Annotated in this window: 29 protein-coding genes and 1 pseudogene (1 of these 30 cut by a window edge); 17 read left to right on the top strand and 13 right to left on the bottom strand. The window is 65.2% G+C overall.

Annotated features, from left to right (window positions below):
* Positions 1–283: 283 nt before the first annotated feature.
* From ACYOEI_RS36695 to ACYOEI_RS36665, 7 genes are all read right to left on the bottom strand, one after another.
* Complete coding sequence (locus ACYOEI_RS36695) at positions 284–2,005, bottom strand: ferric reductase-like transmembrane domain-containing protein (RefSeq protein WP_462855353.1); 1,722 nt, start codon at positions 2,003–2,005, stop codon at positions 284–286.
* Between the two features lie 36 nt (positions 2,006–2,041).
* Complete coding sequence (gene msrP / locus ACYOEI_RS36690) at positions 2,042–3,025, bottom strand: protein-methionine-sulfoxide reductase catalytic subunit MsrP (protein WP_462855352.1); 984 nt, start codon at positions 3,023–3,025, stop codon at positions 2,042–2,044.
* 219 nt (positions 3,026–3,244) lie between these two features.
* The gene (locus ACYOEI_RS36685; protein ID WP_462855351.1) at positions 3,245–4,114 is read right to left on the bottom strand and encodes a DUF1223 domain-containing protein; all 870 of its coding nucleotides are present in this window, start codon (positions 4,112–4,114) and stop codon (positions 3,245–3,247) included.
* A 127-nt stretch (positions 4,115–4,241) separates the two neighbouring features.
* Positions 4,242–4,901, bottom strand: a complete 660-nt coding sequence (locus tag ACYOEI_RS36680; protein ID WP_462855350.1) for a hypothetical protein — start codon at positions 4,899–4,901, stop codon at positions 4,242–4,244.
* A 174-nt stretch (positions 4,902–5,075) separates the two neighbouring features.
* Positions 5,076–5,261 carry a hypothetical protein gene (locus ACYOEI_RS36675; protein WP_462855349.1) on the bottom strand — a complete coding sequence of 62 codons (186 nt, stop codon included), beginning with the start codon at positions 5,259–5,261 and terminating at the stop codon, positions 5,076–5,078.
* 162 nt (positions 5,262–5,423) lie between these two features.
* On the bottom strand, positions 5,424–5,690 hold the full coding sequence (locus ACYOEI_RS36670; protein WP_462855348.1) for an STAS domain-containing protein: 267 nt from the start codon (positions 5,688–5,690) through the stop codon (positions 5,424–5,426).
* Between the two features lie 169 nt (positions 5,691–5,859).
* A complete protein-coding gene (locus tag ACYOEI_RS36665) occupies positions 5,860–7,803 on the bottom strand; it encodes a sigma 54-interacting transcriptional regulator (RefSeq protein ID WP_462855346.1) in 1,944 nt (647 codons plus the stop codon).
* 603 nt (positions 7,804–8,406) lie between these two features.
* Between ACYOEI_RS36665 and ACYOEI_RS36660 the strand changes: the two genes are divergently transcribed.
* The 7 genes from ACYOEI_RS36660 to ACYOEI_RS36630 all read left to right on the top strand — a co-directional run bounded on the left by ACYOEI_RS36660 (position 8,407) and on the right by ACYOEI_RS36630 (position 16,630).
* Positions 8,407–9,408 (top strand): hypothetical protein, encoded by a 1,002-nt coding sequence (locus ACYOEI_RS36660; protein WP_462855345.1) that lies wholly within the window; start codon positions 8,407–8,409, stop codon positions 9,406–9,408.
* A 175-nt stretch (positions 9,409–9,583) separates the two neighbouring features.
* Positions 9,584–11,932 carry a TRAFAC clade GTPase domain-containing protein gene (locus tag ACYOEI_RS36655; RefSeq protein ID WP_462855343.1) on the top strand — a complete coding sequence of 783 codons (2,349 nt, stop codon included), beginning with the start codon at positions 9,584–9,586 and terminating at the stop codon, positions 11,930–11,932.
* 151 nt (positions 11,933–12,083) lie between these two features.
* Complete coding sequence (locus ACYOEI_RS36650; protein ID WP_462855341.1) at positions 12,084–13,517, top strand: hypothetical protein; 1,434 nt, start codon at positions 12,084–12,086, stop codon at positions 13,515–13,517.
* 601 nt (positions 13,518–14,118) lie between these two features.
* The gene (locus tag ACYOEI_RS36645; RefSeq protein ID WP_462855339.1) at positions 14,119–14,475 is read left to right on the top strand and encodes a PIN domain-containing protein; all 357 of its coding nucleotides are present in this window, start codon (positions 14,119–14,121) and stop codon (positions 14,473–14,475) included.
* A 311-nt stretch (positions 14,476–14,786) separates the two neighbouring features.
* Positions 14,787–15,617 (top strand): class I SAM-dependent methyltransferase, encoded by an 831-nt coding sequence (locus ACYOEI_RS36640; protein ID WP_462855337.1) that lies wholly within the window; start codon positions 14,787–14,789, stop codon positions 15,615–15,617.
* 70 nt (positions 15,618–15,687) lie between these two features.
* A complete protein-coding gene (locus ACYOEI_RS36635) occupies positions 15,688–15,975 on the top strand; it encodes a hypothetical protein (protein ID WP_462855335.1) in 288 nt (95 codons plus the stop codon).
* A 193-nt stretch (positions 15,976–16,168) separates the two neighbouring features.
* The gene (locus ACYOEI_RS36630; RefSeq protein WP_462855333.1) at positions 16,169–16,630 is read left to right on the top strand and encodes a ferritin-like domain-containing protein; all 462 of its coding nucleotides are present in this window, start codon (positions 16,169–16,171) and stop codon (positions 16,628–16,630) included.
* Between the two features lie 232 nt (positions 16,631–16,862).
* On the opposite strand, the gene ACYOEI_RS36625 is transcribed toward ACYOEI_RS36630, so the two are convergent.
* Complete coding sequence (locus ACYOEI_RS36625) at positions 16,863–17,171, bottom strand: hypothetical protein (protein ID WP_462855331.1); 309 nt, start codon at positions 17,169–17,171, stop codon at positions 16,863–16,865.
* Positions 17,172–18,119: 948 nt separating this feature from the next.
* Here ACYOEI_RS36625 and ACYOEI_RS36620 point away from each other — a divergent pair.
* From ACYOEI_RS36620 to ACYOEI_RS36580, 9 genes are all read left to right on the top strand, one after another.
* Positions 18,120–18,854: a tetratricopeptide repeat protein gene (locus ACYOEI_RS36620; RefSeq protein WP_462855330.1), complete on the top strand. Its 735-nt coding sequence runs from the start codon at positions 18,120–18,122 to the stop codon at positions 18,852–18,854.
* Between the two features lie 630 nt (positions 18,855–19,484).
* Positions 19,485–22,094: a DUF1668 domain-containing protein gene (locus ACYOEI_RS36615; RefSeq protein WP_462855329.1), complete on the top strand. Its 2,610-nt coding sequence runs from the start codon at positions 19,485–19,487 to the stop codon at positions 22,092–22,094.
* Positions 22,095–22,692: 598 nt separating this feature from the next.
* A complete protein-coding gene (locus ACYOEI_RS36610; protein WP_462855328.1) occupies positions 22,693–25,821 on the top strand; it encodes an HsdM family class I SAM-dependent methyltransferase in 3,129 nt (1,042 codons plus the stop codon).
* Positions 25,822–25,918: 97 nt separating this feature from the next.
* Entirely contained in the window at positions 25,919–26,473 is a 555-nt protein-coding gene (locus ACYOEI_RS36605; RefSeq protein ID WP_462855326.1) for a hypothetical protein, read from the top strand.
* A 548-nt stretch (positions 26,474–27,021) separates the two neighbouring features.
* The gene (locus tag ACYOEI_RS36600; RefSeq protein ID WP_462855324.1) at positions 27,022–27,441 is read left to right on the top strand and encodes a hypothetical protein; all 420 of its coding nucleotides are present in this window, start codon (positions 27,022–27,024) and stop codon (positions 27,439–27,441) included.
* Between the two features lie 146 nt (positions 27,442–27,587).
* A complete protein-coding gene (locus tag ACYOEI_RS36595; RefSeq protein WP_462855322.1) occupies positions 27,588–28,514 on the top strand; it encodes a DUF4238 domain-containing protein in 927 nt (308 codons plus the stop codon).
* Positions 28,515–28,865: 351 nt separating this feature from the next.
* Positions 28,866–29,099 (top strand): hypothetical protein, encoded by a 234-nt coding sequence (locus tag ACYOEI_RS36590; RefSeq protein ID WP_462855321.1) that lies wholly within the window; start codon positions 28,866–28,868, stop codon positions 29,097–29,099.
* Positions 29,100–30,020: 921 nt separating this feature from the next.
* Entirely contained in the window at positions 30,021–30,242 is a 222-nt protein-coding gene (locus tag ACYOEI_RS36585; RefSeq protein ID WP_462855319.1) for a hypothetical protein, read from the top strand.
* Between the two features lie 273 nt (positions 30,243–30,515).
* A complete protein-coding gene (locus ACYOEI_RS36580) occupies positions 30,516–30,650 on the top strand; it encodes a hypothetical protein (protein ID WP_462855318.1) in 135 nt (44 codons plus the stop codon).
* Between the two features lie 319 nt (positions 30,651–30,969).
* On the opposite strand, the gene ACYOEI_RS36575 is transcribed toward ACYOEI_RS36580, so the two are convergent.
* The 5 genes and pseudogenes from ACYOEI_RS36575 to ACYOEI_RS36555 form a co-directional block, all read right to left on the bottom strand.
* Positions 30,970–31,746 (bottom strand): FliA/WhiG family RNA polymerase sigma factor, encoded by a 777-nt coding sequence (locus tag ACYOEI_RS36575; protein ID WP_462855317.1) that lies wholly within the window; start codon positions 31,744–31,746, stop codon positions 30,970–30,972.
* Between the two features lie 325 nt (positions 31,747–32,071).
* Complete coding sequence (locus ACYOEI_RS36570) at positions 32,072–33,016, bottom strand: MinD/ParA family protein (RefSeq protein ID WP_462855316.1); 945 nt, start codon at positions 33,014–33,016, stop codon at positions 32,072–32,074.
* Between the two features lie 276 nt (positions 33,017–33,292).
* Positions 33,293–33,663, bottom strand: a pseudogene (locus ACYOEI_RS36565) (four helix bundle protein).
* A 329-nt stretch (positions 33,664–33,992) separates the two neighbouring features.
* Positions 33,993–35,171: a flagellar biosynthesis GTPase FlhF gene (flhF, locus tag ACYOEI_RS36560; protein WP_462855315.1), complete on the bottom strand. Its 1,179-nt coding sequence runs from the start codon at positions 35,169–35,171 to the stop codon at positions 33,993–33,995.
* Positions 35,172–35,305: 134 nt separating this feature from the next.
* Positions 35,306–37,438, bottom strand: a complete 2,133-nt coding sequence (locus ACYOEI_RS36555; protein ID WP_462855314.1) for a flagellar biosynthesis protein FlhA — start codon at positions 37,436–37,438, stop codon at positions 35,306–35,308.
* Positions 37,439–38,997: 1,559 nt separating this feature from the next.
* Between ACYOEI_RS36555 and ACYOEI_RS36550 the strand changes: the two genes are divergently transcribed.
* A protein-coding gene (locus ACYOEI_RS36550) for a beta strand repeat-containing protein (RefSeq protein ID WP_462855313.1) crosses the window boundary here: on the top strand, positions 38,998–41,751 show its 5' portion. 2,016 nt of this gene lie beyond the right edge of the window; the window shows 2,754 of its 4,770 coding nt (coding positions 1–2,754); its start codon is at positions 38,998–39,000; its stop codon lies beyond the right edge, outside the window.

The raw sequence follows: 41,751 nt of genomic DNA, 5'->3' as shown, positions 1-41,751 counted from the left end.
GCTGCTGGCCCGGCTCTGCCGGACGGGATTGGTTACCCGCAGGGTTCCGATGAAAGGTTTCACATTCGCAATGATTCCCCTTTCCCGAGCTTCTTGGCGCAAGGTCAGACCTAGTTTCTAGTTTTTTTACGGCGCGGCGACGTTCGATGTCCTGTCCAGTTCGTCCTCCATCTGGGACCTAAAGGACAGGCATCGCAATCTTGACGGTCGGCTTCTCCGCGAACAGTGTTCAAACGAACAAAAAAGGAGACCCTTCCGATGACGATGGCGAGGACCTAAGTGGTCACGCCTCCACCACGACGTGGTCGACGCAATGGGCCTGACAGCTCAAGATCAGGTCGTTCGCCCGGTCGACGGGCTCGAGGGCGTCCTCGGCGTCCATCTTGACGAGACCGGAGATCCGCCGGATTTTGCACTGGCCGCAGATGCCGGCCCGGCAATCGTAGTCGATGGCGATTCCGAGGGCTTCCGCGACCTCGAGCACCGTCTCTCTTCCGGTCACTCGCGCGGATTTCCTCGAGCGGGCGAACGTGAGGGAGGCGTCGCCGGGAGCACGGTCGCCCGCTTCGGGCGCGGGCGTCGCGGCGGAAGGGACGGGGTCGGACCCGGTCGAGTCGGCAGACGAGGCGAGGCCAGGCGACGCGAACGTCTCCGCTCGGATCGAGTCGTCGGGGACGCCGAGTTCGAGGAGCATCCGTCGGGTCGGCTCGACCATCTCGGTCGGGCCGCAGATGTGGACCCGGCGCGTGGCGATCTCGGGCACAAGCCGGGCGAGCATGGCGGGATCGATCCGGCCCCGCTCCCCGACCCACTCCGTCCCTTCCTCGCGCGTGAGGGTGACGGTCACGTGCAAGTTCGAATGCCGCGAGCGGAGGAGGTCGAGCTCGTGGCGGAAGATGATGTCCCTCTCGGTCTTGACCGAGTACACCAGGTGGATCTCCCCGGGCCATCCCTGGTCGGTCAGATAGCGGACCTGGGACATCAGCGGGGTGATCCCCACCCCCCCGGCGATCAGCACAATGCCGAGGGCCTCGGCCCCGGTGAACGTGAACCGGCCGGCCGGGGCAATGACGTCGATCAGGTCGCCCGCGCGAACGACGTCGTGCAGGTGCCGCGACGAGAGCCCTGAAGCTTCGCGCTTGACCGTCAACTCGCAGTGGTCGACCCGGGTCGGGGACGACGCGATCGTGTACGACCGGCGGACCTTCCGGCCGTCGATCGCCAGCGTGAGGTTGAGATACTGGCCGGGGAGGAACTCGAAAGGCAGCCGGGCCCCGTCGAGGGCCTCGAGCCGGAACGTGCGGACCTCGGGCGTCTCGTCGAACACCCGGGCGACTCGCAACGGCCCGGTCCAGGGCGAAGGCCGCACGGGGACGACGACGGGCGAGGCGGCCCCGTCTTTTCGGGCGTCCGACCGGAGTTGGCGGTAGCGGGCGGCCACGCGATAGAAGAGGAGCACCCCCAGGGCCGCCGCGAACGCGACCGGGCGTCTGACGTCGGCCTTGACGAGCATGTAGAAGTGGAGTGCCCCGGCCGCCGCCGCGACGTAGGCCAGCCGGTGAAGCGACTTCCAGCGCGCCGGGCCCAGGCGTCTGATCATCGCGTCGGTCGAGGTCGCCGCCAGCGGGACCATCAGGACCAGGCCGAGCATGCCCACGAGCAGGTAGGGCCGTTCGAAGACTTCCGACACCGTGTCGCCGACGCTCGCCGCCCGATCGAGTATGAAGAAGAGGAGGAAGTGCAGCCCGGCGTGGAAGAAGGCGTAGAGCCCGAGCATGCGCCGGAACTGGCCGAGCCAACCCCAACCGGTGATTCGCCTCGCCGGCGTGACGGCCAGCGAGAGCACGAGGAAGATGAGCGACAGGATCCCGGTCGTGCGGATGGCGAAATTGACCGGGTTGGCGCCCAGCCTCCCTGCCGCGGCGTCCCAGCCGAGGAGGAACACGGGCACGGCACCGTTGAGCGCGACGACAACCTTCGTGAAGCGATCGACTTTCAAGAGCACCGCCCCATCGTGCCAGTGGATGCCCGGCCTTCGGGCTCAGAAGTTGATATTCAAATCCATGCCGGAATAGAGGTGGGCAACCTGCTCGGCGTATCCGTTGAAGAGGAGCGTCGGCCGCCGGCCCGACTCCCCGATCCGCTGCTCGGTCGCCTGGCTCCAGCGGGGATGGGGGACGTCCGGGTTGACGTTCGAGTAGAACCCATACTCCGAAGGGGCCTGGGCGTTCCATGTCGAGGTCGGCCGGTCCGACGTGAGGGTGATCTTGACGATGGACTTGATCCCCTTGAACCCGTATTTCCAGGGGACGACCAGCCGCAACGGCGCTCCGTTCTGGGCCGGGAGCTCCCGACCGTAGAGGCCGGCGGCCAGGATGGTGAGCGGGTGCATCGCCTCGTCCAGCCGAAGCCCTTCGACGTAGGGCCAGGGGAGCACCGAATCATTCTGCCCCGGGAAGCGTGCGGGGTCGACCAGGGTCTGGAAGGCGACGTACTTCGCATCTCCGGTCGGCTCGACGTGGTCGATCAGCCGAGACAGCGGGAGCCCGTTCCACGGGATCACCATCGACCAGCCCTCGACGCAACGCATCCGGTACACCCGCTCCTCCAAGGCGCCGAGCTTCAGGAGCTCGTCCAGGTTGAACACCTTCGGCTTGCGGACCAGTCCTGCCACTTCGACGGTCCAGGGCCGCGCCACGAACCCGGCGGCCGCCGCCGCGACCCCCTCCTTGTCGGTCGTGAATTCATAGAAGTTGTTGTAGTTGCCGACCTTTGCGAGCGGCGTCATCGGCTCGTCGACGCGAAACCCCCGGGCGAGGTCTTCCGGGCTCGCCGGCGCAATCGAGGCGCCCCGGAGGGCCGATGTCTCGATCGCCTCCGCCCCCGGCCGGTTCAGCCTCCGATAGAGCGTGGCCGTCGCCGCCAGGCTGGCCGACGCGGCCACGCCCCTCATGAGCGAGCGGCGGTTGAAGTAAACCCCCGGCGGTGTGACCTCACTCGACGGGATTCGGTCCGGTCCCGGCATGGATAGAACCTCGATTCCGGGGGAAACGCGAGAGGGCGACGGGCGATCTCCGTCGAGGGCATCCCAGGGGCGGCGAATCCACCGGATGCGGAACCGCGAGCCCGCCGGCCGCCCCTCGCGCCCAACCCCTCTTCCCGATCATAGCGAACGAGATCCTTGCGGTCGATCACGTCGGCCGCCGACAATAGACACGATTAATTTTTCAAATTTCATAGTTGTTCATTTCAATGATTTATTTCGGGGACGCCGCGATCGCCCCCCGGGGTCGACGCCCTGGGTGTCGCCCGGGTCCGGGGTCCAGGGCAGATCGGCCGACTGGTAGACCACGCCGGTGCGCTTGTCCTGGACGAAGGCGGCCAGGCGAAGGTTCTTGGGCTTCCAGGTGGGCTCGACCTCGAAGGTAAACCGTTGCGTCACGGGCGACTTGCCGTCCAGCTCGACGAACTCGTACTTGGTCCGGCGCGCCGGGAAGCGGGCGACGAGCGACTTGCCCTTGTTCTCGCCGGAGGGGATGTCCGTGACGACCCCGTCTTCGCGGAGCACCGCGCAGACCAGCATCGGCGACTTCTCGACCAGGATCGACTTGCTCGTCACCTTGATCGTGGCCGTCCCCGATCGGCCGTCGGCCTTCAGGTCGAGGGCGACCTCGAGCCCGACGGCCGGTTTCCTGGACAGGGCCCGTCGGATCGCCGCCTCGGCCGAGGCGGGGTCCCGGCCGTTGACGGTCTCGACGCCGTCGATCATGAGCATCGGCGTGTAATAGAGCCCGTACTCGGGATTCTTGGGGCCCTGGTAGAGCTCGTTGTAGGTCATCTGACGTCGGCTGTAGAGCGGGTCCGAGAAGACGTCCTTCCAGGGGTCGTTGAAGTAATCGACGTGGAAGGCGATCGGCACAATCCTCCGGTCCTTCTCCGCGAGTGCGCCGAGGATCTTCTCGGCCGCCGGGCACATGTCGCAGCCCTGCGACGTATAAAGTTCGACGAGGACCATGCGCCTCGCCCCCCCGCGGCCCGACTCCTGGCCGGAGGCACCGTTCCCGAGGAAGATTAATGCCAGCATCGAGAGGGAAAGGCGGCTTGTGACTTGCACGATGATCAACTCCCGTATGTGCCTCGACGCCGGTCCATGAGCGTTGGGCCGGAGATCGTCGCTGGAGACCATAATGACGCGGCGGCCCGAGGGCCGATCGAAAAGGAGGTCCGCGTCGAGGTTTTCATCAAGGGAGGAGCTTCCCTTTTTCGACGAGCAAGAACTGGCCTGGGAATACGCGTGCCGTCATCTCGACGTTCTTGAAATGGGTCCCTTCGCCGAGGAACGCTCGCTTGCCGTCCCCCGTCTGAAGGTAGTGGTAGATCTTACCGTCGACCGCCTCCAGGTGGTGGAGGTGTCCCAGGGCGCAGGAATGGGGGAGGTCGGCGACGCCAAGGCCGCACTGACATTTGTTAGCCCCCTTGAGGGTGACCTCCTTCCCCTCTTCATCCCGGTACCGCGCCAGGTCGATCCCCGGATCGGACTTCGCCTTCGCGAGTGAATCGACGTGCAGGAGGGCCCCGGAGACGAGCAGCCGCCCCTTGACCGCTACGGCCGTGCCCGGCGTCACGTCCTTCAGGAATCGCCGGTTCTCGGGAGTCTCCAGGAACGCGTAGACCCCTCGTCTGGTGACCAGGGCGCGATCGGCAACGCCCATGAAGGTCGGCTGGGCCCGCGCCCGATCGGCCCGCACCTTGTCCCCGTGAACGCGAGGGAACAGATCGAAGACGTCGGCGACCACTCCTTCCGCCTCGAACGGCGTGACGGCGGGCTCGTCAGCCGCCCTCGCGACGTCGAATGAGGGCGTCAGCGCCAGGACGAGGATGACTCCTGAGGCAATCTTCATGCGACTTTCCTTCCGACTGGGTGTCGATCGGGATCTGGGCCGGAGGCCCTCACAAGGCTCGAGTTGGGACTCGACCCGCGGGAGTCCCCGGCACGGCATGCCTCGGGTCGGCCCTCCGGGATGGCCCCTGGAGCACCCGATGCGTATCACCTCAAGCGACGATCAGGCCATCCGTCACTTTGAGTTGCCGTCCATCTTGCCTTTCTCCATGGCCCCACTTTCCATCTTCCCGGATTCCATGGCCCCACCTCCCATCTTGCCTTTCTCCATGGCCCCGCTTTCCATCTTCCCGGATTCCATGGCCCCGCTTTCCATCTTGCCTTTCTCCATGGCCCCGCTTTCCATCTTCCCGGATTCCATGGCCCCACCTCCCATCTTGCCTCCTTGGGATTCGTCGGAAGAACAGGCGGGGAGGGCTGCAACGGTCAGCAGGAACGCGACGGCCTGGGACTTGAGAGCGGTCAAACGCATCGGTGAACTCCAATAGTCTTGGGTGTCGGAAACGAGGACACGCGACGATCGTCAGGCCCTCGGGCGCTGGAGCATCTCGGCGACGAACCCAGAACAGGCCACCAGACGAGTCCCCTCGCGGAGCAGGCCCTCGATGAATCGGGTCCCATCGGCGTCGAGGTAGGTCAGGCCGGAGAGGTCGAGCCTGATCCGTTCCCGGCGGTCCCGGGCCTCGCCGCAAGCCAGCTCCAACTCGCCGATCCAAGGTCCCAGGAGCTTGCCCTCGAGCTTGAGTATGCAGCCCAGGTCGCCATCCTCGGTTCGCGAGATCATCAGCATGACGGCCCTCCGCGAGAACGGGAGACTCCCCCAAATCGCGATTCCCGTGCCGGCCGTCTGGCAACCCGCCAAGAGCAACACAAACATTTTATCCACAAGAAGATACGATCACCGACTCCCGACAAGGGCGGTGTGCGAGGGGGAGTCTCGCCACGAAGGGTCGTGGGGACTACGAAGGGTCGTGGGGCGGCCGAGAGAGGCCGAGCTTCTTCAGCCGACTGCGAAGTGTGTTGGGATGGAGTCCCAGGACGGCGGCCGCGCCCCTGGGCCCTTCGATGATCCACCGCGCCTGCCCGAGTACCTTGAGGATGTGGTCGACCTCGACCGCTTCGAGGGATCCGAGGACACTCGAGGCCCCCGCGAAGGGCCCCGGGGCGGGGAGACCGAGGATCTCGGGGGCGAGGTCGAGCATCGGGCCGGAGGCGAGGATCACGCCCCGCTCGAGGACGTTCTCCAATTCCCGGACGTTGCCGGGCCATGGATACGCCGAGAGCCGGGCGAGCGTGCCCGGCTCGATCCCATCGAAACGCTTCCCGACCCTCCCGGCATATTTCTCGAGGAGGAAATGGGCCAGGAGGGGGATGTCCGAGGCACGTTCGCGGAGCGGCGGGAGCTTGATCGGGAAGACGCTGAGGCGATAGTAGAGGTCCTCGCGGAACGTCTTCTCCCGGACCGCGCCGAGCAGGTCGCGGTTGGTCGCGGCGATGACCCTCACGTCGACCCGCTTGGGCGAAGTGCCCCCGACCGTGTCGAACTCATGTTCCTGCAAGACGCGCAGGAGCTTGGCCTGCGTGTCCGCGGGGAGCTCGCCGATCTCGTCGAGGAAGATCGACCCCCCATCCGCCAGCTCGAACCGGCCGGTACGGCGGGCGATCGCCCCGGTGAACGCCCCCTTCTCGTGGCCGAAGAGCTCGCTCTCGACGAGTCCGGCGGGCAGGGCGGCGCAGTTGATCTTGATGAGAGGCTTGTCGGCCCGCCGGCTCGCGGAATGGACCGCCCTGGCGATCAACTCCTTGCCGGTGCCCGTCTCCCCGTAGATCAAGACCGTCGCGTCCGTGGGGGCGACGCGACGGACGTTGTCGAGCACCGCCGCCAGCGCGGCGCTGCGGCCGACGATCTCGTCGAAATTGTGGACCGACTTGATCTCCTGCTGGAGGTAGAGATTCTGCTCCGCCAGCCGGGCACGCTCGGCCTCGGCCAGCACCCGCGCCGTGACGTCGATCCAGATCGAATGAACGGCGCGGATCGCCCCGTCGTCGCCGCGTATCGGCCTCATCCATACATGAGCCCATACGGGTTTCCCGTCGCGACGCCGCATCTCCAGTTCCAGCCCGGAGATCTCCTCCCCGTCGAGGCCGCCCCGGAGCGCTCGCTCGGCCCTCGGTCGGCCGGAAGACGTGTCCGCGAAATGCTCCATGATGCCCGATCCGAGCAAATCCTCGGCCGGGCACCCGAGGAGTTCCGTCGCGGAGCGGTTCACATGGATCAGGCGGAGGTCGGAGTCGAGCGACATGTAAGCGTTCGGCGCCTCCTCGTAGAGATTCCGATAGCGACGCTCGCTCTCGACCAGCCGGCGCTCGACTCTCAGGCGTTCCAACTCGACCGCGGCGCGGGCGGCGAAGATCTTGAAGAGGAAAAGCCGGCGCGGTTCGGCCGGCATGGGCCGTTCGTCGAACACGGCCAGGTGTCCGAGGACATTCCCTTCCCCGTCGAGCAGCGGGACGCCGAGGTAGCTCTCGATCCCCAGGTCGATCAGCCCGCGGTCCTGCGGGAACTTGCCCTGGACCCCGAGCGGATGATGGCAGAGTCCCCCGCGCACCACGTCCTCACAAGGTGTCCCGGCGATCTCATATTCGATATTCGGGAGGATCTCGCCCCGGCCCCAGTAGGCGAGCGTCCGGACGTGCGTCGCGCCCACGGCGAACTCCGCGACGAAGGCGAAGCTGACGCCGATCGCGGACGCGAGGTGCCTGACGAGCGACCCGAAGAACACCTCGCCCGTACTCCGCGCCGTCCCCTCGACGATCGCCTTCAGGGCGGCGATCTCCTCATCGGTCGTCGGCGGAAGCATGCCCATCCCGTCTTCCACCGCCAGCTCGCCGGAGGTTGCCAAGGCGGTCCTCCACAAAGTGGCTCGGCATCTTCAGCCTTCGCGAAGGGAGCGCCGATCGCCAACGAAGCGTCCCCGACGGCTCGTTGACGACAGACGATCCGTACTCGCCGGATCCTCTGGTTACACGGAATCGGAGTCTCGGCGTTTATCGGGAGACGTACCGAGGAGGGACTCTATTCGATCCGCTCGAAGACCAAGGCTTCGCGCTCGTTCTCGACGGGCGTCCGACCGGAGGCATGCCGGAGGAATCGGCCCAGACCGACTGTCGTGACGAGGTCCGGGCTGCCCGATCCAATCCCCACGCGTTATACTGATTTTAAGAAGGAGTTATGGAGAGAGGGATCTCGCCAAGCACCGACGCATGGCCTTTGCGCCGGGGCCGAACCCTTGGCGGCCCAGGGGCTCCACGCTTCCCTCGAGAACGGTGGGAGGGGTGCCTATCCCTCGCCCAACCCCGGGCCCCTCGGGCCTCCCGGCCCCGGAGAAATCGGCCTCCCACGCGGATTCGTGCGAATAAGGCCGAGCGGACATACGAATCTCATCTTGGCGGGCGTCGAGACGACTCCCCCTCGCCCCGCCGCCGAAGTCCGAGGACTTATCGCCATGGCCATACATCCGCAAGATCGTCGCCGCCCGTCGGCGACCCGCCCGAGCCTCCCGGGTCTCCTGGCCGTCTTCGCCCTCGCCCTTGCCCTGCCGGTCCCGGCGATGGCGGGCAAGCTATCGTGGCTCGACGAGGTCGTCCAGGAGGTTGTGCGCGAGGCCAGGGCCGGCGGCCGCACCGCCGCCCACCTCGAGTCGGCCGGAGCCCGGTCGTCGGGCCGTCTCTTCGCCCGGGAGGCCGACGAGGGCCTGGAGATCGTCGCCAGGCGTTACGACGACCTGGCGAAGGTCGGCCGACGGGCCGAGGCCCCCTCGGAAACCTTGCTCCGCACCCGGTTCGCGCGGCTCCTCCCGCACGACCCCGAGGCCGTCCGCGTCTTCTCCGAGCTCGCGCCAGCCGAGAAACGGCTCGTCGTGGAGATGGGCGAGACGGCCGAGATCCTGGCTAAACGCTACCCCGGGCAGGCCGAGTCGATGATCCGGTCCCTGGGCACCGAGGGCCTCTCGGCCGTCCGCGTCTTCGGCGACGACGTCGCCGAGGTCCTGGTCAAGGAAGGGCCGGAGAGCCTGGGCGTGCTGCGGAAGACCGGCCGAGGCGGCTGGCGATTCTTCAACGAGCAGGTCCTCCCTCACAAGAAGAAGCTGGCCGCCGCGGGCGTGCTCGCCGCCTTCCTGGCCAACCCCGATCGCTTCGTCGACTACGCCGGCCAGGCCACCGAATACGCCGTCCGCGAGTTCGCCAAGGCCGGCGTCCAACTCGCCGGGGCCATCGGAGGAGGTGCGGCGAAGGGCCTCGAAACCACGATTTCCCAGGCCCTGGCCGAGCACGGGCTCGACTTCGTCGTCTTCCGCTACCTCGGGATGGGCCTCGCCGGCCTCGTCGTCGTGTTGGCCTCCATGGTCATCCTCGGCCTGCCCGTCGCCTGGTTCTTCCGGCCCTTTACCTGGCCGGTCCGCCTCGTTTTGGGCAAGCGCAAGGCCGCGAGAACCTCGGCCGTCTAGCCTGAGAAGAGAGCTTGGGTCGCAGAGGTCAGGGCGGGGTCGAGTGTCTCTTAATTTGAAACCCGGCTTGTTCTTCAAAGCCGGATTTCTGACAACGTCAACGCCGACCCATCGCGGGATGTCGTCTACCCCCACAGAAACCGGGTTTCAGGACAGGCTCTGAGAGCAAGAAAGCATGTCCAACCGTCGCAAGGCCCATCTCGACGCCCTCGAGCTCCGGCTGACCGGCCCGAAGCGGATCGGCCTCTTTGGGCATCGGAACGTGGGCAAGACCACGCTCCTGGCGATGTTCTACCGGCAGGCCTCGAACGGGCAGGTGCCGGGGGTCCGGCTCGCGGCGAGCGACCCGGCGAGCGCCGAGTACCTGGCCGAGAAGATCGCGCAGATCGAGTCGGGTGAGCCGCCGGCGGGGACACTGGCCGAGACCAACCTGAAGCTCCGGCTCTACCACGGGCCCGCGCGGTTCGACCTGATCGTCAAGGACTATCAGGGCGAGCACGTCACGCTCGGCTCGGACGAGCTGATCCAGGCGTTCTTCGCCGACTGCGACGCCGTGCTCCTCTGCCTCGACCCCGACGGCTCCGCGAACCCCGTCGACCGCAGACGCCGGCAGCAGGAGGTCGAGGGGCTCCTCGAGCGTTACATCGACCGCTCGGACGACGCGACGACCGAACGGCCGATCGCCTTGATCCTGACGAAATACGACCGGATCCTGGCCGGCGGCCAGGATCTCGGCGACCCGGGTCGTGCGGACGACCCGGCGAGTTGGGGAGTCGAACGCCTGGTCGAATCGCTGTACGGCATGACCAAGCACGCCCTGGCCGAGCACGCCCCCCACGGGGCGATCTTCGCGGTCAGCTCGTACGGCCAGGGGGGCGAGGGAGGACGGCCCCCCGCCGAGCTCCATCCCCTCGGCCTCGACCGGCCCCTGGTCTGGCTCGCCGAACAGCTCGAGACGACCGATCACGATCAGTTGGAATGGCTCTGGGCCGTCGCCCCGGACGACTTCGCTCGGCTCTCCCGATGCGTCGCCGCCTACAGCAAGCGCTACCCGAAGTCGGGCCGAGCGATGGATTTCCGGACGAGGCTCAAAGTCCTCCGGAAGCGGAAACGGCGCCGGCTCGCGGTCCGCCTGGTCCTGACCCTGGCCCTGCTGGCCGGGACCCTGGCCGGCTACGACGCCGCGGGATTCTCCCGGGCCCGCGATTTCGAGCGAGAAAACCCCGCCCCCGCCGTGGCCAGGCGTTGGGGCGAGTTTCTCACGTGGCACCCGACGCTCGACTGGTTCTGGCCGGCCCGGGCCCGAGTCGCCCGGCTCAAGCAGGCCGAGTGGACGATCAAGGCCGCCGGAGTCCAGGTCGCGCTCGGGACGGCCGCACCCGACCTCCGCCAGCGGCTCGACGGCCTGAAAGAAGAGGCCCCGCAACTCGCCCCCGCCATCCGCGAGGTCGAGCGGGCGCAGGACCAGGTGCGGCACGACACACGCTGGGCCGAGGTCAAGGCCGAAGCCTTAACCCCCGGCGACGCGCCTGAGAAGCCCCTCGCCGCGCTCCGGACCTTCCTCCGCGACTACGCCGAGTCCCCCCGACGCGACGAGGCCCTCGCCCTCTCCTCGTCCCTCAAGGCCCAGGTCGCGGCTCGCGAATCGGCCGTCGACCGCCGGCTCCTCGACGACCTCGACCGCGACGAGCGACTCCCCGGCACCGACTTCCGCGACCTCATCGACCGCGCCCAGCAATTCCTCGTCGAGCACCCCCGCAGCGACTGGCGGGGCGACGTCGAACGGCGATTGGACGTCTACGCCGCGAAGCTCGACTCGCGCGACATCGAACGCGCCCGGCTCTATTCCCGGCAGTACCCGACGAACTTCGCGACCCGGATTGAGCGGTTCCAGGACTATTTGAAAGCCCACCAGGCCGGTGGCCGTTACATTAGCGAGGCGACCGAGGCACGCGACCGAGTCCTCCGCGAGTGGGACACCTACGCCTATCGCCAGGCGTACGACCACCTCCAGGCGCACCCCGACGACGTCGCCGAGGTTGCCCGCCGACTCCGCGACTACCTCCACGACCACGCCGACGGCCGATATGCCCTCGACGCCCGCCGATACCTCGAGTGGTGGGACAAGGTCTCCGTCCCCGGCGACTACCGCGTCACGCTCCGCCGAGGGGAGGTCGAGCCCGCCGTCGGCAAATACCTCGGCGGGGGCGGCCCCGACCTGGGCGTCATCGTCGAGGTCGCGGGCGCGGTGTACGGCCCCTCCCCCGTCGTCCGCAACAACCATCGGCCGATCTGGGACTACACCTTCCCCCGCCCCGTCCGCTGGAAGACCGGCGACCCCGTCCGCATCCGGATCGTCGACTACGACTGGTCCGACTCCACCGTCTTCACCCTCAACAGCCGAAAAGGCGACCCCCTCGCCATGCGCAACCTCTCCGGGACCGTCAAAGGTGCGAAAGGAGGTAAGACGACCCTCGTCTTCGCCTCGGACTTCTCGATCCCGAGACTCAGCAGGCCCGAATAAGAAACCCGATCGATCCACAGATGACGCAGATGGACGCAGATTTTTAAATACGGTTTTTCAAATCTGCGTCCATCTGCGTCATCTGTGGACAAATTCCCCCTTTCTTATCCGTGTTCCATCCGTGTTCAATCCGTGGCTAAAAAAAATCCCCATGCCCACCGTCCAGGTCCACTACGAACAAGCCGTCTACGGCAGCTTCCCGTTCTGGGACCGTGGCTACGCCATGCTCGCGCATTCGTCGGGCTGCCAGGAGCGTTGGCTGTCCAACTTCCGGGCGGCCTGCCAGAAGCTGGGCGAGCGGCCGTCGGGGGTTTCGGAGTCGGGCGGGCTGTTTGCGCTGCGGTTGGAGAGCGGGCCCTGGGCGATCGTCGGGATCGGGCCGCAAGGCGTCGACGATCGGGGACGCCCCGGGGCCCTGGCCTTCCACGCCCTGTTCGTCGACCCTCGCGAGTACCGCAAGGCGGGCGCATCCCCGTTCGGCTTCGCGGGGCTGCTCCGGAACGACTGGACGGCGGAGGCCACGTCCCTCGGCTCCGGGACCGCCTCCGTCGAGGTCATGGGCCCTCCTCCTCAACTCTCCGCCCAACCCGTCGACGATCGGGTCGCCCGGATCGCCTCGTCGCTGGCCTCCGGGAGGCGAGTTGCCCTGCAGTCGTCGGGGCCGATCGACGTCCTTGCGGACCAGGTCTGGCAAAGGCTCCCGATCTCGGTCCGAGGCCGGCTCTCCCTGGCGACCTGGGCGTTCGGCAACGGCAACCGGTTCGACCTCGTCGCCATGCCCAGACTCGCCGGCATCACCCTCGACAACACCTATCTCGACCCTTCGGCCATCGACCTCGAATCCAGGCCTTCGCCGCCCCATTCGTCGCGACCTCGCAAATCCATCCTCCTGCGAAACCCAAGCCTCGCGTGGGCCGTGCCAACCCTGGGCGTGATCGCGATCCTGGTCATCGCCGGACTCACCGGCGTGATGGGCCTCGACGACAACAGGACAATCCCCGCCGATGGTCCTGGCGTTGCTCCCGCTCCCACCACCTCGCGCCCCTCGATCGTCGATAGACCCCGCCCACCGGACCGGGCCACCTACCGGGAAAGCCCGACCGATCTCGACGATCGCCCGCGCGTCCTCGAGGCCCTCGTCGGCATGGCCGACCGGTTCGGCGTTCTCAGCCCCCCCGAGGACCCCGCCGACCTCATGACGCGGATCTCCGAGCACCTCCGCTATCGAGGTCCCCGACTCTCCCCAGACGAACAAACGCGCCTGGCGACCGACCCGACCGCCGAGTCGAAGCACGACCGGGACCTCGCCCTCGCCTGGCATGCGAAGGCCAGCCGATTCGTCGACGACCGCCCCCTACCCGATGACTTCGCCCAGGGCCCCCTACGCTGGCAGCTCGACACCCTGGCCTGGTCGTTCCACCTCGACGACGACCCCGAACTGCCCCGCCGCAGCACTCCGGAGCTCCCCCACGCCCTGGCCGAAGCCCTCGTCGTGGACATCCCCCTCCGCCGCTCCCCCCTCCTCGCCCAATACCCGGCGCTGGCCTCGTACCTGGACTTCCTCGGCAAGCTCCCCCGACGCTGAGCCCGGCGCCGACCGACCATCAACGATCCGGCCAATCCTCGGGGGGCCGTCGTTAACGGGCCGAGAGCGCCGGCCGCTCCGTAACGAACATTGAGACACCCCATGCGAATGCACTTCCGCCGTTCCTTTCGCAAGACGACCGCTCGGCCGCCCACCTGACCGACTTGGCGCTCGCCTGAACGGGCGCCAAGTGGTACGATCCCGGAGTCGAGGGGAATTGCTATGGGGTGCTCCTCGTGAACTTCCCAGGTCTTCTCCGACCCCGATCTGACCATGACGATTTCACACATGGCTCGCAAGCGACATCAACGGGCGAAGCACGAGCGCATCTCTCCATGGCCGGAGCACCACCCCACACCGGAGGAAGTAGCCGAGAGGGCCAGCTATGCAGGAAGCAGCGAGCATAAGGATTACGGGAGTATCGCCGGACCGCCCGCACTCCGGTCTGACTCCGCCCGTTGCGACTCCCGCTACACGGACTTCGCCCCAATCACCGAGGCACTCCGAGCGGAATCGCCGACACTGGTTCCGGGCGGAACTCGATTAGCAAATCGCCCAACTACGCCGAGACACGACTTCCAAGAACGCGGGTACCTTACTCGTGCGACTCGAAGAAAGCCGAATTGACAACGACGAATTGTCGAACAACATTCAATCTCGACTGTTTTCGTTCATACGTCAGGCCGCGGGAATCCTGGATCCCATCCCCGAAACAACCGCCATCACCCGACTGGCAGTCACCGAGAGACTCATCCCCGATCCTACCGATAACCTGATCCTCCACTCGATCCTTGACCACGCCCGCGGTTACCCCGAGGCAGGGAAAGCACTCCTGACGGACAACACGAAGGACTTCGACACCGAAGAAGTCCGGGTTGCTCTTGCCGCGGCTGGCATCAGCAGGCCTTTTCGTTCGGTCACGAACATGCTGGGTTGGCTGAAATCACGTACCCAGTGATTCCCCGGGCGATTTCGATCGTGGGCTTACATAACGGCGGGTCCGTCGTGATCGACAAGTCGATGGGCTTCTTCGTCGATAAGGCCTCCATCCACGACACCCGCCACCATCGTGAGGGATCCCAGGCCTTGCTCGGGGCGAAACGAATCGACCCAGGCCTTGTCGCTGATGCGGGGGCGAGGGAGATCGGTTACGATTGGAAGGGTGCCCGATCCCGGTTGGAAAACGGCCCGACGCGGATTTCGGCCTTCGGGACGACGCGCCGTGATTGCTGGCCTCGAACTCGGGCCGAGGGCTGCGGACTTTGGGGGATGCCCATGCCGTTCGTCTCGGCCCTCGCCTCGTCCTGCCGGAGAATGAGCCGACTCGTGCGCAACCTCCAGAATCAAGACCGGCAGTGGAGCCGCCACGCCGCGCGGTATGACGAGCTGTTCCTCGACTCCTTCCACCCCGGCGTCGAGAACCCGCTGCTCGCCATCCTCGACGCGGTCCCCAAGCCCGAGCGTCGGGCCGTGGCGGACCTCGGCTGCGGGACGGGCCCGCTCCTGCCCCGCCTCGTCGGCCGGTTCGGCAAGGTCATGGCCCTCGACTTCGCCCCCGGGATGATCGCCCACGCCAAGGAACGGCTCGGGGCCGACGCGGACAAGGTCACCTTCGAAACCCGCGCGATGCACGAGCTCGACGACTATGCCGGCACGTTCGACGTCGTGATCGCGGTCAACTCGCTCGTCATGCCCGACGTCCGGCTCATCGACCAGACCCTCCGCGCCATCCGCGCGAGCCTCAAGCCGGGCGGCGTCTTCCTCGGCGTCGTCCCCTCGATCGACGCGATCCACTACCACACGATGCTCCTGATGGACCAGGCCCTCGACCGCGGCCTCGAGCCCGAGGAGGCGGAGCGGACCGCAGCCTTCCACGCCGAGCATCACTACTACGAATTCGCCTTCGGCCGCTTCAAGTTCATGGGGCTCCGCCAGAAATTCTGGCAGCCGTTCGAGATCCGACATCGGATGCTGAAGGCCGGCTTCACCTCCGTCGAGCTCGACAAGGTCCTCTACCCCTGGGATGAGAGCATGGCCGGAGGCGCCGAGTTCGCGGACCATCCCCGGAGTTGGGACTGGTCCTTCCAGGCCCGCACCTGAGCCTGGGCCTTCGCGAACGGAAAATCGAAAGTCACGCATCCCGAGGAAGGGGAAGGAAGGAGGGCCGCCCGTGTTGAATCACTCGCCCCGCGAGCAAGAGCAGTCGATCAAGGAAAGGAAACACGAGCTCTTCGCGTCGGAGAGCCCGTCCGGCCCCCGGAGGCAATTCGCGGAATACCTCCGCGAGGCCCCCCCGGTCCCGCTCTCGTCCATCCAAAAGGCCGGCCTGGGCGCCTTGGGCGTTCTGGTGGCCCTTCTTTTCGTCGTCGCGATCCTGACCGTGCCCGACCATTCGCACACCAAACGCGGCCAGGGTCAACCGAAGGGGACTCCCGCGCCGCCCGCGAAGGGGCCCTGAGCCGCCCACCTCGCGGGTTTCGGCGGGGCCTTCGAGCCACTCGCAATCCCGGGCCGGAGGCGTTGCGTCGAAAACGCAAAGGCAAGGCTGCCTGGACGCCTCCTTGCCGATCGTCTTATAATCCCGAACGTTCCGGCGAGCCGGGTTGGTCTCACCGGGTCGCCGTTGACGCCATTCAGCGAAGGGGAATGCGATGGATAAGTCTCAGTTGATCGACAAGTTGAACGAGATCCTCCGGTGGGAGTACGCCGGCCTCGTCCAGTACACCCAGTTCAGCTTCGTCGTCCGAGGTCCTTGGCGCGAAGTCTATCACGAGTTCTTCCGCGAGAACGGCGAGGAAGCGCTCGGGCACGCCCACAAGGTCGGCGACAAGATCGTCGCCCTCGGCGGCGTCACCACCGTCGAGCGGGCCGAGGTCAAGCAGTCGCTCGACCTGACCGAGATGCTCGAGTTCTCGCTCGCCGTCGAGCGGAAGCACGTCGAGCTCTACACCGAGACCCTCGACATGCTCGGCCCCCGCGACGTGGCCTTGCGCAACCTCCTCGAAGAGATCTGCATGGAAGAGCAGTCGGGCGTCGACCACCTGGAGAAGATCCTCCAGAAGGGCGAGCTCGTCGCGGGCGGCCAGTCCCACCCGCAGCAGAAGGTCGGCTGAGCGATCGTCTCGAAATCGGCCGCTCGTCGGCCGAACCGGATCGCCCCGCAGGCACGCTCCCGGCACGCAAGCCACGGATCCGGCTTCGGATTCGTGTGCCCCGAGGTTGATATCGCACTCGGACGGGTTGCTTTCCAACCCGTCCGGCTTCAACCCGTGCGCCATTCCATGCGCGGGATCGCCCCTTGCTCGGGATCCCTCTTGGCCTCGACTTCGAGGCCCAAAGCTCTGCTCAGATTCCGTCGCCAACCGCCGCCCGTTGCGGGCTGGCTTCGCGAGGGCCGGGGAACGGCAGGGTCATGGGCGGTTCTTCGTACTCGGTCAGGAGCGACGACTTCAGGCCCAGCACGCCCTGCAATTGTTTGAATTGGCTTGGCTCGAGTGACATCGTCCGCTGATCAAACCAGCCGATCCCTTCGGCATAGTGCTGATCACACAGGTCGATCGTCAGTCGGCCATCTCGGGACTGGCCCAGCGCCACCAGCAGTCGCTGGTGGGGGCCCGATCCGGGAAGAGTCGCCAGGTGAGTCCGTATCGCCATGGTGGGATTCTACGGAACGAGCCATTGAGACTGAGTATCAACGTCAACCTTAGGATAACCGATCCACCCCGCCGGTCAATAGTGAACGAACGTGGTTTCCGACCTCGACCCTCCTAAACCCTCCGGCACCTCCGCCATTTCGACCCCAAATTGGTTTCGTCCTTCCTCCCGAGGCCGGACGCAGAGGCACCTTGCCGTCTCAAGCCTGATCCTCAGAGCCGGCGCAAGAGAGCCTCTGGACACCTGATCGTAAGGCCACTCTTCGCCCCCTCCTCCATTTCACGCCGAGAACGATTCGCCCTCCCCCTCGACCCGATCATCAGTGTCGGTCCCCAGGGCCAAAAACAAAAACAAATAAGTCTTTGCATGCTCACATTAGTTTTTGTTGACGAAATCTGCGACCCTGTTCTCAATTCATATTCACTTACATCACAACTTCAAAAATATCGAGTGGTGGGCGCCAAGAAAAATCGGTGAGTTCGTGCGCCGAGGAGTTGACGAACCTCGGACGGCTTCCGTATCATCCGATCTCATTGAGATTGAATCTCAGTATCAGACATCTCTCCTGATTGAGCCGGCCCTGGTCCCGTCGGCCCGATCACCTCCCGTGTCGAGGGATCCCCAATGGTGCCGAGCCGGTCGACGGTGCGGCCCAGTCCGCACGCTCGCCCGAGGCGAGGTGTGCCGCAACGCTCCGGGGCCTTTCCGGGGCGGTCGGGCGAGGTCCGGGCATTGGCCTCGGGCCGGCCGACCACGGTTGCGGCGTGGAATCCGGTCGAACTCCGGCGCTCGGGCGATCCCCTTTGGGACGTCGGTGGCGTGCGGGGCTCGACCGTTTGGGGAAGCCCGTCGACGTCCCCGATTCGGGGGAGGCGTGAGCGCCCGGCCTCGGTCCTCCGGGCCTTTCGGCCGAGTGAAACCACCGCGATGAGGATCAAGGACACCGCGATGGGACAGACCCAAGACTTGTGGAATCGTTGCCTGGAGCTGTTCAACCAGGGCCGCATCGACGAGGCCGATCGGCTCGCTAGCGAGTCGGTCCGGGCCTTTCCCGATGACGGGCTGCACTGGCAGATGCACGGGCTGCTCCGCCAGCGCGTCGGCGACTTCGCCGGGGCCTGCGAGGCCCTGGAGACCGCCAGTCTCCTCGTCCCGCTCGAGCCGGCGGCCCAGTGTGCCCTGGCCGACTGCCACGCGAAGGCCGGGAGGATCGAACTGGCCCGAGACCTGTATCGGGCCCTCGCCGACAACGGCCGATGCCCCACGTCATTGCTCCCCTCGGTCTCCTCCGGCTTGAACAACGTCGGCGACCATAGGACGGCCCTGGAAGTCTGCCGAGAGCTCATCCGGCGCGACCCGAGCCGGCACGAAGCCCACTTCGGCGCGGCCTACGCCATGCGGAAGCTGGGCCACTCGTCGGAGTCGATCCTGCCGACGATGATCCGGGCCCACGAGCTTGCCCCCGAGTCCCCCGTGTACCGGATCGTCCTCGCCTCGCTCCAGGCCCAGGTCGGCCAGCACGACGAGGCGTACGACCTCCTCCGCGACGTCCGCCCGGATTCGGTCCGCTGCCCCTGCTGCGTGCGCCGGATCATGGCCATCTTCCAGCGAGCGGGCGACGTCCAACGCCTCGAGGCGTTCGAGGAATCGGACGACCCGTGCCCCGACGCCGGGGACGCCTGAAAGGGACCGCGACCTCCGGACACGCCCTCGAGGCGTGTCGGCATGCCCGCCGGGGAGCGCATTCGTCGTCGTGTCGGCGGATGCGGGACCACTCCCCGGCGGCGTGCCGGCCGTTTGCGACATCCGGTGGAACCTCGGCGCCGGCCCAGTCCCGGCGCCTCTCCGCCCTGGTCTTCCCCCGACGCGTCGAAGTGGACCGACGGATGCCCGCGACCCTGGACCTTGGACCCGATCGAACGACCGCCGGAAGTTGGGAGCCCGAACGCGATCCGCGGGCGCTCGATGGGTCGAGGGAGAAAGCCCGCAAGACCCGAGAAGCCCGGCAGAAGACGTTCCAGCGGAACCACCGAATCTTGCCGGGATGATGACCTCCGAATCCGAACGGGGCGAACGCCACCCTCAGAGTCTGTGCCGAAAGCCGTGTCTCGAAACCCGGTTTTTTCTTAAAAACCGGGTTTCTGGCCCGCTCGACGCCGACATCCCCTCGCGGGAAAGCATCGTCTCGTGGCACAGAAACCCGGTTTTTAAGAAAAAACCGGGTTTCGAGACAGGCACTCAGAGGAGCCGGATTCGCCTTCGCCTCCTTTCCCCCTTTGAGCGACACCCATGAGACATCTGAAAATGAACACAATGAGACTTCGACTGCTGCTGGCGACGGGCGTCCTGCTCGGTGCCCTCGCGCCGGGCGCGGCCCGGGCCCACTTCCTCTGGCTCTCGAACGACCGAGAGACTAAAGATCCGGTCGTCCTCGCCTTCCTGAGCGAGACCCCGACCCCCGACTCCGAGGAATTCCTCAAGTACATCGAGAAGGCCAAGGTCTCGGCGAACGGGAAGCCCCTCACCTGGACCAAGGGTGAGGATACGTTCCGGGTCGCCCTGCCCGAGCCTCGCCCCAAGGTCGTCGACGGCGACTGCGACATGGGCGTGCGGGCCGGCGGCAAGACCGAGCCCTACCGCCTCTTCTACACCGCCCGCGTCCAGTACGGCCCCGCGCCGGCCGCCGCCGCCGAGTTGGGCGACTCGTTCCGCGCCCGCCTGGTCGACCGGCCGGGCAAGACGCCCGCCGTCCTGCTGACCTTCCAGGGCAAGCCGGCCCCCGGCTCCACGGTCAAGGTCTTCGGCGAGGACGGCAAGGCCGTCGAGCTCACGTCCGACGCCGAAGGACGCGTCGAGGTCCCGGCCGCCGTGGCCGGGGGCCAGGGCGGGCTGCTCGCCAAGTGGGTCGAGCCGAAACCCGGCGAGTTCGGCGGCAAGTCTTATCGTGAGGTCCGCTACTACGCGACCTTGACCATCGCCGACGAGAAGACCAAAGCCCCCGAAGCCAAGCCCAAGCCCTCCGCCGCGGCTCCTGCTGTGGACTCGTCCCCGTTCGCCCTGTTGCCCGAGGCGGTCAATAGCTTCGGGGGCGCCGTCCTCGGCGACTGGCTCTACGTATACAGCGGCCACATGGGCGAGACCCACGCCTACCACGACGGCACGTCGTCGAAGCACTTCCGCCGACTGAACCTGAAGGACCGGACCACCTGGGAAGAGCTCCCCCCCGGCCCTGCCCTGCAAGGCCTGACGCTCGCGGCCCACGGGGGCATGCTCTACCGGATCGGCGGCATGGCGCCGAAGAACCGCGAGGGGGAGCCCAACGACCTGGTGTCCGTGGCCGACTTCGCCCGGTTCGACCCGAGCTCGAAGACCTGGACCGCCCTCCCCCCGATGCCCTCCCCGCGCTCGACGCACGACTCGGTCGTCGTGGGCGACACCCTCTACATCATCGGCGGCTGGTCGATGAACGGCGGCAACTCGTCGAGGGCCACCTTCTGTACCGACGCCCTCTCCTTCAACCTCGCCGCGGAAGGATCCAAGTGGGAGACGCTCCCGACTCCTCCGTTCCGCCGTCGGGCCTTCGCCGTCGCCGAGGTGGGCGGGAAGATCTACGCCCTCGGGGGCCTGAACGAAGACAACTCGGTCGCCAAGTCAGTCGAGGTCTACGATCCCGCCAGCCGCACGTGGTCGCACGGCCCGGACCTTCCGGTCAAGGACCGCCAGGGGTTCGCCGCCTCGGCCATCGGTGTCGGCGGCAAGCTCTACGTCACCGGGCTCGACGGCAAGGTCTCCCGCCTGAACGCCTCCGGCGACGGCTGGGAGACCGTCGGCCCGCTCGCGATGCCCAGGTCGACCCACCGCCTCCTCCCGGGCCCCGACAAGACCCTGCTCGTCGTCGGCGGGACCTTCGCGACGACCCCGACGCGGATGGTCGAGTCCTTCTCCCTCGACAGGCCCTCGACCGGCCCGAAGGTCGTGACCTGGTCGGTCCCCGTCCCGACCGAGGCCCGCCAGGGCCAGGCCGTCGCGCTCGTCGGGCCCAGGCTGATCCTGGCCGGCGGCAACCGGACCAACGAGCCGCACGCCTTCGACGCCGAGAACCTCCTGGGCGACGCCGTCGCGGTGACCGTCGGCTCGATGAAGGCGAAGCCCGCCTCCCTCCTCCCCGCCCCTCGGCAGTCGGCCACTCTCGTCGTCGACCCCGACGGCCGCCCCGGCCAGTCGCCGGCCTACCTCCTCGGCGGCATCGGCCTCGACGGCGACGTCACCCGGACCCTCGGCACCGTCTTCGCCCTCGACGCCAAGACCGGGGCCTGGTCCAAGACCCCCGCGACGATCCCCGACGACCGCGGCATGTTCGGCACCGCCTACCACCAGGGTGCCATCTGGATCTTCGGCGGCAGCCTCTTCGATCCTCGCCCGAGCAAGGCCAGCCGCACCATGCCCACCGACATCCTCCGCTGGGACGTCGCCGGCAAGGCCTCAACCTTCGAGGCAATCACCCCGAGCCTCCCCCGAGCCCGCCGATCCTTCGCCGGGACCGTCCTCGGCTCGAAGTACTACCTCGTCGGCGGCCTCGGCGCCGATCGCGAGCCCGTCGCGCCCGTCGACGTCTTCGACTTCGAGACCAAGACCTGGAGCACCATCCCGTCCCCGAAATCCCCGCGTCTCTTCGCCTCCCTCGTCGCCCTCGACGGCAAGCTCTACCTCGCCGGAGGCTTCTCCAAAGACGCCACCTCCCACTTCGCCCCCGCCCGCTCCATCGAAGTCTTCGACCCGGCGACCCAGACCTGGTCGACGACCCTCGAATCATCTCCGATGCCCCCAGGCGAGCTTCACATGCTCCCCATCCAGGGCCGCCTCCTCCTCGCCGCCATGACCGACGGCCCCCGAGAGCTCCGCTTCGCCCTCGTGGCGCCCTAATACGTAGGTCGGCGACAAGCCACCTCGGCACGGCCCGATCGCATGAGGCGACCGTTTTCTTGGAAAGGCTTCATCGCAGTCGGGCCTCGATAATCTTTGAACCGCCTTGACCAGGCAAAAAGGGCGACGGGAACTGCATGCGAATTCCGTAGGTTACAAGTTTCGATCCCAAAATAACTTGCGTCAGCAACAGGGGTGGCTGCCTGCACGGACCCCGGCCTGAGTGAGCTTGTCGCAAACTGGCACCTTCTGACGCCTTCAGTCAGGGCCGCGATCATGGAACTGGCTCGGGGAGAGCAAGTCTCATGAGAGGGGTTGAAGTCGCGAGGAATTGAACCTGCGACGTGAAACTCAGGCGGCCTTCGGGAAATTGGGCCGGGCAAATTCTCCGGCCAAGGGCATGAGGGCCGCGTCGAAATGTCCACCTCCGATTCTGGCTCTTTTAGCCTCCCCCCTTTCCGATAGAAGGTGTGACCCGGATTTTTTTTGCTGAACATTTGGCCTCTGCCGGGGGTGCGGGACTGACTGCGGGCCGCCCGTCGTGTATTTTAGAGCGTCGAGATAGAGCCCGAGGGACCGAGATGCCCAGAACGCCGCCATGTCGGTAGATGCTGTCCTCGAAACACTTGGCTACAAGGGATCGCCTAACTTCCTTCAAGAGAGGGAGTTCGGAGACGTACCGGGGTATTCCCACCTTTTTCAGCGGGCAACCCACAGGTGCCAGCTGAAGGGCATCTACGCCCTGAAGGACACGGGGAGCGAGAATGAGCCCGGCATCGTGCCGCTTGTGTACGTCTGTCAAGGCGATGCAGCTACCCTTCCGCATGAGATTCATCGGCTTGCCTGGAACCAGAACGTCGTCCCTTTCATCCTCGTCGCCTCCCGCGATGCGGTGCGTCTGTACTCGGGTTTCAACTACGGCACAGCCACGCCGGGCACGGACCCGGACGCCGGACGCGAGGGCGTGCTGAAAGGGGCCGTCGCCTTCAAGCAGGTGGCCGAGCAGTTGCGGACACTGCGGGCGGAAGAGATCGACCGCGGCGAGGTTTGGCGCACGTGGGAGCGGCGGATCGACCCGCGCGGCCGGGTCGATTGGACGCTGCTGGACAATCTCAGCAAGCTCGGTGGCTGGCTGCGCTCCCACGGGCTGCAGAAGAACACGGCCCACGCCTTGATCGGCAAGTATGTGTATTTGAGATACCTGCACGATCGCGGCATCCTGTCTCCCCTGAAATTCGATGAATGGGGCCTCAACCCCGACACCGTGTTCGGCCGCCACGCGACGGTCACGGGGCTGCGCTCCGTAATCCGGCGGCTCGAGGATTGGTTGAACGGTTCGGTCTTCCCGCTCAAGCTCACGGGTACCGGTGCCCCCGCGCCGAAGCATATCGAGCGGGTTGCGGGCGCGTTCATGGGCGACGATCCGATCACCGGCCAGCTCCATCTCGACTTTCAGCCATACGATTTCTCCCACATCCCGATCGAGACGCTTTCCGTCATCTACGAGCAGTTCCTGCACGCGGAAGGCAAAGGGAAAGATGCAGGGGCCTATTACACGCCCGTGCCGATCGTCAATTTCATGCTGCAGGAACTGGAGGCGCGGCAACCGCTTAGACCGGGGATGAAGGTTCTGGACGGGTCGTGCGGCTCCGGCGCATTTCTTGTGCAGTGTTACCGCAGGCTGATCGAGCGGAGGGTGAGGGAGGATGGGGGCGATTTGAAGCCGAGCGAACTTCGCCAACTGCTCACGGATAGCATCTACGGCGTAGATCGCGACAAAGACGCTTGCCGCGTGGCGGAACTCAGCCTGGTGTTGACGCTGCTTGATTACATCGACCCGCCAGATCTGCGCAGAAACCCGTCGTTCAAGATCCCCAAGCTCCAGAACAACAACATCTTCAGGAGCGACTTCTTCTCCCCCAAATGCCCGATCAGGGCCGGTAACGAGGATGACCGGTTCGATTGGGTTGTGGGCAATCCTCCGTGGGTCGAGGTGAAACGGCCGCCGGAGGAAGAGGCCGGAGAGAAGAAGGAAGATCTCGACCGTTACGTTCGGCGGTGGATCGTCAGGAAGGCGAAGACGCACCCGACCGGCGGCAATCAGGCGGCACACGCATTTGTCTGGCGGCTCGGCGGCTTGCTGAAGGAAGACGGCTGCGCCGCCTTGCTTCTACCCGCCAAGATACTATTTACATACGAATCGGAACGATTTCGGCAAGAAATGTTCAAGCGATTTCATGTATGGAGTGTCGCAAATTTTTCCAACTTGACTGAGGTTCTATTTGCCGGCAAGTCTCGCGTCCCCGCTGCTGCATTCTACTTCTCGCTTCCCCCCGTCGATGCGCCCCAGGACAGTTTCATCTACTCCCCGTTAGTCGCCAACCAGGAGGCGAACCGGCCGGTCGATCCGAATAAGCGGAAAGATACCTGGAACATCGTCATCAATGCCGGCGAGATCAGGAGGGTGGGTGCCGCGGATTCCGCCCTCGGCGACCTGCTGACATGGAAAGTCGCGATGTGGGGATCGCCCCGCGATGAGAGGCTCATCCGGTCGGTGAGGAAGCGCTTTCCGGCGCTGTCGACACTCCGAGATAGCGGCGTGGAGATTCAGGAGGGCGTCCAGCTGCGGGCGAAAGGCACGAAGGACACCGAGCTGGTCGAGGACTTGATCGACAAGAACGTGCTCCAGATGGATCCTCTTCGCGGCAAGGGCCGAATCTTCGCGTTTCCGAAGGAGGCGATCGGGAGAATAGACCGCGACAACGCGTACCTGCGGACTCGCGGCGGCAAGAAGGGACTGCTTGTCAGCTACCCGCCCCATGTCATCGTTGACGCCTCGCGTCGGTTCGCCGTCTATACGGATGAGTTCCTGGTGGTTCCCCCACGACAGATCGGTATCGCTGGCAAACGGCACCACGACAGCCTGCTCAAAGCACTATCGCTCTTCTTGGTTTCCGACTTCGCGACCTACTATCAGTTCTTCACCTCGCCCGACTGGGGCGTGAAGCGGGAGCTTGCGACAATTCGCTCCCTGAAGGAGATCCCCATCCCATTCGTGGGGATGAGCGAGATGGATTTGGCCCCCTGGGTTGATTTGCACTCGCATGCGATCCGCGAGTGGAAGGCGCAGCGTACGCTCTTCGACGATGTAGACGAAGCGCCGGGCATGAGCCCGTCCGAGATCGACGAAAAACTCAACATGTTGACGTACTTTGCCTTGGGCCTCACGCACCAGGAAATCAGCCTTGTCGCGGATCTGGCGAGGGTACGCATCGAGCTAGATGAAGGGAAGCTCGGTGCGGCCGCCGTGGACCGCCCCGAAGAGCCCGAGCTAATCTTCTACGCGCACGCACTCGCCAGCGAGTTGGATACCTTCCTCGGCGACCCCGAACGGACGCATGCGGTGAGAATCCTGCACGACGGCGTGTCAGGCATGGTCGAAACACGAATCACTCCCCGCGAGCCCGATCATATCCATCTCTCGATCGAATCCGCCGATCGGCTCACGGCCGAATCCCTTGCGGAGTTGAGGGATCTCGCCCGGCACGAGGTCAGCCAGTGGGTCTATTTCGATCGGAAGCTGATCGTTCTGGAGGGCGAGAGGACGATGCTTCTCAAGCCCCTCCAGCGCTTCCACTGGACCACTGCCCAGGCCTTGAACGATGCGGATTCGATCATCGGAGAAACGATTTCGGGGGGCGAACAGGTCAATGTCGATAGCGTCTAAGGCCGCAAAGAAGGTGGGGGCGAGCACGAACCGTCCTGATTACAGGGCAAGCTTCCTGCGCGATACGCACCGTCTTGTCGCTCGGGGATACGCTCGGATGACGCCCGTGGCCTTCAAGGGGACCGTAGAGGAGGTGATCACCGAAAAGCTGGTCGAGGCGATTAACGCCGCGATCCAGTCTCCCGGCGCGGAGTCCTGGATGCACAGATATCATGCCGTCGATAACCTGCCGGTCAGCCATCCGAAAAAGACAGGGAAGCGGCGGCCGCGAGTTGACATTGAAATCACAAATGTCCGCGCCGGCACGCACCCGCAATTCCACTTCGAAGCGAAGCGGCTGGGGAAGGGTTATCCTGTCGGGCAGTATGTCGGACGAAAGGGTCTGGGTTGCATCATCCACGCCGATTACGCGCGACATCATGACGACGCGGGGATGCTGGGTTACGTTCAGGCCGGCACTTGCGATGATTGGGGCAAGAAGATCGAGAAGAAGCTGATGGGTGATGGCCCCACGCACTGCCTGCTGAATGGTTCCTGCTGGCGGCTTTCGATCGTCACGAAAGATCTCGCCCATACCTTTCGGACGGAGCACGAGCGCCCGTCGCTTTCCCGCCCGGTCGACGTTTACCACACGCTCCTGCTCTTCCAGTGATCGCCACGGCGGACGCACAGCGAGCCGCGTAGAGAATAGTTGGCCGGTAGGTGACCTTGGCTTCCTTGAATAAAGAGGCGAAGAATGCCGCCTCGCGAAGAGCTGCTGGGGTCGATCGCCACGCTGATCGCCGAATACCGCCAGGGCCGAGCATCTATTGGCACAAGGCGAGTGCGGAGGCCGTCCTCCTGCTACGCTCGTATTACAAGGCGGGCCGCTGGAATCATCTTGAGAGACAAGCACTTGCGACAACTCCAGGGATCGCGGCTTGAACCGAAAAAATCGGATCGGTCCCACTCGGGGTCTATCCGGCTTTGAACCTCGCACAACGCGCGTCTGAGGAGAGGCTCGGGGCGAGGAGCCGACCGAATCGATGGGGCGACGAGGACGATTCGATGGACGATCGGGTAGTGACCGCATATCACGAAGCTGGCCACGCCCTCATTGCGCACCGCATCGACCCCACGAACGTCGAATACGTGCAGATCTACTAGGACGTAGGCCGCTACGAGGGCGACACAAGACTCGACCCCGAGAGCCTGGACGAGATGACGGCAGTTCATGCCGCAGCCGTCGCGCTCGCGGGGATGCTGGCCGAGGCAACCGCGGTTCTCCACGGGACGAACGCTGGGGCTTCGATTCCGGTGGACGATCGGCTCATGGCCGAAATTGAGCGGGCCGTGGGACTCGTGCCCGCTATGGGCGACGAGCCCATTCCTGCGAGCATACCCACGAGCTCGATGGTTCAGCTTGTTCGACGAGTTCCGGCAAAGCTCACGGTCGAAGACGCCGAATTTCTCGGCGACGATGTCCTAACCGCCGCTCAACTGAAGCAAGCCGCGACAAAGGCCCTATTCCACGTCAACGACGGCAGCGACTGGCAGCAGATCGTGAAGACGGCGAACGAGTTGATGGCCATCGAGCCCGAACGGCTCACGGGTTATGCGGCGTTCCTGGATGGAGATTGAAGACGACGGCCTGGAAGAATCGAACTTCCGCGGAAAACAAGGGCACCACGTTTCACGGCGAGTATGCGCGTGCGATTCGAACGTCATCCGACGAACCTCTAGACCCTTAGAATGATCTGATCTGCAGCCGACATGGAGCACGCGCGATGGCCGACAACCCTAACCAGAAGACGAAAAATCAGCACTGGGTGCCGCAGTGCTATCTGCGAAGGTTCGCCGACGAGCAAGGCGGTTTCTTCAGTTTCAACAAGCTCTATCAGAAGTCTCGGCCGGCCAACATCAAGAGCTCTGCATCGGCGGACTACTTCTACGACTTCGAACCGTCAACACTTCACAATCCAACGGACGAGGTTCAGTGGGTCGAGACCACGTTCTCGCTACTCGAGAAGCGGTTCAAGGAGATCCTGGACGCCTTCCTTGCTGAAGCGAGCCGCGGCCAGGTAACCCCGGACACGGGGATGTCGATGGCGCATTTCGTCGCGATCCAATTGATGCGAACGAGAGGGCACCGCGACACAATGCTGGAGCTGAACGCGAAGGTGATGCAAGACTTCGTGAATCGTTGGTACGCGGAGAACCACCCTGGTATGCCACCGGGGAAGTTCACCATGGGCAAGGGATACGCAGAGGCGTTCCACGCTCAATCGATGTTTGAAGACGATAGCATTTTCATATTCGCTGAAAAGTTATCAAACTTGCTTTGGATCGTGGGCCACAACGCGACTGACAAGCCATTCTATACCTCCGACGAACCGGTCGTGCGACGGATTCACCCGATCGAGAACCGGACGACGCGACCCCTGCCGCCCGGCGTCGGGCTCGAGTATGCGTATCCGCTGAACAGCGAATTCATCCTCATGATGCTCGATCGGAGAGGTTTGTCGGATGAACTCGTTAAACTCGAGCGAAGGACGGTCGAATTTCCGCCTGAAGCCGTCGAGCAATACAACTCCATGCAGGTGGTGTCGAGCACGCAGTACGTGTTCTGCGAGAAGCAAGACTTCGAACTCGCCGAGCGCGTGTGCCGTGAGCATCCCGAGATTTGCAATCCGAATCGGCCGCGAACCGAATAGTCGTCGCGCCCAGTCTTGATTTCGGAAAGCTGACTCCTACGATTCGGGTGACCCACTCGGCGGGCAACCCCCGCCTTGGAGTCGTCCGAACCCTTGTAAGCTGAAAACAAGGCCCGGACGGTGGCGCGATAGGGCGCCGCTGTCCGGGCTTTTTCGTTTTTCGAGGGTGCGGTCGAGAAAGGTGCACGGTCGAACGTCTTTGACAGGAGTATCTCGATGAAGGCTGAATCGATCGCTTTGTTTCAGGAGCTGCTGGATCATCACCGCCTGGTCTGCGCACGCGATGACGGAACATCTCCGCCGCGAAGTCAATGCATCATCGCGTACCTTGAACTCTGCACGAGGGCGAGAGTGCCGCACTTGGCGCGATACCCCGGCAAGTTTCTCCAAGAAATCGCCGAATACTGCGCAACGAACGGCTGGCCGCCGATCAACTCCCTGGCGATCAACGCCGAGGAGGGGCATCCCGGCTCGCATTATGACCTGGCTCCGGGCTGCAACCTGCTCACCTGGCCCGACGAGGTTGACGCGTGTATCAGATTCCGAGGATATCTGGAACGCATGCCTGGACTGCTCCCGGCCTGAGCTTGGTCGAGTCGTTGCGAGCGGCCGAGGACATGGTCTACAGCGGTTCTCAGCCACATCTCACACAACAGAATTGGCTGATAGCTTTAGATTTCGGGCGGAACCGTTCACTCTGTGCGATATGCCTGCGTTAACCGCTGTAAAGTTGCTGGTGCCGGTGCCGTTCCGCGTAAGCGCGTTCCTCGGAAATCCCGAGCCGCTTGGCAGCGCGTGTCATGCTCACCCTGCTCATCCCCTTCGCTTAGCGTAGTGGCGAGTTGGTGGCCAGCCAGGTGGCACAGAACGCTCCCTGCTACAAGCCGCGCATAGTTCGAAAACGCGGGAGCCCGTCCCGGCGACTCCCACTTGGAGGGGGGAGACGGCGGGACGGGCCCGGAAGCGAGGATTGGGCTCGGAGTCGGAGGGCTGGCGCTCGATCGGCGGGGACAAGAAAAGGGGACATAACAAATATCGACAATCGTAAGGGAGCTGAAGTCAACTTCGTGCGAACACATTCCGTACCCTCAGCCTAAGGGGAAGAAACAGGCACCTGTGGCGTACCACAGGTGCCTGGATATGTTCAATGGATGCGACAGGAAATGCACCCACGCCCTGAGAAGCGTAAACGTCTTTTCAGAATTGCGATTGCAACAAATTCTCTTACGGGTGTATCCGTAGCGTTTGAACGGCGGCGTTGCACGAGTTGGTCGCAGAATGGCAACTCCTAGCTCCTTCCGTCAGGGCGAAGATCATGGAATTGGCCCGGTCGGGCGAAGTCTTGGGAAGAGGGCCAGAAGCGGGATGAATTGAACCCGAGTGGGGAGAGCAAAGCTGAGCGGACATCTCTGCGTCGACAGGATGCTCAACAACTGTTTCGTGGCTCCTCTAGCCTCGTCCCCCGCCGCCGGAGCGGATAAGATGACCTCCCAAGGAGGCTCGACCATGGAAACCATCACCCTCACCTCTGCCGCCCTCGACCTGCTCCGACGCCGAATCGACCGCGAGCGGGTGGACGTCACGGATGAGACCCGCCACTATTACCGCGAGCTCGCCGCCGCCGGGTTGGCGATGCCGCTCCATACCATGACGGGCGGCGATGAATCGGCATACCGCCTGACCGAAGCCGGCGTCACCTCCCTCGCCAGCCGTCCCGCATCTTCCTGAGCATCTCCCTCGCCGGTTCACTGACCGGCAGCGAGGTATCCGGGCCGCGCCTCAACGCCTCCTCGTGGGTGCCGCCCTCGTATTCCTCATACTCGTGCGCCCCGGCAGCCTGCATCCGGTCGCGGAGCCGGAGCTTCCGCCAGTAGTCGCCCGTCTCCTTGTCGTGGGGGGGGCGTCCATGGCGTCCGGGTTCATCACGCCGCTGTCGAGCGTGATGGTGTCGCCCGGCCCCAGGCTGCCGACGGTCCTCTCGTCGGGGAGGAATGTCTTGCGTTGCAGGTCTTCTGGGTCGAGGGCAGCGAAGCGATTGGGGTCGATGCCGAGATCGACCACAGTCTCGCCCGCGGCGATGTCCAGTTCCTGCGCGTCGCGTCGGCTGAAGTCTTCGGCGTGGTCGGCGTGGTCTGAGGGTGGCTTGTCTAACATCTGACGAGGATAGCTGAGCGGATGGCCAGGCGGAAGCGAGTTTCACTCAGAACGTGTGCCGAGCGTCCTTGAGCAGGTGCGTCTCCCTCGAACTCGGCCTGGGATGCGGGGCAGGAGTGCCCCGCCAACCGGCCGTTCGCGGAGCTTGCACGGTAGCCCCACGCTTGGCCTTCGAAAAGCGCGGGAGCCCGTCCCGGCGACTCCCACCTGGAGGGGAGGAGTCGCCGGGACGGGCCCGGAAGCGAGGATGGGGTTCGGAGGGCTGGCTGGCGTTCGATCGGCGGCGGGGCCGATCGATCGGTCAGGTGCCGAACTCGGGGCGGCGGGTCGAGAGCTGGGACTGGAGGCGCTGGATGATGGAGGAGTGCATCTGGGAGACGCGCGACTCGCTCAGGTCGAGGGTCGCCCCGATCTCCTTCATGGTCAGTTCTTCATAGTAGTACAGGATGATGATCAGACGCTCGTTGCGGTTCAGGCCCTTGGTGACCATCCGCATGAGGTCTTTGCGCTGGAGGCGACGGGTGGGGTCCTCGCCCTTCTTGTCTTCGAGGATGTCGATCTCGCGGACATCCTTGTAGCTGTCGGTCTCGTACCACTTCTTGTTGAGGCTGATGAGGCCGACGGCGTTGGCGTCCATCGCCATCTTCTCGTATTCGTCGAGGGGGAGGCCGAGGCGCTCGGCGAGCTCGGCGTCCGTGGGGGGACGGCCGTGCTGGGCCTCGAGGGACTTGCGGGCCTCTTCCATCTTCGTGTGCTTGGAGCGGACGAGCCGGGGGACCCAGTCCATGGTCCGGAGCTCGTCGAGCATGGCGCCTCGGATCCGGGGGACGCAGTAGGTCTCGAACTTGACCCCGCGGCCCAGGTCGAAGGCGTCGATCGCATCCATCAGGCCGAAGACGCCCGCCGAGATCAGGTCATCGAGGTCGACCCCTTCGGGGAGTCGCTGCCAGATCCGTTCGGCGTTGTACTTGACCAGTGGCAAGTACCGTTCGACCAAACGATTGCGCAAGGGCGTGGTGGGGTGTTCCTTGAACTCCCGCCAGAGTTCCGTCACGTCCACGTCCAGCTTTGTTGACATCCTGACCTCCATGTCGGCCTCGCGAAAGGGGGCACATCCATGTGCTTCGTCGGGGCAGACGCCGTTCGGGGCGGCGTCGCGGGACGGGCGTCCCTCGAGTGATCGAGGTCCGAGTCCGTTCCCTGCCCTGATCCTCTCGCGGTCCAAGGAACCCAATCTATCCTCATCTATCGGACAATCGGCGGAACCCGCTTGAACGGCGCCGAAAAAAGATTCGTTAGAGTCGGCATCCTCCGGGAGATCCCCACCCCGGCGACACCTCGCAGCCATCCATCGTTCGGACCTGCCCTGTCCAAAACCAAGCTCAAGCTCAAGCGTACGCCCGTCAGCGGGCGAGCCGGCTTAGCGCCCAACGGGCGGCAAGCGAGGCGAAAAAGCCTGGACGTCGATTCGCGGTCGGCTGGCATTCCTCGACCAGATCCCTGGCGAGCCGGCGCACACCCCTCGAGGCGACCGAAGTCGGGTACGCGACCACGAAGGGCCGACGCATCCGGACCGCCAGGGGGACATGCGGGTCGGCACGGACATACCCGAGCCCGGAGACGACGGTCCCGAGGAACTGCCGGCTCGAGGCGGCGAGGCGTGCCATGACGTCGGACGCTTCCGACGCCGAGGTCGCCTGGTTCACCACGACCCGGAGCCGGGACGGCCCCACGAGGCGTCGAAAGCGACCGATCACCGCGTGGGCGTCCGCCATCGAGGTCGGCTCGGGGGTCGTGACGATCACGACCTGCTCGGAGGCCGCCGCCAGGGTCGCGATCCCGGGCCCGAGGCCCGAGCCGGCGTCCACGAGGAGGAAGTCGGCCCCCGCCTCCAGCTCCGCGAGCTCTGTTACCAACCGCGCCGGGCCGTCGTCGAGGATGTCGACCAGGGTCCGCATCCCGTGCGCCCCGGGCACGATCCGGATATCTCCGGGGCCCGAGACCAGGGCCTCGGCCAGCGGGCAATCCCCCGCGAGCACGTCCCCGAGGTCGCTCGACGGCGCCAGGCCGCAGAGTAGATCAATATTGGCCAGGCCGAGGTCGGCGTCCACCAGCACGACCCGTCGGCCAAGCTCACCGAGCGCGATCGCCAGGTTCAGGGCGAGGTTCGACGTCCCCACCCCCCCCTTCCCGCTCGTTAAGAGCAACGATCGCACACCGGCCCTTATCTCCCCTTCTCCCTCCCCTTCGGCCTCGGCCTTGCGGGACAGCCCCGGACGCTCGGCCAACGCCGCCGTCCCCGAGCGTGCCCTCACGAGTTGTCGCAGTCCGTCGGCTTGGTCGGACATGGAATCCTCTAGGGAGTAGACAGTAAACAGTAGACAGTAAACAGTAGGGAGCAGAGAGGAATCAGGAGATAGGGAGTAGGACGCACGAGAAAAGAGGCGGTCGGTTGTTTGTTGTCATCAGGAGTTTACAGATCGAGAGCATAAAGGCGTCCAAGAGTAGGGACAACACGAGAATCGGCCGATTTGGCCAACACTTGAAAGGCATAAGGGACAAGAGTAGAGACGGGCGAAGGGAGAAGAGCTGGATGTGAGGGCGTCGCCTGCGAAAAAGTCGAATTAAGAGAGGTCTCGGTCGTCGTAGGATGTGATGGCTCGGATGTAGGATGAGAGCATTCGGCCGACCTCGTCTAGAGACTCACTTAACTCGAACGTTTCTCCATAACCTAGGTCTCGAGCGAGGATGAGATAATAGCGACACTCTTCCAAAGAGCCTTGTGAAATATTGTTAAATCGCACCTTATCACGCCGACTATCTTCTTGAACCCTTCCGCGATATTCGCGGGTATCGAGACGGCAGCACGGCGAAATTGCGACGTCAGTCCAAACAGTTCATGACGAGGGAATCGCTCCGTAAATCGATAGACAGACAATACCCAAGCGTGAGCCTTTTGCCAGACCAATACATCCTCGAAACGCTGCGATCCCAAAAGGCCACTCCTTACATCGTTTATAGAATCCGGTCAACAGCCTTACTCATACTTCGCGACTTGTGACTCACAGGCGGAATCTCAGCGCTTCGAGCGGTTCTCTGCCGCAATGCATCCGGAAACTCTCTTTTCTACGGCCCCGCGAGGCCCTCTTCCGGAACGCTTTGCGACACGAAATACCAATACCGACGCGGAGCGTCGAAGACGGCATTCCCACGGGGACCGTGGGAACGAGTTGCCCCGGGTCGCCTGAAAGCTTCGTGGGGTGTCTTCTCCTCTCTCCTGCCTTCTCTCTTCCCCCCTTCTGTTTACTGTCTACTGTCTACTGTTTACTCCAAATTCTCATGCCCCAAGATCAGCCGCGCCAGTCGTCGGCGATTGGCGGGCTCGATGTCGTCGGGGACGGCCTGGCCGGTGGTGAGGTAGCTGATGGGGCGGTTGGCCTGGCCGAGGACGGAGAGGACGCCGCCGAGGCCGTCGGCCTCGTCGAGCTTGGTGAGGATGAGGCGATCGGCGCGGACCATGGAGAAGCGGTCGACGGCGGCGCGCAAGCTCCGTTCGCCGGCGACGGCGCTGAGGACCAGATGCGTTTCGTCGGGCTGTGCGGCGTGGAGGAAGTCGGAGAGCTCGCGGATCTTGACCTCGTCGCGGGGGCTGCGGCCCGCGGTGTCGATCAGGACGAGGTCGACGTCGCCGAGCTCGTCGATCGCCCGGCGCATCTCGCCGGGGGCGTTCGCGACGGCGAGGGGCAGGTCGATGATCTCGGCGTAGGTCCGGAGCTGCTCAATCGCGGCGATTCGGTAAGTGTCGACGGTGACGAGCCCCGGCCGGAAGCCGTGGGCGAGCTTGAAGTTGGCCGCGAGCTTGGCGACGGTCGTGGTCTTCCCGACCCCCGTCGGCCCGACGAGCGCGACGACTCGACGGGTGCCGACGACCGCGGCGATCGGCGGGGCGATCGGGACGCACGACTCGACCGCCTCGCACAGGGCGTCGCGGACGGCGTCGGGACGATGGACGTGCTCCGGCTCGAGGCGATCGGCGACGTACTTGACGAGCCGCCTGGCCAGGGTCTCGGGGACCTCGGCCTCGAGGAGCTGGGCATAGGTCGGCACGAGCTCGCCGGGGAGGTCCGGCAAGAGATGGTCGATGCGTCCGTGCCGGCTCAGGTCCTCCACCATCGCGTGCAAGCGGCTGAGCTGGTCGCCGAACTGGGCGTGGAGCGCCTCCGACGCGACCGTCGGGGCCGAGACGACCGTCGAGGACATGGTCGGCGCGACCTTCCCCGAGGTGGCGGCCCTGGAGGCCTTCTTCGATGACGGGGTGGCCGACGGGCCGACGACCTGGCTCTCGGACGCGGTGACCTCGATCAGCTCGCGGGACCCCAGGCCGAAGAGGCGACGTCGGCGCACCTCGCGAGTGCCCAGGATGACCGCGCCTCCGCCGAGGTCCCTCCGGACCTGGGCCAGGGCTTCCTTCATCGTCCCCGCTCGGTACGTTCTTGGGGTCATTGAGCCCTCGATCCCGTGGTCTCGCCAGGGGCACCACGCCCTCGGCCGGATGGTCTGATCGACTCCGTCGCCGTCGCCGTCTCCCTCAATCCACTCCGCTCATACCCGAGGCCAGTCCGACCATCGTCCCAAGCTCACGAGGTCACGGCGACCGCCGTGGAGAACGAGTTGACGGCCGAGTGGGCCTCCTCGACGACGACCCCGAGTGTCTCGACCGGGGTATCTCGGGGGATCTCACGCTGGCTCAAGACGACGAGTCGCGGCAGGTCGGCGCGGGTGAGGTCCTTGAGGACGGGCCGGGCCTCGGCCGAGCCGAGGACGATCGGCGGCAGGCCCGCCTCGACGAGGACCCCGACGGCCGAGGCCACCGCGCGGACGATGCTCCGCGTCGCCTCGCCGCCGAGTGCGGTCGCCGGCCGCATCTCGACCTGGTTGCCGGCGGCCACCAGCCTGGCGTCGAGCATCCTCGACAGCGAGACCACCCGCAGGCGACCATCGGCCCCCTTGTACTGTTCGGTGATCAGACGCGCCAGGCCGCAACGGACGTGCTCGGAGAGGGCGTCGGTATCCTTGATCCGCCCCGCGTGCACGGCCAGGGTCTCGAGGATGGTCTCGAGGTCGCGGATGCTCACCCGCTCGCGGAGCAGGTTCTGGAGCACACGTTGGAGCTCGCCGGCGCGGAGCAGGCCCGGCACAACCTCGTCGACGAGCGCGGGCGAGGTCACCCGGACGCGGTCGAGGAGCCGGCCGACCTGCTCGCGAGTCATCAACTCGTCGGCATGTCCGAGGACGATCTCGCCGAAGTGGCCGGCGACGACCGCGGAGGCCTCGAGGATCCGGCAGCCAGCGAGCTCGGCGACCTCGCGGCCGTCGGCGTGGATCCAGACGGCGGGCTGGCCGGTCACCGGGTCGACCCCGTCCCGGCCGTCGGGCCGGGTGACCAGGCCGGCCGGGGGGACGGCCAGGAGCCTCCCCGCATAGGCGATCCCCTGCCCCACCACGGTCCCTCGGATCCTCAGCCGGTAGTCATAAGGGCCCAGCCCGATCTCGTCGCGGATCCGCACCTGGGGCACGATCAGGCCCAGGTCCTTGGCGACCCGGTGGCGGATCGTCCGGAGCCGGTCGAGCAGGTCTCCCCCTCGGGTCGGCTCGGCCAGGCCGATCAGGCGGTAGCCGATCTCGAGCTCGAGCGGGTCGACATGGAGCAGGTCTTCCATCCGATCCGCCGGGGGCTCGGCCGACGGGGCCACGTCCGCGACCTCGTCGGGCGAAGCCGCCGGTGTCGACTCGACCGGGCGAATCCCGAGCCAGTAGGCCCCGGCCGCCAGGGCCGACGCCAGGCCGAGGAGCGGGAGCTTGGGCAGCGGCGTGAACGACAGCACGGCCAGGAACGCCGCCGCGACCGCCAGGACGCCTCGACGCCCGAAGAGTTGATCCACAATGTCCTGGCCGAGGTCGGTCTCCGTCGACGACCGGGTCACGATCAAACCGGCCGCCAGCGAGATCAGGAACGCCGGGACCTGGCTCACCAGGCCGTCGCCGATCGTCAGCTTGGTGAAGACGTTGACCGCCATCCCCAGGTCCATCCCATTCTCGACGATCCCGAGATAGAGACCTGCGGTGATGTTGATGGCGATGATAATGATGCCCGCCACGGCGTCGCCGCGGACGAACTTGCCCGCACCGTCCATCGCCCCGAAGAAGTCGGCCTGGCGATAGACCGACTCCCGGCGCCGGTGCGCCTCGTGCTGGTCGATCAGGCCGGCGTGCAGGTCGGCGTCGATCGCCATCTGGCGCCCGGGGAGGCCGTCGAGCATGAACCGCGCGGCCACCTCGCTGATTCGCGTCGCCCCCCGGGTGATCACCACGAACTGGATGATGACCAGGATCGCGAAGAGGATCGCCCCGATCAGGACGTGGTCGCCGCTGACGAACTCGCCGAAGGCCCGGATCACCCGCCCCGCGGCGTCGAGGCCTTCCTTGCCCCCGTAGGTCAGGACCAGACGGGTCGTCGCCACGTTGAGGACCAGGCGGGTCAGGGTCGTCGTCAGCAGGATCGTCGGGAAGGCGCTGAACTCCTGCGGGCTCCGGATCGAGAGCGTCGTCAGGAGGACGAGGATCGACAACGTGATGTTGGCCGCGAGCAGCAAGTCGAGCACCGCCGGCGGCACCGGGATCACGAACACGAGGATCGCGCCCACAATCGTGACGGGCAGGATCAGGCTCGACCAACCGGCGGCCACGGTTCTCGATGCAGTGGGAGGCATCCCTTCCCCTCCACGACCCAACAAATTAGGAATAACAACCCCGGCTCCGACACGCACCCGACGCCCGAGCCTCCTGCGCGGGCGTCGCATCGCGAGGAATGTCCGCCAGGCCCTTCAGCCCGGCCATCCTCGCGTCCCTTTGCGGTCTCGAAACCGCGTCAATCCGCTGGAAATATAGGTGGAAGTTCGTCGAGGTGATGAGCGTCGGACGTGTGGCGGGACGATACCCCCCAACGCCCGGGATGTCCAGACCGAAACGGGCCTCCGCCCCCCTCGCCCCATCGATCCACACACGCTCAATCCTGACATCCGTAGAGGGCCGCGTCTCCCCAACCCGGTCGGCCCTTGGACTTCGCCGTTGCCACGCGAACAGACCAGGGATATCCCGCTGTCGAAGCGCGGAGGCGTCCCTAAGACGGACGTCGCGACACTGAAATAGGCAACAACACAACCAGCCCATCGTCCCGTCTTAGCGACCCCTTTTAATCCCTACAATCCGACCAGCGATCGAGCCCGACCGACGAGTCAGCCCCCCCCTCAAAGGACACGTTTTGGAAATTTAACAGAACGATCAGGCGGTCTGTTGTGACAGGCCAAGACTCACCATAACCTCTTTTTTGATGGCAAATTAGACCAAATCAGGACGTTTCCGGACTCCTCCGAGCACGAATCTCTCTGTGATGGACGACCCGGTCTTTCCCAGAAAATACCCCAAGAGCGTGGGAAGATGTCCTATTGTTTGAATGATGGCAGTACTGACGGTTGCGACGATCCGACGAGCGGCTCAATAACCCAACGTTTTCTTTCTTTATTTTTCTTGAATACCACAACACAAGGCTTGACTCGCGAGGAAGCGATGTCCGTTGGGATTCCCAAGAGCGGCAACGGCGTCCCGAAACGCCGACCGAGTGTTGGGACACCGGGGGCAAAATGCTCACAAGACACACAGGTGGACCTTGCAACCCAAGACCCCCAGTTTACCGATTTTCTCTTGGACTTTTCGACTCCATTCTTGTATGCTATTCGAACAACAGGTGGGGGGTGGTGGGCTCGCAGACCTTTTGCGTTCCTGCCCTTTGTGCAGAGTCGCACCCTCGACCGCTGCTATCAGAATCCAAGCGATCCCTTTCGCTTAAAATAGCAGAAGATCGGTCGCCGTCGCCGCGAGGCGTTGGTCGACCAAGGACCTCGGTGCGTGCACAAGGTCGACGTGCACGGCCTTGGGCCGCTCCGCGGATATCTCGTCGAACAGCCCCCGGAGGGAGGCAAGGCCCCGAGTTGATCGGGCCGAGCGTTCCCGAAGGGTCGGCCTCTCCCGTTTCGGTGTCGGCCGACGGCCGGTACCCCTTAGTCCCCGGCTTGACCATTGCGAGGGCCGCACGGTGCCCGTGCGGGCCGGAGCCGACTTCGGGTTCCTGACCACACTCCCTGACCGTTTGCGTAACCAACCCGGTCGAGGGCAGCGTCCATGCTGCGCCCTCTTCGAAACTCGAATTCTCGGGCAAGGAGCGAGAATTCCATCTCAGGGATGATGCACCGACGTAGACGAGATCAGACCCTTGAGATCCCCCAAGAACTCGAACGGGCAGAGCTTTCGCCCCGCGGTCGTTGACCTGGAATGCCGGCGCCTGCTCTCGAACGTGACCGTCAGCTATGCGGGGGTCGACGGGAGCGATATGGTCGGGCCCACGGCGGCCGTCGGCCCAGACGGGGTCCCGGATCTCCATATAATCGTGTCGGGCGTGCCGACCTCGGGGGCCTCGCCCAACCGAGTCGCATCCCCGATCCAGTCGTTAACGATCTCCGACCCGGCCGATTCGGACTTCACCTGGGTATTCGGGAACAACGCCCAGCTTGGACCGAACGTCGTCTATAAGGTGCAGCCCGTCGGGCCGAACGACACCACCGAAACAATCGACATCTATATCAACCCGACCGTCGTGAGCGCCGACCAGACGCAGACCATGTCCCTGCCCACCGGCAGCACGCTGAACATGGCGCTCGCGTATGCGGTGAATAACGTCACCTCGACGTTCAACACCTCGACGATCAAGCCGACGAACCTCGGCCGGCCGGCTCCGGCGAGCTCGCCGTCCTCGGCGACCGTGGTGACGAACTCCCCCTATACGGCGGTGCTGGGCAGCCAGGACGCAACCTACGGCACGTCCCACCTGACCGTCTCGAATCTCCCCGCCGGGGTGAACTTCCAGTCGATCGAGATCAGCGACGTCGCGGGGAACACCTGGTACCTCGGGAACCCGGGGAACTCGGTCTTCAACGTCTACCCGACGCGCCTCTCTTCGACCTCGTTCGACCTCGGGTTCAACTCCGTCCGGCCCGAGGGCGGGTCGACGATGCTGGTGCGGTTCCAGCTCAAGAACGACTCGAACTACTACGTCGTCCCGTTCGTCGCCTCCTCGTCGCAGACCAACCCCAACCTCCGCGACCCGCAGACGAACGTGATCGCGGGCCAGGCGCCGATCCAGGTCTACCCCAGCACGCAGGTGGACAGGGTCAGCTACGTCGACGCGAAGGGGACGCACACGGTCGACATCCAGACGCTCCTGGACATGGCCAAGCCGGGCAGCAGCCCGCGCTACACCAACTTCGTCTTCAACGACGGGGTCACGGGGGGCATCTACACCTTCGACAAGACGTTGCAGGTGAACTCCGGCCTGATCCTCAAGGCGGCCGACCCCAAGGTCACGTTCCTCTTCAACTTCTCCGCGACCGGCACCTATGACGGCGCGATCAAGATCCACTCGAGCCACGTCACCCTCCAAGGGTTCCAGGTCCGCTTCACCGGGCCGACCCACCTGGGCTTCACCTTCGGCAGGGACACCTATCAGTCGGCGATCATCGACGGCTTCGAGCTCGGCCAGGCCTCCCGGGTCGACATCAACATCATCGGCCTGAACATCCAGGCGGTGATCGACCCCACCGCACCGACCGCCCCGGGCAACACCGAACCCAACGCGATGCTCGACATCGCGATGGGGTATTACTCCTCCGGGACGATCGTGGGCAACACCCTACTGGGCGGAGGGATGTCGTTGCGGTTCGGCCCATGGTCGATCCTCAACAACACCTACGTCGGGGCGCTCGCGGGCACGGTGTGCATGGGCGTCTTCAACATCAACAACCCGATCGACGTCGACATCGAGGGGAACACGGTCGTCACCTCGATGCCCGGCTACACGACCGGGGGCGACGTCTACGGCCTCTTCTCCGCCAACTACGGCGGATACAACATCACGCTCAAGAACAACGACGTGAAGGTCGGCATCGTCCCCCCGGGCACCTCCGGAGACGTCCCGAACCATCCCGAGGTGATCCTCACCGAAGGGTACTCGTACCTCTTCGAGGGGAACACCGCGGCGCTCAAGTTCTCGGCCGACCGCACGCTCATCGCCCTCCCGACGGCCATGCTCGGGGTCCTGCCCGGCAGCGGCAGCGTGATCACCATCCTCAACGGCCCGAACGCAGGCCAGTGGTACACGATCGCCCAGACGTTCCAGTCGTCCGACTCTTCGACGATCTATCTCATCCTCCAGGGGATGGCGACCCTGCCGGCCGGGAGCTACGACATCGCGATCTCCTACGGGTATCGCGACTACAACATCATCGGGAACACCCTCGACGTCAGCGGCACGAGCTCGACGGCCCTCGTGCTGACGTCGGGGCTCTTCGGCGTGACGGTGAGCGACAACACTTTCATCGGCGACGGCACCCGCATCAACTCGAACGGCTGGCAATACAGCCAGGCGATCCGGGCCCAGGTCAGCTACACGTCGGGGAGCGGCCCCTTCGACGGCTGGTCGTACAACCCGATGGCCGGCGTCGTGATCACCGACAACATCATCAAGGACGCGATCGGCGGCATCCGGGTCTCGATCGACGACGCGTTCACCAAGACGACGCTCGGCCGATCGTACGCCTTCCTGACCATCGACGATAACGACTTCATCTACTCGACGGTCTACCGAGACGCCCAGGGGAACGTCCTGGCCCCGCTGGTCGTCGGGACCGGCGGCTACTACGGGTCGATCGCCAACAACGTCGTCTCCCTCGCCGCCGGGGCGCTCGGGTTCAGCGATCCCCGAGACCTCGACCTGACGATCCAGGGGAACACGATCCAGTGGGTCGGGGTCGCCGCCCCTTCCTACTCGTTGCAGGTCGTCTCCGCGTTGGTCAACGGCAGCATCGTCCTCAACCAGAACAGCGCGATCCCGGTCAACACCTCCTCGCCGGTGGTCGACCTGAGCGGCCAGTACAACCAGGTCGGCATCACCTCGCCCAACGGCACGGTCGCG

This window comes from Singulisphaera rosea (assembly GCF_054877945.1).
Note: the sequence above shows the minus strand (reverse complement) of the source record. Positions and strands in the feature narration are given on the sequence as shown.

Coding starts and splice junctions, on each gene's coding strand:
- ACYOEI_RS36625 (WP_462855331.1), bottom strand. CDS start 17,171: ATGGCGATACGGACTCACCTGGCGACTCTTCCCGGATCGGGCCCCCAC.
- ACYOEI_RS36680 (WP_462855350.1), bottom strand. CDS start 4,901: ATGAAGATTGCCTCAGGAGTCATCCTCGTCCTGGCGCTGACGCCCTCA.
- ACYOEI_RS36620 (WP_462855330.1), top strand. CDS start 18,120: ATGGGACAGACCCAAGACTTGTGGAATCGTTGCCTGGAGCTGTTCAAC.
- ACYOEI_RS36575 (WP_462855317.1), bottom strand. CDS start 31,746: ATGTCAACAAAGCTGGACGTGGACGTGACGGAACTCTGGCGGGAGTTC.
- ACYOEI_RS36655 (WP_462855343.1), top strand. CDS start 9,584: ATGTCCAACCGTCGCAAGGCCCATCTCGACGCCCTCGAGCTCCGGCTG.
- ACYOEI_RS36630 (WP_462855333.1), top strand. CDS start 16,169: ATGGATAAGTCTCAGTTGATCGACAAGTTGAACGAGATCCTCCGGTGG.
- ACYOEI_RS36615 (WP_462855329.1), top strand. CDS start 19,485: ATGAGACTTCGACTGCTGCTGGCGACGGGCGTCCTGCTCGGTGCCCTC.
- ACYOEI_RS36585 (WP_462855319.1), top strand. CDS start 30,021: ATGGAAACCATCACCCTCACCTCTGCCGCCCTCGACCTGCTCCGACGC.
- ACYOEI_RS36610 (WP_462855328.1), top strand. CDS start 22,693: ATGTCGGTAGATGCTGTCCTCGAAACACTTGGCTACAAGGGATCGCCT.
- ACYOEI_RS36595 (WP_462855322.1), top strand. CDS start 27,588: ATGGCCGACAACCCTAACCAGAAGACGAAAAATCAGCACTGGGTGCCG.
- ACYOEI_RS36605 (WP_462855326.1), top strand. CDS start 25,919: ATGACGCCCGTGGCCTTCAAGGGGACCGTAGAGGAGGTGATCACCGAA.
- msrP (WP_462855352.1), bottom strand. CDS start 3,025: ATGCCGGGACCGGACCGAATCCCGTCGAGTGAGGTCACACCGCCGGGG.
- ACYOEI_RS36640 (WP_462855337.1), top strand. CDS start 14,787: ATGCCCATGCCGTTCGTCTCGGCCCTCGCCTCGTCCTGCCGGAGAATG.
- ACYOEI_RS36675 (WP_462855349.1), bottom strand. CDS start 5,261: ATGGAATCCGGGAAGATGGAAAGCGGGGCCATGGAGAAAGGCAAGATG.
- ACYOEI_RS36600 (WP_462855324.1), top strand. CDS start 27,022: ATGACGGCAGTTCATGCCGCAGCCGTCGCGCTCGCGGGGATGCTGGCC.
- ACYOEI_RS36650 (WP_462855341.1), top strand. CDS start 12,084: ATGCCCACCGTCCAGGTCCACTACGAACAAGCCGTCTACGGCAGCTTC.
- ACYOEI_RS36555 (WP_462855314.1), bottom strand. CDS start 37,438: ATGCCTCCCACTGCATCGAGAACCGTGGCCGCCGGTTGGTCGAGCCTG.
- ACYOEI_RS36660 (WP_462855345.1), top strand. CDS start 8,407: ATGGCCATACATCCGCAAGATCGTCGCCGCCCGTCGGCGACCCGCCCG.
- flhF (WP_462855315.1), bottom strand. CDS start 35,171: ATGACCCCAAGAACGTACCGAGCGGGGACGATGAAGGAAGCCCTGGCC.
- ACYOEI_RS36570 (WP_462855316.1), bottom strand. CDS start 33,016: ATGTCCGACCAAGCCGACGGACTGCGACAACTCGTGAGGGCACGCTCG.
- ACYOEI_RS36670 (WP_462855348.1), bottom strand. CDS start 5,690: ATGCTGATGATCTCGCGAACCGAGGATGGCGACCTGGGCTGCATACTC.